A 57,671-nucleotide genomic window follows, 5' to 3' on the forward strand; every position below is an offset into this window, starting at 1 on the left:
CCGCTAACGGACATTTCTGTCCGCTAGAAAGTGGAAGTTGGCGAAAAATGAGCGCTAACGGCCATCAGTGTCCGCATCATTAGGATCAATTCGAGCTCGGCATACTTATTCACAATTTTAACTGATGCATAATTTCCTAAACAGCAAAAAAGCCTTCGAGTCTTACTGCCACAGCGACTGCTGCGGCGATAAGTCTCGAAGGCTTTAATAAATAGGATTAGTATGTCAATTCTGGATAGATCGGATATTGCTCTGTCAAGCCGCGCACCATGCCGCGAGCTTTTTCAAGCACAGCCTCATCCTTAGGATTGTTCAGCACTAGAACGACAATTTCTGCGATAACCTTCATTGCATCTTCCTTCATGCCGCGCGCAGTAGCAGCAGGAGTACCTAGACGGATACCGCTAGTTACAAACGGGCTAGTCGGGTCAAAAGGAATTGCATTTTTGTTGACAGTAATACCAACCTCGTCAAGAATATGCTCCGCTTCTCTACCAGTAATGTTCAAGCTTCTAGTATCGATTAGCATAAGATGGTTATCTGTTCCGCCGGAAACGATATTAATGCCTTGTTTAATCAGCTCTTCAGATAAAACCTTAGCATTTGTAACGACTTGCTGTGCATACTCCTTGAAGGATGGCTGCAGCGCTTCACCTAGTGCAACTGCTTTTGCAGCAATAACATGCATCAAAGGACCGCCTTGTGAGCCTGGGAATACGGCTTTGTCAATTGCCGCTGCCCATGCTTTACGGCACAGAATCATACCGCCGCGAGGACCGCGAAGCGTTTTGTGAGTCGTTGTTGTAACAAAATGAGCATGCGGTACTGGGTTCGGGTGCAGACCAGCTGCTACCAAACCAGCAATATGAGCCATATCTACCATAAACAATGCGCCAACTTCGTTAGCGATTTGTCCCAATTTCTCAAAATCAATTGTGCGCGGGTAAGCACTTGCGCCAGCCACGATCAAACGCGGGCGATGCTTGAATGCCAATTTGCGGACTTCTTCGTAATCAATAGTAGAAGTATCCTCTTGCACGCCGTAAGCAACGAAGTTGTAAAGCAGGCCGGAAGCATTAACCGGACTGCCGTGAGTCAAGTGACCACCATGTGCCAGGTTCATGCCTAGAACCGTGTCGCCAGGCTGCAATGCTGCCAAATACACAGCCATATTAGCTTGAGCTCCAGAGTGAGGCTGAACGTTAGCATGCTCAGCGCCAAATAGTTCTTTAGCACGATCTCTAGCCAAATCCTCAACGATGTCTACATGCTCACAACCGCCGTAGAAACGCTTGCCCGGATAGCCTTCCGCATATTTATTTGTAAGCACTGAACCTAACGCTTCTACTACCGCTTCACTTACAATGTTCTCCGAAGCAATCAACTCGATGTTATCACGTTGACGCTTAAGCTCAAGTCCCATTGCTTTTAAAACCTCTGGATCCTGTTTACGCAAATTTTCCATTTGAATATCCTCCTCATAATTGCAGCTTTTTAAAATCGCTTATATTTTTTTGCTATTACACTTCTCCTAGCATTCGCTTGGCAATGCATATACTGCCCTAGCACCGCCGATTAGCTTAGGTCTCGCGTAAGCAGCAGTTACTCTTGCTTCCCCTATATATTTGATCGATGGACGGAAAGGAACAGCTACCCGTTTCACGTGCATACCAATAAGAGTGTCGCCAATATCGATTGCCGCCTGTGCCCGCACTTCCTCCACCAAACACGCATCGTCCAGCTGACGGTAAGCATATGATGCCATCGAGCCGCCTGCTGTTGGTATTGGAACTGCATGTACCTGCTCGAGACCATATCGTATGGCCGCTGCTTTATTCAGCACCAGCGCGCGGTTCAAATGCTCGCAGCATTGAAATACAGGGTAAAAGCCAATTGCCGAACGCGCCGCTTCCACACCAGCATATATTTGCTCTGCTGCTTCCAGAGTCCCGCTAGTTCCGATATGCTTGCCTATTACTTCACTGGTACTTACTCCTATGACAAGCAATTGATCTGCGGACAAACTGCCAGCTGCGGCCAGCTCCAATATAATGCTTTCAACCTGCTTAGCCATCTCGCTATGTTCAAAAACCTGATTCCTGCTCATCCTGTCAGCTCCTTTGCTAATCAAAGATAGAAAAGTTGCTTATTCCTAATGAGCTTCTATTGCTCGATGCTCATTACTTTATTGATTCGTCCTACGTGGCGTTCGCCTTCGGAGAATGGTGTTTCCAGCCATACCCGAACAATTTCCTGTGCGAGTCCAGGCCCGATAACACGCTCGCCCATAGCAAGCACATTCGTATTATTATGATCTCGAGTCGCTTTAGCTGAAAATAAATCATGCACAAGCGCGCAGCGGATGCCTTTTACCTTATTAGCAGCTATCGACATGCCGATGCCAGTGCCGCATACTAGAATGCCGCGGTCTGCTTTCCCTTCTGCAACTGCTGTGCATACCGGAAGTGCGTAATCAGGATAGTCAACCGATTGATCGCAGTTGCTGCCAACATCCTCTACAGTGTGACCCAGCGATTCGATAAAAGAAATCAATTCATTTTTCAAACGGTAGCCGCCATGATCGGCTCCAATCATAATTTTCATCATAAGCACCTTCCTTGTATTCATTTGATGTAATAGTTGCATGAAACTTGGTTGTCCTGATGATGCTAGTATACCTTTTTTTCGACAGAAAAACGAAAAAAGAGCAAAACATGCTAAAGCATGCTTGCTCTTTGCCCAGGCGACCGGCCGTATACCCCAATGCTCCACCGTGGTTACCCACTTCCGTCGCCAGTTACATCGAGGTCTTAATTTGATTTCATCATAGCTGATATTTTGACAAAAATCAATCCTTTAAAAGGCTATTCTGCAGATTAGGCAATCGGACTAGTCTCTTCTCCCATCTGCCCTGCATCTTCGCCGTTCTTCCCGGCATCCTGATCAGGTACTTCCTCTTCCACTGGCGCTTGATCGTCGCCCTCACCGTCCGGCGCTTGCCCTTCTGCATTGTCATCAATCGTTTGTTCTTGTTCTCCTAACAGCGCTGCCCCAGCTCCTGTTTGGAATTTCCAAAGCGAGGATGCGGTACGGCCTCCAAATAAATCTTCTGCAACTGCATACCAATAATAGGTCGCATTGGCCGCAAGTCCATTCCAAGCTGCTTGAGCTGTCGCGCCGCTTGCCGCTTGCACAGTGCTGCCAATTTGCTCATCGGTCAATACGCGCACCTCGAATTTGTCTGTAGCTACCCGCTTTACAAGCGGTGCCAAGTTCATAGTCAGCGTCCACTCATCCTTCGCAGGCTCGTAGTAGTTATAATCATTAAGCACGGGAGAATAGGTGTTCACATATACCCGATTCGTTTGCGTATCGAAATGGAGAAGCTTCAAATAACCCGAGCCTCCTTCACCGACACCTTGGTAATCTGCAAGCATTTGATGCACGGTACGATCTGCAATGCCATCCTTATTGTCATCGATTGCATCGCTACGGACTGCACTGCCAGTAAAATGTCCGCTAATAACCAGCTCGACATTGGAGTTCGGCACGACTACCTCATTATACAGCTTGTTTCCTGTGGCTGAGCGCGCTGCTTGCGCATTCAAGTATTCATGCGTAACGATGACGCCTTTGCGTTCAGGATATTGCTGAAGCACCTCATTGGTCCAGTCGATTGTGCCTTGATCAAGTCCCCAGCCTACATAAACAAAAATATAATCGTTGCCGCTTGCGGAAATCAGATCATAATGACCCCGGTTATCCAAATAAGATCCGCCGTAATATGGCTTGTCCTTAAAGCGATTTTCGCCAAAGAACTGATTGAACAGCGTATAGTCAGGCGGCTCGCCTGTTACGCCGCCATCATGAACATCATGATTGCCCGCCGCAACGCCGTATGGAATATTCGCATCCTCCAGCACCTGCATATATTGGTCAGCTCTGTTCCATTGATCCAAATTCGGTGTTGTGTTAACGATGTCCCCAACATGCGCGACATATTGAATGTTCATGGCCGTCTTATTATCACGAATCCATTCGACCTGGTCCTGGAAATGAGACGGATATATTTCTGTATAAAGCTGCGTGTCCGGCATAACGACAAAAGTATAATCATACTGGCTGCGCGCAGGGATTAAATCCTGCACCATGACTTGAATTTTTCCGCTATTGACATAGTTGCCCGCATCTATCGAAGCAGCCAGCGCAAAATCACTCGTATTTTGAGCGATATGCGAAGTTAATGCTTCCCACTTATTAGCTGTATTACTCCAGGCATACATCGTTACCTTGCGGCCAGCCAGCGAATGGCCTTCCCAATTCAGCTCAATGGTATCACCGGTGCCAATCTGGCTGCCGACTTCCACCTCAAAGCGATGATAAGGGAACGCTGTCGTTGAATCTGTTGTCATATAAGTATTATCCGATGCTGACATTTTGAACTTATCTGCTGTCCCAAGCTGGGTTTCCCCTGGAGCTGCAATCGTAAGCGGCGGCTCGCGATCTGCTGAATTTGTGTAAATCGTCATAGCGTCACTGCTCGCATCAATGAGCTGTCCGCGATAGAATTTCACTTCCATCGCATCACCCGACGGATCCGTTACCTTCACCTGCAAGTTAGCGTTCGTGCTTACATCGGTCGAGCCATCCAGTGGAGCTATAAGCTCCGGCTGATGCGGATTCTCAACCGGGGTTGTGAATGAGACGTTTTTTGTTGCCGTAAGACCCAGCTTGTCCTTTGCAACAATGTTCAGCACATGCGCTCCAGGGGTTAATAGGCCTGAGGATGTCGTATATGGAACTGTAATTGCTGCCCCGTCAAGTGTTACCTCCATAGACGCTACCTGGGAAACGTCGCTGGCCTCGGCTTGAATCGTAAACAAACCTTTGAAATTTTGGTTATTTCCTATATTTGTTGAAATAACCGGTCCGCTGTTATCCGTTGTTACATTAGCTGTAAACTGGGACGTTCCTTTCATTACTTTGACTTGATGAGGGCCGTCAGTCACTCCGGCCGTATTCCACCGGTAGGAAATCGCATTCCATTTTGCCTCAGGTATTGGAAAGTTAAAATATACAATCGGCAAGAAACGGCCGTTGTCACCCATATCAAGAACTACAGTCGGGCTAGCATACAGCGGATCTCTAATTACTGTGCCGTCAGAAAGAATAAGACGTACATTACGAATATCATAATCATCGACTGCTTCGGCAGGATCATGCTCAAAATAGGTTTTCGTTCCCGAGCCTGCCCGAATAGCAATAGGTATTTTTTCGCCATATTGTAAATACTCAGGGCTTATAGGTACTACTATCGTTGAAAATCCAGATGTATTCCACGGAATCATCTTTATTTTTTCCTCGCCAATCGTTACAAAGGTCTGCCCTTTATCAATGCCATTTGCTTCAAATACAAAATAAGCAGGCTTGCTAATCGCTTTTTTAACAGGGCGCTTTTCCCACTTGCTCTCTGGAATAGAGAAATTGAAATAAACGACAGGCAGGAAACGCCCATCATCGCCCATATCAAAATTCAATGTCGGATTCGCATACTGCGGATCTCTGACTACCGTGCCATCAGAAAATTCCAAACGTACATTGCGAATATCGAAGTCATCAAGTCCGCCCTCTGGCGTATTCTCAAAATAAGGACGGTTCACAGAGCCAGCCCGGAAAGCGATAGGGTTAGCTTGACCGTATTTAAAAAATCTTGGGCTCATCGGAACGGTTACAGTAGCATACGAGGTTGTGCCTTTCGGTATAAGCTGCACGACTTCATTGCCTACTGCTATCACATTTTGGCCGGCATCAATGCTTTTGGCCTCGAAAACGAGCTTCGGCATTTCTGTAAGCGTTTTCTCAATTGGCAGATCCTGTACCCATTGATTGCTCGGAATCGTAAAGTTTAAGTAAATAACGGGAAGAAACTCACCATCATCACCCATATTCCAAACTGTAGTCGTGTTCGTATAGCCAGCAGCTCGCAGTTCCAGCCCATTTGCCAAAACGAGGCGGATGTTGCGTACGCTGAAATCATCCAGACCGGTTTCAGGATTATCTTCAAAATAAGGCCTATTCACGGAGCCTGCCCGGATCGCTATCGTATTTGCGCTTCCCAAAACAAACTCATCGGCATTCATCGCAACGGAAACCGTCTCATAGTTTGTTTTATGCTTAAAGGTGCCTAACGTCTTACTTCCCATCGTAACAACGTTTTGACCAGCATCGACGCCTTGAACATCAAACTTCAAGGTTGCTTTTCCCGTCAGTGCCTTGTTGCCGCCTGTGCCATCAATGGTTAGCGTTAAATTATCCGGCGAACCGCCATCTGCAAAAATAACCTTGCTTCCTGACAGCGTATCGTAATTTTTAACATTTAAATTCAAGGCCGCTGCGCTTCCTGTTAAAGAGATCGTTTTCACGCTTGTTGTTACCGTATTCGTGCCGTCCGACACTTCGAAATAATAGGTAAGCGTCGGACTGCCGTACCACTCCTCATAGCTGAGCGCGTGCTTATATACATCATCGCTGCCTTTGATCATATAAGCGGTTTTGTATGCTGTGTCTGAAGCTGCCTTATATTTAAGTGCTGCAGTTGCCACCATCTTGTCATCGGTAGCCTGCAAGGTCAGTTCTATCGGCTTCATTAGGTCTGGAACAGAGGCCGGAGTTAAATCCACCGCCACTGGAGCTATACTGTCCGCGGCAACCGTATTAGGCTGGGCAGGCACCTGATTGGCGCTCACCACTCCCGGAGTTGCTGTAACAGCTTGTGGAGTAAGCAGCTTCATCGCTTTGCTTCCCGGATCTGGCGTTCCATACTGCAAACCTTTATTCGGGCTTGTTACAATAGCTCCCTGGTTATAGCGCGCAGTCGCAATTTCCAAACCGGTATTGGTGGCCAGCACCATTACACGATCCCGCACATCATGCATGCCGCCTGGCATACGCACAAGGGTACTATTTTCGACCAGTGAAGTACCATAATTAGTATTGAAGTTTGCAACTGTTAAATTGCGGTTGGCTTCCGTCATCGTCCATAGCACAAGCACACCTTTTGACGGTATTACCGTCGAAGATGAAAATGGCCTCCAATAGCGGTCATTAGCTGTTGTATCGGGATAACGATAAATAATCATATAGTCTTTAATATTGACCGGCTTGTTTGAGTTATTATAAATTTCAACAAACTCATAGCCGTCTTCGACGCCGACATCCGCCGAATCCGGGACTATCTCTGTAATTAATAAATGGGGAGGCTCGGTACCGATGGCGGCCGCTGGTTGGCCGGATACAACAATCGAACCAGCTAGCAGGCTTGTTGCAAGAAGCATTGAAATTTTACGTTTCCAACTTGTCATAAACATAGATTATAATTACTCCCTTCATATTGTGATTAATATGAATTGCAAGCTGCCGCTGTTATCCACCTTCCTTCTTATTCGGATAGGAAACATCGATTAAATGCGATTGCTTTTTCATACATAATAAATCAATTTGATGTATTATTTGAAGAATAAAAAGTTCCATTTAATCGACATTGTTTGTAGTTCGAGAAAAGCAAGCAAACTCCTTCTTATTCTTCATCTTTAACAAAAAAATAATATAAAAAAAGAGATGCCCTCCATCCATTTATCGGATTTTAACAGTCGTCTCTCTCACATAAAATCTGTTTCAAATAAAAAACAAGGCATATTTTCAATACAGTTGAATAATAACCGTATATTCATAGACTGTTATTGCATGCATTAAAGCTGATTATTTCTTCAGCTTGTCCAGCAGTTTCTCCAGTGCTTCCTCAATCTCAAACGAGCACTCATCATAAATAGTCTGCGAGCCGCCAAACGGATCGGCAATATCAAAGCTCGGTATGCGCTTCTCCAGCTCCAGCAGCCTTTTGCGATCCTGGTCAGTCAATTGTCCGCCGAGCGCCTGCTGAATTTGCATCTCGCCATATAATTTCTCCAGCTCTGCTATATCTTCCAGCAGCTGCTCATCCTGATACGCAAACTCCTTCAGCGTATAGGTCTTGTCCACCGCCTGCGGAAACCATTGCAGCAGGCTCCTCTTATGACTGGAGGTCATCGTCAGAATAAGATCTGCCCAATCGACCACCTCTAGCGTTAATGCTCTTGATGTGCCTGTATGTTCAATTTCGCGCTTGCGCAGCGATTCCAGAGCAGGAACCGAAATCGGCATTCCATCCATTGTAGAAACACCTGCAGAGCGAACCGCCAGCGTAATTCTTCTATATGCTGCCATTCGTCTAAGCATAGCTTCAGCCATAGGCGAACGGCATGTATTGCCTGTGCATACTAATAAAATCCTTTTCATCATTTTGCTGCCTCCCTATCTATAAGCTATAGCATAAACAGGATGCCAAAACCTAGCAATATTGCTCCTCCGCAAGCTTCGCCATACTCGCCGAGCTTCCCGCTTACCTTGCGCCCAAGCAGCAATCCAAGCACTGACATAACTCCTCCCAGCATGCCTATCAATAATATTGTAAGCCAAAAATCAGCTGAAAACATGCCTAATGTGACGCCAACCGAAAATGCATCCACACTTACGCTAAAGGCTATTACAATCATACCCCAGAAGCTGTAATGATTAAATATTGATTTGCTCTCGCTTTTGAAGGAGCTGTAAATCATATGCACCCCTAGCAGAATAAATAAACAGCCTGCCAGCGTCACTGCAACATCACCAAGCAATTGATTGACCCAACGTCCCATCATCATGCCGAATACCGGCATTAAAAAATGGAAAAGCCCGATTAAAAAGCCTAGCCTGGCGATATGCCACAACCGAATGCCTCTCATCCCGATGCCCAGACCTAATGAGAAAGCATCAAATCCTAGAGCCAGCGCAATAATAATAAGCGTAATCACTTGCCCGGCGCCAATTGCTTCTATCAAAATAATCTCCCCCATATCCGCAAGACTTACTCCAACTTATGCGGACAATGGGACAAACATACTTAATGATTTTGATAACAGCTTTTTACGTCAACAGGCAGTTTGAAGATTACAACACTTTTCCAGTGTAAAGACAGGCCCTTTAAACATGAAAAACATTGTTGCCGGCGGCCTTAAGCAAACGATTCATAAGCGCCTCCCCGATGCCTTGCCTGCTACAGCATTCTGACCAGATCCGTTCAATTCCCTCTTGATCGAAATAACGCAGGGCTGCATACAGCCGGTGCGCACCTTCCTGCAGCTGCTCACGGCTGCCAAGGCTGGCTATACAATCTGCGTGGACTAAACCTGTATTCTCTTCGAATACTAGTAAAGCAGTTTTCTCTCCCCGCTTTCTTGCAGCGTCAACTTCACTTTGCATATAAGCCATTACACTGGACTGCTCTCCTTGTACCAGCTGAAGCTGGCCGTCAGGTGCATAATGCGTATATTTCATGCCCGGAGAGCGCGGCGCAGCTGCTTCATCAATCACCGTTAATGCACTTTTGATACGGGCATCCCCTGCTGCTGCCCGCAGCTCCTCCTCCGTCACTCCGCCAGGCCGCAAAATCGTTACGGTATCATCCTCTGCCACCTCAATGACAGTTGATTCCAGCCCAACGCCAGTCACTCCGCCATCCACAACACCATCAATTCGTCCAGTCAAATCGCTAATGACATGCTCGGCAGCTGTAGGACTCGGCTTTCCAGAGCGATTAGCGCTTGGAGCCGCAACCGGACAATCAGCCTTGCGCAGCAGCGACAGCGCTACCGGGTGATCCGGAATACGCACTCCAACGGTAGGCAGCTGTGCGGTTACTAGCGGCGATAGACGATTTGACCTTACAGGCAGCACAATAGTAAGCGGACCAGGCCAGAACGCATCCATCAGCTTCTGAACAAGCTGTGAATATGGCAATACCAGCTCCTCCAGCTGTGTCTGACTGGCGATATGAACGATCAGCGGATTATCTGACGGTCTTCCTTTCGCCTCAAAAATACGTGCTACTGCAGCACTGTTGCGCGCATCCGCGCCAAGTCCGTACACCGTTTCTGTAGGAAAGGCTACTACTGCTCCCTGCTGCAGCAGCAAAGCGGCTTCTGCCAAATTATCCTCCTGGCAATTAGAGGGATCTGCAGTCCAAACCTTCGTTCGTGTCATCTCTATCCTTCTATCCTTGAAATTAGTATAAATATATATACCTTAATTATATCATATCCAACATTCATCCGTAGTTAGTACAGCTCAATGAACAGCAACCCCCTCAGCCTTGGAGGGCGAGGGGGTTGAACGAATAAGGGGGAGAGTTATGCAGATTCAGGTTCTAAAACAATGATTTGATCCAATTAATGAATGATTGCAATATTTCCCATAAGAAAAACTTCACTTCCGGTTCAGCGCTATCCGCGTTACTATCCGTTTTGACCACTGCTTGACCTGCTCCTGCCTGCAACTTTCCGTCTGCCTCTGCGCTGGCTGTCTTTACAGATGCTTCGCCTGATGCTGAATCCACGAAGCATAGCGGCGGAAACAATACACACCACCAGTTTTGTCCTTCAGCTTCGCCTAATGAAATGCGAAGGGCTTCGTACTGCCCTGCAGGATAGATCACATTGCCATACATTTTAGCAGGAAACTCTACTTGTCCCAGCTCGACCTTGAAGCCATAGTCATAACCTCTGCTTTCAAGCGTCCGCTTAACGATTTGCTCCAATTCAGCAATGTTTTTCGCAATCGTTTCTCTTGCTTGATCTATAGAATCCAGGCCTTTCGCCCAGCTATTCATCGCGTTTACAATTTCATCTCTGACTACCCGCTTCACAAGCTGATCCTCAGGCTTATCCGAATTTGCCAAAATACGAAGACGAATGGCTTCCTCAGGTATGGCGCCGCCAGCGATTGCAGCATCGATTTGTTGGGATTCCCAGCTCATAATTAATAGGATAATAGCAAAAACGATAAAACCATAGGAAGAACGGTAAGCAAATCTATAAGGGCGGTTTCTTTTATAATTTTGATAATATGATGCAGTTGTATATGAATGGGACATTGTCACAAGCTCCTCTCGCGCACCCGTCAGTGCATTCGCTTGCGTTCCGGAACGTCTCTATCCGTCATTATGTCCCAATCATCTAATCTATAAACCTAGCAAACTCTTTTTTATCAAATTAATTTTCACTAGCAACCCTCTTATTTGCCGAATAAGAGGGTTGCTTCATGTAACAAGCTTTAACGTCTTACAGCTATAATATGGCGTTCAATTCCGCCGTAATCCGTAATAATGCGGATATCATCCCAGCAGCCGAGCTGCTTCATCATATCCGCTACGACACGGGGCTGGTGAATGCCCAGCTCAAAGGCTACGATTCGCGGCCGCTCCTCCAGCCGCGCCAAGGTTTGCAGCATGCTGCGGTACGGGTCCAATCCATCCGTACCGCCAACCAGCGCGAGATGCGGCTCAAAGTCGCGCACCTCGCGCTGCAAGCCCTCCATATCCGCCGCCGGTATATACGGCGGATTGGATACGAGCACGTCGACCGGCACGCCGGCGTGCTCGAGCCTTTGCGCCGGCTCGCCCAGCAGCGGCGCAAGCAGGTCGCCCTGCAGGAAGGCAATGCGGCCGGCTCCGTGCCTGGCCGCATTGCCGCGGGCGACCTCGAGCGCGTCCTCTGACAAGTCGGACGCGCATACCTGCCAGCCGTGCCGCTCAGCTGCGAGCGTCACGGCGATAGCGCCGCTGCCTGTGCCGATGTCGGCTATCATCGGCACGGATAATGCATGAGCGGGCTTGTCTTCGGAGGCCGCATCAACGCCCGCTCCGCCTATTTCACTTGCTTCCGCACCATGCGACACTGTCGCTTCCCCCGCAGCTTTATCCTCTACACTCGCTCCATCCGGCACATCCGCTCCAGCTGCTTCATTAGCGCGCTCCCGGTTATTGCTGCCCGCTCTTATGCCATCAGCCTTCTCGCCGCTTCCAACGCTCGCACCTGTGCCGCCAGCTACCGCGCCGCTTCCAACGCTCGCACCTGTGCCGCCAGCTACCGCGCCGCTTCCAACACCTGCGCCGGCCTGCGGCCACAGCTCGTCTGCGGCGGCCAAAACCGCCTCTACAAGCAGCTCCGTTTCCGGCCGCGGGATAAGTACGGACGGGGAAACATGAAATTCCCGTCCGAAAAACCACTGGCTGCCGATCATGTATTGGATCGGCTCGCCAGCTGCCTTGCGCTGCAGCAGCTCGGCCCATTCCGCCCGTTTATCCTGCGGAAACGGATCATGCCAGGCAAAGAGCAGCGCCGAACGATCGAGCTGCAGCACATGCAGCAGCAGCAGCTCGGCATTGCTGCGAGCCTCCTCCACGCCGCTCGCTTCCAGCAGCCTGGCAGCAGTTTGAACAGCTATAAACAAAGTTTCCCCTTGCCCCCACTCTATGGCTTCACTCATTTTGTGTTCACACTCCAGTATTTTGCCTTTTAATCCAGTGTTTTGCCTTTAAGGTACTCGATCTTGATACGCTATCGTACGAAAACCGGCTCGTTCCAAAACCTAACGGTACATAATCGACAGCCTCCACAGATCGATCACTATTGTTAGCTAATCAGCTTGTCCCAGAATCTAATGGTTATAGCTAATCAGCTTGTGCCAAACTCTAACGGTTGTAGCAAGCGCTATTGTGAGGAAATCAGCACCTTTCAAAACCTAACGGTCGCAGGGAGACTGTCGATTCATTGTGGATAGTGGCAACAAGCAGTAGAGAAGAGAAGGGGTGACACTGCGATCAAGATTGGGATTCCGACCGCTGTTGTAGTCCAATTTTTTTGACAAAATAACCCCTGTAATGGATAAAATCGGCCTACAAAGTCGGACGCTGCCGCTTCTCCATTCCCAATCTTACTCTTCGTTCCCCTTTCTTATTGCTTATCAATCGTTGCCCACAATGAATCGACACCCTCCTCACAACCGTTACGGCTCTGAGACTATAGGTACACTGCACTTATCGCAACTCTGCCTGATGCACCTTATCACTGCACTTATCACCACACTAATCTGCGGTACTGTACCGCTGTACCTCTACGCTATACTGCTCCATACTGTAAACAAAACGCTGAATGCCTAGAAACCTGCCAAGGCAAGCTCACAGCAATTCAGCGTTTAATTCACCTTTATTAAATTCCCATGGATTCCTTTTCCATAAGCTCAGCCTGCTCAGCAATGGTCAGCGAGGAAACAATTTCATTAATGTCGCCATTCATTACGGAATCAAGCTTATGCAGCGTCAAGTTGATGCGATGATCAGTCACGCGGCTTTGCGGGAAGTTATACGTGCGTATGCGTTCACTGCGATCGCCTGTTCCGACCTTGCTCTTGCGCTCGCCTGCATACTTCGCTTCTTCTTCCTGGCGGCGTACGTCATAAATACGTGCGCGCAATACTTGAAGCGCTCTTGTCTTATTGTCGTTTTGCGATTTGCCGTCTTGGCATGTCGCCATAATGCCTGTTGGCACGTGAAGTACGCGAACAGCAGATTTGGTCGTATTAACGGACTGTCCGCCTGCCCCGCTGGAACAGAACGTATCCACCCGAATGTCCTTATCCAAGATTTCAACCTCAACCTCTTCAACCTCCGGCATAACTGCTACGGTTGATGTTGAGGTATGAATACGGCCGCCTGATTCTGTTACGGGAATACGCTGCACGCGATGTGCTCCGCTCTCATATTTAAGCTTGCTGTAGGCACCTTTTCCGTTAACCATGAAGATGACCTCTTTGAAGCCGCCCAGGTCATTTTCGCTAAAGTCCATAAGCTCAACCCGCCAGCCTTGCGCATCAGCGAATTTGGTATACATACGGTAAAGCTCATAAGCGAATAGAGCTGCCTCATCGCCGCCTGCGGCGCCGCGAATTTCCATAATTACGTTTTTATCGTCATTAGGATCTTTCGGCAGCAGCAGGATACGGATTTGCTCTTCTAGCGATTCTTTGCGCTCTGACAGCTCATCGATTTCCATCTTAACCATCTCGCGCATTTCATCGTCCAGCTTTTCGCCAAGCATCTGCTTAGCATCTTCCAATTGCTCTGAAACTTGTTTATATTCTGTAAATGCTTCATACGCCTCTTGCAAATCCGACTGCTCCTTGGACAGGTCTCTAAGACGCTTTGGGTCGGAAGCTACATCCGGGTCGCACAATAGCTCACTTAGCTTCTCATATCGGTCTGCGAGTGCTTGCAAACGGTCTAACACAATTATTCACCTCGGTCTATTCCTCTAGGATATTTCTTTATTATAACATACGAGTAGGAGGCTCCGACAAGTGTTTTAACTTGTCACTTACATATAATTATGACCGTATAGTCAAGATAATCTACCTGCTCGTTTAAACGTTTTTGGCGTCATGGCTAAGGAAGCACGGTTACACGGAAATAAAAGAACAGGCGTAAGGAAAAACTTACACTTCTTAAATTCAAGGATAAACGGCTTCACTCCTTTGAAAAGGCGCGTTTACCGATGAATGATAAGAACAGTTTATAGAAAATTACACTTTTTACATTTTAAAAAGCCAGTCATTTTGTATGACTGGCCATTTAATCGTATGCTGTTTATCATATGCAGCAGTATTTTATTCGGTTATTAAACGTTGAAGCGGAAATGCATAACATCGCCGTCGCGAACGACGTAATCTTTGCCTTCCAGACGAAGCTGTCCCTTCTCGCGCACAACCGCCATTGAGCCTGCAGCCGCTAAATCCTCGAATGATACAACCTCAGCGCGAATAAAGCCGCGCTCAAAATCGGTATGAATAACGCCGGCCGCCTGCGGCGCCTTTGTTCCATTTACGATTGTCCAGGCACGAACCTCTTGCACGCCTGCAGTAAAGTAAGTATACAGGCCAAGCAGCTTATAGGCTGCGCGAATAAGACGGTTAAGCCCAGACTCCGCCATGCCAAGCTCTTCCAGGAACATTGCTTTATCGTCGCCGTCCAGCTCCGCAATTTCGGATTCAACCTTCGCGCTGATCGGAACGACCTCTGCTCCCTCTTGAGCGGCAAACTCACGAACGATTTGAACATACTCATTGCCATCTGTATCGGCTACCTCATCCTCGCTCACGTTAGCTGCATAAAGCACAGGCTTCATCGTCAGCAAATGCAGGTCGCGAACAAGCAGTTTTTCATCATCAGACAGCTCTACACTGCGTGCAGGCAAGTCCTGATACAAAGCTTCCTTCACACGCTCCAGCACCTCTACCTCTTGCGCGATTTTTTTATCGCCGCTCTTCAGGTTTTTGCGGGAACGCTCTATTTTTTTCTCAACAGACTCAATATCAGCAAGAATAAGCTCCAGATTAATCGTTTGAATATCGCTAATCGGATCAACCTTGCCCGCTACGTGTGTAATATTTTCATCCTGGAAGCAGCGAACGACATGAACAATCGCATCTACCTCGCGAATATGCGCCAAAAACTTATTGCCAAGCCCCTCGCCCTTGCTCGCACCCGCTACTAAACCTGCTATATCAACAAATTCAAAGGCCGTCGGCACAATGCTTTTCGGTACAACAAGCTCTACCAATTTATTCAAACGCTCGTCCGGCACTTCTACGACACCAACATTCGGATCAATCGTGCAAAATGGATAGTTGGCAGATTCAGCTCCTGCCTGTGTAATTGCGTTAAACAATGTGGATTTTCCGACGTTCGGTAGTCCGACGATACCTGCTTTTAATGCCATTTCTCAAGACACCCCTATTCCGATAGTAACTCACGTCATTATACATGAGCAGACAACACTTTTAAAGTCCTGCGATTGGATTAGGCCTGATTGCCTCTATGCGTCTAAAATTGCTTTTTTTCATCTAACCAATATAGAGCGCCACTTATTGCTTTTACAAAAAATAAATTTTAAATAATATACATCAAATACATAAATTGTGTAAAAAACAAATTTTCATTCTATAATTCTTATACTTATTTGCCGATAAGATATTTGATGATATTGTCGAAAACAATAATTGGGCTATTTTCCAATTATTGAGGCACGATTGATTGAGGAGGGTTTCCAGCATTTACTTGTGCCAAAGTTATAGAAAAACATCTAATGAAATGACATGAGGGGTTGAATCAATGAATTTACGTACAAAAATGAAAAGCATCAAATTACGCAGCATTCGAAGCAAGCTTACCTTATGGTTTTTGGTTGTAGCTCTGATTCCATTAATTTCTTCATCCTTTTTAACCTATAGCCAAAGCTCGCAAGAACTTGTCAAAAATCAAAAGGAATCGTTCAAAAGTATTGTAGAAAGCCAAACGAAAGCAATGGACCAGTGGCTTTATCATCACTTCAGTGAAATTACACTGTCTGCAATGACCGATACTTTGCGGTCCATGAATCCAGAATGGATGACACCATACTTAACCTTAATTAAAGACCAATCCGACGTTTACGAATCGGTTGGCGTAACAGGCAAGGACGGAATTATAGTAGCCGGCTCCGACAAAAGCACGCTTGGCATGACGCTTGAGGATCGTGATTATTTCCAGGCAGCTATGAAGGGCGAATCTTATTACTCTGACATCATCATCTCCAAATCAACAAACAACCGGATTATAGTCATCGCTTCCCCTATTACTGATACCGATAAAAATCCAATCGGCGTCCTTTACGCTTCACTAAACTTTGAAGCCTTTATCGGCAACTTTATCCATGAAGTGGATCCAAGCACATACATCATTTTAGTGGACAAGCTTAATCAGATTCAACATATTGCCGATGCGGACATGATTGGCAAATCAGTTGACGGAGTAAACTTCAGCCAAAAATATGCTGATATTTTGAAAAATACAGAAAATAAGGTCGGTGTTGAAGAAAACACTGAGGACGGAATTGAATATCTGATCGCTTTTTCTCCTGTTAAAGAAACAGGGTATAACCTTTTCTATAGCATGAAAATGAACGATGTGTTAGCCAGCGCTAACAAGATTCAATTCAATATGTTTATTATCATGAGTATTGCTGCAGCCATCGTTATTATTTTAGCGGTTTATGTTAGCGGCACAATTGCAAAGCCGATCAAAAAGGTGACTGAGCGAGTCAAGCTAGTATCCGCGGGTGATTTGACAGGTGAGCCACTGCTGTTTAAAAGCAAAGATGAGATCGGGCAGCTTGGCAACCATATTCAGACGATGAGCAATAACCTGCGTGACTTGATTGGCAAGGTTGCCATTACGTCGGAGCAGGTCGCCGCCTCTTCTGAGGAGCTGACTGCCAGCGCCGAAGAGACGAGCAAAGCGACCGATCAAATAACTGTTTCTGCCCAGACAATCGCTTCCGGTGCAGAACAACAAGTGCTGAACACGTCTAGCTCCAAGGAAATTGTAAGCCAAATGTCCAGTAGTATTCTTCATATCAAAGAGCTTAGTAAGCATGTAACCGAGCTTTCAGATGAAACTGTTCAAACGTCGGAAAATGGCAATCAAGTTGTGCGGCAATCTATTGAGCAAATGAAATACATTGAAGAGACAACCGACAAAATTTCGGTTACCGTTAACGAGCTAAGCAATAAATCAACTGAAATTGACGCCATTATATCCGTTATAACCGATATTTCCAGTCAAACCAATTTACTTGCCCTCAATGCCGCTATAGAAGCTGCAAGGGCGGGCGAGCAAGGACGGGGCTTTGCTGTAGTAGCGAACGAGGTTAGAAAGCTTGCGGAGCAATCCGGCAGAGCAGCTGAACAAATCAGAGAGCTGATTCATGATATTCAAACCGATATCCAGCTGGCCGTAGCAAGCATGCAGGAAGGCAGCGTTGCTGTGCATACAGGCACTAAGCTGAGCAATGAAGCCGGTCAATCCTTTACGTTGATTTCACATTCCATTAGCCAGGTATATGGACAAATTCAAGAAATTGCTTCTGCAATTAAGCAGCTGCACGAAGGCTCCAATGAGATGGTTGCTTCCATCGATCTCGTTCAGGAAATAACGAGCGATTTCTCCGGCAGTACGCAGGAGGTGGCCGCCGCTGCCGAGGAGCAAAATGCATCGATGGAAGAAATCGCAGCTGCCTCGAATATGCTGGCCAAAATGGCGGAGGAATTGCAATCATCAGTGAAGCTTTTCAAAATTTAAAAGGACATACAGTTTTACGGTGAAAAAGGCGCTGACTCCAAAACGGAGCAGCGCCTCTTTCAATTACATGCGGATAGGAGCTTCCTGCAATTCAGCACGCTGCTGCAAATAGCGGAAGAAGGCTGCCGCTGCTTCAGCACGCGTTACTTTTTTGTCAGGCCTAAAGCTCTCATTGGACAGGGACATAATATTAAGGCCGACCACGATCGCAACCTGGCCTTTCTTATCGATTTTGTCCGCATCCTTAAATTCTGCCTTGAAAATATTCTCACGCTGGGCCAGTGTATTATAGCCTAGCGCCCGTACGATCAGCTCCGCCATATCTTCCCGGGAAACCGTACCTTCCGGATTGAAGGAGCCGTCTCCCACATCAATCAGATTTTGCTCCAGTGCGCTCTCTACATAAGCGAAGTAAGCTGAATCAGCTGCTACATCATTAAAGGAACCGCCTGAGAGCAGCTTGCTGGATTGCGCAGTCATATAAACGCCTTCTCCCCGATTGCGCGCCAGGACAAGCATTTTAATCAGCTCGCCGCGGGTTACTTCCTTGTTAGGCTGAACAAGTCCATCCTTCACATCAAGCGCCTTGTATGAAATCATAAGCTCCAGCTGCGGCTCCGCCCAATGGCCGGCAATATCAGTCGCTTTCGGCAGATCAAGCTGTGTGACCTCACCTTTATCCCGTGTAATCCATTCTCCAGTAACCGCATTAAGCCATACACTCTCATTCAGCGTACGAGGAACCAGCTGATAGACAAGCTCTACTTCATTCTTTACTTCTACGTCATCCTGTATAACTCCGGAAGCAAGCATCACTTTGTATTTCTCAATTGGCATTGGCAAGCCATTCAGCCAGTATTGCTGTACAAGCCTGTAGGTCAACTGAATATTATAATAATCTAACCAGCGCTCCAATGATTGCTTGCCAGAAATTAAATCTGGGGTCTTAGCAGCATACTCGATTGGCGTAATAGATCCATCAAAGCTGGTTACTTTGCCTGTTTTGCTTTCAATAGCTACACCTACATTATCGTACTCCACAATAGCGCCATGCACCTTGCGAACGAAGTTTATATAGTAAGTGAAATTATCTTCAGGCTTCTGCTTCTCAAATTGCTTTGGATCAGGCTTAACAACATAAAGCTGATGCGTCAGCCACGGAAGCTGCTCCTTAACCGTCTGCTCTGCTTTGGCCACAGCTTCATCGAGAGTAAGCTGGGTTCCTGTATTTGCCGAAGAAGAGCTATTGTAGTAATAGCCGTAATAATTGACTACAGTGCCGGTCGAAGCATCGACTGAAGCCGAAAATGAGCCTATTTCCTTATCTTTTTCTTTCACTGCCCAGTTAAGATGCCATTGCTTGACCGTCTGCTTGACACGATCGTTCTGATGCTCATAATAGCTGGAATGCTGCAGCTCTGCCCCATCAGGCAGCTTGAACGCCTTTTCTACCGCCGCAACAGCATCCTTCTCTGATATTTCCTTTTTCAATGGAGCGCTCGCCAGCGGCTTATCCGTTATTGGACTCGTAGATGGCGTTCCTTGATAAAAGGTGTATCTGTCAGCAGATGTATTTTTCTTCCCGGTTACGGCATCAATAGCAAAAGCTTGAAGGTCTTCTATAAGAATAGGTTTGCCGTCATTATTGTCGTAAGGAAGCACATACTTCAAAATCGGACTAGCGGCCTGTTCGATCTTCTGGCGCGCTTCCTGCTCGTTCAAATAGTTGCCTATCTTCGGAAACTTGACCGTCGAATCCCAGTTCAAGCTAAACCGCTGAACATGCCCTTCACTATCCACTTCTATTGAAATATTGTTATCCGCAAAGGCTATGCCATTTACGATTCGATCATAACGAAGCATATGTCTTACCTGACCGGTTAACGGCGGCAAAACTTCCTTGCCATACTGCTCATTAAATCTCACCTCGCTGCTGTAATCAGCAGCTATTTGTTTAATAAAATCATCGGCCAGCTTCTTGGCGGCATCACGGTCAACCTTTAGCGGGTATGTAGGCTTAACTGAAGGATTGTTCACATACGAATTGAATTCGATCAATTGTCCGGAATTGGCGTCAATAGAAGCATTGATGCTGCCCATATGCTTCCCGTTAACCCGCTTCACGAATTCAATATTCCAATACTGCCGCTTCCCTTCGGCTAAAGAAACTGACGATAAGCCTGTGCTTTGAACTGTATAATCCTTCGGAATATTTACATATTGTCTGACAAGCTGCTCTGCCTTGCTTTTGGTTAGCTTTACGGATTTGTCATCAATCACTGTTGAATTGTCCCCTCCTGCAGCAGTATCGCTTAACGCTGGTGAGCTTGAGCTGCTTGGAGCCGTTTCATTGTCTGCAAATGCTGATGTTGGCAACACGCTGAGTGACATCGCCAAAGCTACCGACAGCGATAATCGTTTACCCCACTTCTGATTCATTGGCACAACCTCCTATGCATTTCCATTATATTCACCCTTGCACTTTCCTATATTTTCAAACGAAAGCTATTCAAGCGATGTTGCACCTGGAGCAAAAAAATTCCACTTTCTCATAAAATATCTAGCAGTACATGCTAAAAAAAAGAGCGAGACACAAGTAAAACCTGTGTTTCGCTCTTTTCATTTCACAAGGATAAACGGCTTCGCTATTCTTTGGAAAAGCGCGTTTACCGTGCGTTCAAATTACATTTGGCCGGAAATTTTAGCTTTAAGTGAATCCTTGCTTTGCAATCCAACCATTTTATCAACAGGCTGGCCGTCTTTGAACAAAATTAGCGTCGGGATACTCATAACTCCGAATTGGGATGCCAATTCCGGCTCCTCGTCAACGTTAATTTTTGCAATTACCGCCTGGCCTTCCAGCTCAGAAGAAAGCTCCTCAACGATTGGAAGCTGCATTTTGCAAGGTCCGCACCATGGCGCCCAGAAATCAACAAGGGAAACACCGTTTTCGATGCTTTGTTTAAAATTATCTTTTGTAAGTGCTACTGCCATTACTATCATCCTCTCTAGTCAATAAATATGATGAAGGGATTACCCGTCTCACTGCTGTTAAGCCATTCCTGTGAATCGCTACTCACAATCCTTAATCTGCTGCAGCACATCTTGCAATGTGATCGCATGAAAATAGGTCTCCAAATGCTTCTCTGCTTTGCAAAAAATGCCGTACATCACTTGATTCATATTGGAGCCCACTACACAATCCATCTCTGGATCTCCAGAGCACCAGCTAGGAATAAGCGAGCCTTGCGCCATAATACGGTAAATATCAGCCAATGTAACAGCTTCCGGGTCTGCCGTCAAGCGATAACCTCCGCCGGAGCCTTCACGCGTATCGACAAGTCCGCTTCGCCGCAAACCGCTCATAATTTTGCGAACACGCACCGAATGCGTTCCTACATTATCTGCAATCATCTCACTGCTGGCCATTCTCTCGGGCAAATATGCCAAATATACGAGACTATGCACGGCAATCGTAAATTCACTATTCACTGTGAGTTGGCCTCCCTGCTTTATACTGTAATCTTAAACGTTACAGTTAGCTTTGTCAAGTGAACAGAATAATCAATTTGTTCAAACATCATTAGAATTCCTAAGCTTAAATTGAAATATGCACGCACTGCAAATAACCAATTTTAAGGCTTGTATGCACGAGCAATATTTTTGTTGCATAAGCTGTCATAATTCTTTATTGCGGTTGTATACATACAAGAGGAAATGACTTTTTGAGTCTGACAAATGCATGAAATTTTTCAGGGCTGTAAGAGCCTGACATTAAAGCTGTCCTCTTACGGCAGCTCTCTATTGTTTTGAGGGAGGTGATGACTATGGGATTGTTTGGAGGCAAATGGATAGCCATTCGCACAGCCAGCGGCTCGCGAGCAGACGATATGGACCGACTATATGCCATACTCAAAAGCAATGGACTGAAAGCCAAAATCTCCACAGAAGGGAACTTAAAAAAAGTATCCGTAAAAGCCAAAGATGAAGAAAAAGCCAGACAGCTAGTTGAGCAATTTGAGAAAGAACTGTAACAGGAAGAAACGACTCCGCCATCCTTTGGACTGGCGCCGTTAAAAGCAGTACATTGAGCTGATGGGGCATAAGCAGCCCTGTTGGCTTATTTTTTGTCTTTATGCTTCTTTCTAAATCATTTCCGTATACTGGCATATTCACACTGTTTACTGCTGCGATTACCTGTAAATCATAAAATAACTTTAAGAATGTATTAAACCTTTTAAAAAACTATTAAACATTGCATATAATGCATTTTTACGGCCCTGTTTATGTTGCAATCAGCCATGGCGTAATGATACCATTTAGACGTTGTTAAATATTTACTACGATTGGAAAGGTTGAGCTATGAACACTCCATCCCAAGCAGTGCCTGGCAAGAGAGCGCTTATTCCTGAGCTGCAAATCGTCCGCGCATTGGCGATAATTGGCGTTATATCTGTCCATGCCAGCGCGTCAGCTACAATCACGATGAAGGAATCAGCTTATTTCTACTTTTATAACTTTGCGAACATTTTTATGAAGTTTGGCACACCGACATTTATTTTGCTTAGCAGCTTTGTGTTATTTTACAGCTACTACAATAGGCCTCTTACTGCGGGGCTGATCGGAAGCTTCTATAAGAAGAGATTACTTTATATTATTATTCCGTATGTTGTGTTTTCCGTATTTTATTTCGTATTAAGACGCAATGGAGCTAATCTGGACATATTCACGCCCGAATCATTATCCCTTTTTTGGAAGCAGCTTCGAACGGGAACCGCTTATTGGCATCTGTACTTTGTATTTATTAGCATTCAATTTTATTTAATGTTTCCTGTACTTCTATGGCTTACAAAAATGTGGAAAGGGCTTGTCCATTTCCTTATTCCACTCGGCTTCGCCGTTCAATGGATATTCGTTCTGCTCATCGAAAATAAAATGATATTCGTAAGCAATAAAGGCAGCTGGTCCCTATCTTACTTTTCTTTTTACTTGGCGGGCGCAGCACTCGGTATTTACTATCCAAAAATTAAAAGCTGGTTTTTGCTCACTCGCAAAAATATAAGCTTTAAGCGAATCGGATTTATTTTATTTGTTACAGCCTGCTGGCTCGTACTGGCTTTTGCTCATGTACATATTTATCACAACAGCCGAGCGTATGGCACACGTTATCCCATACTGCTGTATGAGTTTTTATGGAATTTCCATTCCATATTTACTGCGCTCTTCCTTATTATAGCCGCACATTTTATATACCGTTATTTCTCAGCCGGCATAACAAAACTGCTTTACCGCTTTGGGCAGCTGTCGTTTGGCGTTTATTTGATCCATATGTATTTCTTGTATATATACGATAAATATATGCCGTCCTTCAGCACATCCATTCTTGCTCATTTGAGCTACTTGGGAAGCTGGCTGTTTATGATTGTTGCTTCGTGGCTTGTCGTTGGCCTCGCAGCGCGTTACCTGCCTTTTTCCTGGATATTGTTCGGCAACTTGCCGAAGAAAACCAATATGCCGCTGCAGGATCGGGGAAGAGAAGCGGCTGCCGGAGATGGCGATAATAAAAAGTCTTCATCTAAAAAGAAACTAGTTATTACAATTATTGTTTTATTCGTTGCAGCTTCAGCTGTGGGCGCTGTCCTTTGGTACAAAAATGCTAAAGAAACAACTAATCCGAATAAGCGCCAGGAATTGATGGCAGTTGAATCTGTAGGCTCGCCAGCCGAACGTTATGATGTCATTGTAGCCGGAACAGACCCTGAAGGGGTTGCCGCTGCTGTATCGGCAGCAAGAAACGGGCTTAAAGTGCTTCTAGTCGACGGGAAAAACCGTGAAATTATGGGCGGTTTAATGACCGTTGGCGGATTGAATACATTGGATCTTAACTATTCACCGAAGAAATCAGCAATACCAGGGCAGCATATCTTCCTTAACAAAGGCATTTTCCAGGAATGGTACGATCAAGTAGAAGGCACTTCTTTTGATGTTAATACAGCAGCCAACGCATTCTACAGTATGGTGAAGAAGGAAGCTAACATTGACACGCTTATGAAAGTGCAATCGATGGAGCCTATTACTGAAATGCAGGCCGACGGAAGCATCCTGGTACAAGGCATGAATATCGTTGCAGAGGATGGCACGCAGCTAAGCGTTGCAGCCGGCTCTGTCATCGATGCTACACAGGATGGCGATATCGCAGCGGCGGCAGGCGCTCCATTCACAATCGGCCGGGAAGATATCGGAGATCCTGATGCTCAAATGGCTGTCACGATGGTTTTTGCACTCAAAGGAGTTACTCAAAAAATTTGGGATTCCTTCGCAAACCATAAAGATACAGGCATAGACGCGATGAGCGCCTGGGGCTTCCCGGATGCCAAGGATTATGTATCCAGCAATCCGGAACGCGTCAAAATGCGCGGCTTGAATATAGGCAGACAGAATGATGATACGATTCTGATCAACGCTATGCATATTTTCAAAATCGATCCGTTAGATCCGGCATCTATCGAAGAAGCGATCGAGATTGGCAGAGAAGAAGCGCCTAGAATTGTGGCATGGCTGAAGGAAAACTTCGTAGAGCTGAAAGACCTTGAGCTTGCCTATACATTTGACGAGCTATATATACGCGAATCGCGCCATATTCAAGGCGAATACCGCTTGACGATGGGCGATGTGCTCGCTAACCGCGAACACCCGGACGCTATAGCTTACGGTTCCTACAGTGTAGACATTCAAAGTGCAAGTCATCTGGACAGCGGTTATGTGCTTATGTCTCCAGCACAATACGGCGTGCCATTCCGCAGCTTAGTGCCGCAAAAAGTAGATGGTCTGCTAGTCGTCGGACGAGCCGCCAGCTTTGACTCTCTGCCGCATGGAAGTGCGCGTGTAATCCCGCTGGGCATGGCGACGGCTCAAGCAGCCGGTGTTGCAGCCAAGCTGTCAGTTGATAATAAGCTGTCGTTCCGTGAGCTTTCTGCTTCGAACGAGCTTGTCGCCCAGCTTCGTGAGACACTGACAAAGCAAGGCGTTGACCTTACGTATAATAAATTCGAAACGCCTTATTATATGAACCATAAAGCTTATAAAGGTCTTGTAGCGGCAGTCAGCATGCTGATTACAAGCGGTGATTATAACAACAAGCAATTTGATCTTGATGGCAAATCAAATATGCAGCGCATCGTATACAGCATGAGCCGCGTGAAAAAAGCACATGCCGATTATTTCAGTGGCGACCCTTCCGTTGCAATTGCGAACGTCGACGAGCCCGCCAAGCAGCTGTTAACGTTAGAGCAAGCAGTAAAAACGATTGCCAATACAATCGACAACGCTAAAGCCCCTGAGCTGACATTGGATGAAATGAAGAAGCTGGGCTGGATAAAGGAAGCTACGATCTCTGGCATTGCCAACCAGCAGGAGCTGACTAACGGCGACTTCTTTATGGTGCTGCGTGATGTTGTGGAATATTATGCAGGCGTTGTTTATGAATAATCTTTCAAGCGGCAAATTGCTATAACTTATTTTAAGAAAGGTTGCCCTTAGACCGCCAGGTCAAAGGGCAACCTTTGTATTTTAGGGCAGGTATTCATTACAGCTCATCATATTGCTCAGCTCGCATCGTGTTACTCCAGCGCTATTATTCCTATACGTAAATCGTTATTTTCATCCGCATGGGTAAAAATGATTTTACGGCTATCTGGACTAAAAGCCGGATGCGGATGTCCAGGATGGCGGTTCCAACGGTTTACCCTGCAAAGCTTGCATGAGCTCCCTGTTTTAAGGTCAATAAGCACGATCTCACTGCCCTTCCCTTCATCCAGCAAAGTATCCGCAACAATATACCTGCCGTCCGGACTTGGGCAAGCGTGCCAATAGCGAAAGTCCCCATTTATATACTCCGATTTACTTCCGTCACGCTTCACCCGGTATATACCGCTTGATCCGAGCGGGCTGTGTGCATATCTGACAAAATACAGCCATTTTCCGTCATAAGACCACATCTCATGCCCGATATATTCGCCGTGAGCACTACCGTCCGGAAGCCATTGCTGCTTATACAAATTGACCGCCTCGCCTGTCTCCGTATGGACGGACCAAATCCGGTCATAAATTTGTTCCGTATCGCCTTCATGGGCAAAAAACAATTGCTCCTTATAAACGGGGTTAATCATCGCATGATTCGCTACGGAATAAGGTTTAGCAAAACCAGGCTCTATTACCGTTCTCACCTTTCCATCAGCAACGTCTACTGTCCCGATGGTGAAAACTCCGTTATTTTCCCAATAAACGCCAAGACAGCTCTTGTCATTCGTGATCGATAAAGGCTCCAAAAACGCACACCCCTGCGGATGACTTGCAACTAATCTTCTCTCTCCTGACTTCAAAGCCAGCTCAAAAATGTCAGCGCCGATACTGTAATAATACATATCATCCGCTGTGGCCAGTCCATTGAAACAAAGCATTTCCTTATGAAGCAAAGTACCCCAGCAGCTATCGCCAGTTGTATCAACATCCAGCATTGTACCCTTCATCGTTGCAGCATCCACATCTATTGCCGCTATTATATGTCTGCTGTCAGCACGCCAAGACATAACGGTAAAGTAAGAATGAGCAGTATTGCTGCCAATACACCCTATGCTCTTATAAACTAATCCCGTCTCAGCATCCTTCAATTCTATTGCCTCTAATTGCAGCTTCTTCCCGTTCATCAATCTGCCATCCTTCCACTTAATCATGAAGACACTTATTATTTATAAAAACAAAGCTATCTCTCCGCAGTTTGTACTGCAAAAGAGATAGCTGGCTAGTTGAGGGTGTCGATTAATTGTGATAGGGCAACAAGCAATCGAAAGGGATGCTACTACGATCAAGCATTTAGTTGCCCACAATTAATCGACACCCTCTAGTTCACTCTTATTTTTGGATTGTAACTTTGGAAAGCACTTCGCTATCAAAGTTTTTAGCCGCCTCGTCAAGCAATGCTTTTACATCGGCTTTCTCATTCGTAAACACTTCTTGCATAACATTTGTAATGGCACCATAAAATTCTTGACCGTTATAAGCAGGTTCAGGAACGCCAACCATAGCTTCAATTACTTTCGGATCAAGCTTATACACGTTGTCCGGATATTCATCCAGCAATGCTTCAAACTTTTTACCGAAATCAGAATCTGCTTTATAGTAGTAAGCCGCGCTTCCATATGCTTTAATTTGGTTTTTCGCTTTGCGGTCTTCCAATACTGTTCTCAAAACATCGATCTCGCTGTCCTTAAACATATCAAAAGTAATAAAATCAAATGCTGCTTGCTGTACTTCTGGAGTTTCCTGCGGATTTACAATCATATAGTTGCCGCCGAGCACCCCAACATGAGCGCCGCCTTTTTCCATTGAAGGCATAGGCATTATAAGCAGGTCGTCTTTATTCATACCGCCATTATTAACTGCATCCTCAATTTGTCCGCTTTCGCCAAGTACAATCGCTGCACGGCCTTGCTTAAACAGATTATATACATCGCCATAGTTTAAAGCCCAGTTTTGCGGCAAGGCGTTGCCTTCCCATCTTAGCTTTTTCATAAATTCCATTGCTTTTACGCCTGCTTCAGAGTTAAAAGCAGAGACAACTTTATCTCCCTGTACTTCTTGTGATACGCCGCCTGCTTGATACAGGAAGTTCGTCCAGTTCCAGCCGCCTTCATTGCCTTTTGCCATAATGGCAAAGCCCGCAATACCTTTAGCAGGGTCAGCTGTTGCTTTAGCTGCCTCGTAGAACTCATCCCAAGTCCAATCCAAGGATGGAAGAGGAACATTTTTATCTTCAAACAGCTTTTTATTAATAATAATAGAAGAAATATAAGCATTTTTAGGTACTGCATATAGCTTTCCGTCTACAGTAAACTGAGAAGTAAGCTTCTCGTTAAATGCATCTGCAAATTCATAGCCTGCCAAGAATGGTGTCAAATCTGCTGCCCACTCATGCCCAACCAACGTACCGCCTTCCGTTGCAGGAACGTAGAAGCCAGATGGAGCTTGGTGCGCTGCCATTTTAATACCGATCTCGTCTGATTTGTACCACCAGTCGTTTTTCACCATTTTCACATGCGGGTATTTCTCGCCGAAACGCTTCATCTTGTCTTCATAAACAGGAATTTCTACCGTATTGTCCGATTTTGGAAATTGAACAGTAAGAGTAATCTCTTCATTTTCTTTTTCCGTATTCGGCGAAGGACTTGCAGTTGCGTGCGTTTCTTTTCCTTGGTTGCCGTTTCCATTGCCATTAGACCCTTTACTGCCGCCACAAGCTGCTGTCAGCATCATAACGGAGATCAGTGCCAGCATGCCAATCCTTTTAAAACTCTTGTTCATTGTTTCTTCCCCTTCCCTTTATCGAAAACTTAGTTGCAAATCAAGCATACCTGCAACCGCTTTTGCCTGCGATGATCTATTCATAGATTGTGATGATCAATTCTCCGGGGTTAGCCTTTAATGCCGGACAAGTTCAAACCATGCATAATGTTCTTTTGAAAAATCAAGAAGAAAATAAGCGGCGGAATCATAATGATTGTCAAAACACTAAATTTAATATTCCATGGAATAATACTGGATTCAATTATATTACGATAAACCATAGAAGCGATCGGATACTTCTCCTGAGTAGTAAGTACAAGAGACGGCCAATACCAATCATTCCAAGTCGATGTAAATGCAAAAATCAACAGCGTGGAGAAAACCGGGATTGATAAAGGAATAGCCATCTGAAAGAAGCAGCGTACCTCCGATGCTCCATCAATCCGTGCCGCATCAAACAGCTCTTTATGAATGCCGTCGAAGAAGCTCTTTAAAAGCATAATATTAAAAGCGTTCGCTGCTGCCGGCAACCAAAATGCCCAGTACGAATCAATTAGCCCAAGGCTTTTCAAATTCAGAAAATTAGGAATAAGATAGGTTGCACTCGGAATCATTAATGTACTCATAAAAAATAAGATAAACCCTTTGCGCATTGGCAGCTTCATTTGCGACAAGCTGAAGGAAGCCAGCCCAATAATGATCAATGAAAAAACAGCATTCCCTGCAAATAGCAGAAATGTATTTGCAAAACCCCGTGCCAAATTGACATATTGCAAGCCATCCTTATAATTGCTCCAAGCCAGCTGCTCCGGAAAAAAACTAGGCGGGAACGTGAAGATTTCCGCTCTTGTTTTAAAAGAAGAGAAAATCGTAGTACCAAATGGATACAGCATAGTTACAGCAAGAACAGCAAGTCCAAGCAGCATAATAGAATAGCCGAACCAAACGCTTTTTTTCTTAAAATCAAAGGAGGACAGAATGCTCCGTTCTTCTATTTTCATGACTGCTTGCTCCTTCCCTGAATAGAGAACATGATGATCGACAAGGATGCCAGAACAATAAACATCAGCACGCCCATCGCTGAAGCTCTGCCGTAATTCAAGTTCGTAAAGGCCTCGTTAATAATTTGATACATATACGTAAGCGTCGTATTGTTTGGTCCGCCTCCTGTTAATGCCATATGAGTCAGGAACCCCTGCGAGGTACCGATTAGCTGTAAAATAAATAACAAAATATACAAATGCTTAATGCCCGGAATCGTAATATAACGGATCCGCTGCAAAATACCCGCTCCGTCCATCTCCGCTGCTTCGTACAAATCCTTTGGAATACTTACAATACCGGCCAAATAAATAAGCGCTGCTGTTCCGAAGGACTGCCAGGTTTCTGCAATAACAATCGAAATCATTGCCATGCTTTTATCGGTCAGCCACATAATTTGCTGGCTTCCGAACCATGACATAATCTGATTAGCAGGTCCTAGCGGATCATAGAGCCATTGCCACATCCCGTATAATACAACTGCTGGAACAATATTCGGCAAGTAGACAATTAGGCGCATAGCTCCTTTAAACCAGCGCAGCTCTGACACGGCTATGGAAACAATACTCGGTACCCAAAAGCCGATTAAAATACATAAAAACATATAGTACAACGTGTTCAACACAGACTTAGCAAGCACACTGCTGGCAAAGATATCACGGTAATTGTCAAAGCCAATAAAGCTGTTCCCTTTGACAAAGTCGACATTCATAAAGCTATAGAAAATCCCTTTCACAATCGGCGTCCATAAAAACACACAAAAAACAGCTATAGCCGGTAGTAAAAAAGCCAAGCCCCAGCCGTAATCCTTTATTTTTTTTGCGAAGGTTTTGGATGTCGGCCGAGGTGCTTGCAGCTCAATTTTCGTTTGCAACACTATCGTCCCCTTTCTTCAAAACAATCGTCTGCTGCTGTTCTCTCATCATCATCACTCCCTCTATTAAGTATAGAAGGACAGAATCAGATTCCCCATGACATCTCCAACGCATTTTGTGATCAATCCTCTGCATAGGTAAAAATAATTTTGTCATTGCGAACAAGTTTGGACTTCCGACCGCTGTTGTATGTCCGCAAAAAAACAGTCCAACAAGCAGAGCTGTCTGCTTATTGGACTGTTCAGTTTACCGTTCGTATTTACTGTGCTGCCACTGCCATACGCTCTAACAGCCTTACTGCTATAATCGCTGCTTCAGCACGCGTAACCGTACCTGATGCTGCAAAGCGGTTATTGCCCCGGCCCTGCAGCAAGCCTTCTTCTACCGCTGCCGCAATAGAACCCTTCGCCCACACCGGAATGCTTGCATCATCAGCAAAGCTAGTATCTGCGTGATCTTCTACAATCAATTTTGCTGCCTTCGCTAATACGACTGACATTTCTGCACGGGAAATGCCATTACCCGGACGGAAGCTTCCATCCGTATAGCCTGTCAGCCAGCCAGCTTGAACCGCTCTGGCAATGCTGTCCTTCGCCCAAGCTCCAATCTTCGCCTGATCGGTGAAGCTGGCTGCTTCTCCATCCCCTGCCGGCTTTAATGCTCTGTCCAGCATGACAATCAGCTCCTGCCGACTTACAGCTTTATCAGGATGGAAGGTTTGATCGTCATAGCCCCGTACAATTTGAAGCTGTACAGCCTTCTCGATTGCAGCCCTTGCCCAATGCTCCTTTATATCCTTTAGATGAAGCTGTTGCGGTTCTGGGTCTGTGCCGTTTCCATCACCGTCACCATCTCCATCTCCATTCCCTTCGCCATTTCCACTGCCCTCTTGTCCGCCTCCCGGTTCATTGCTGCCAGGATAGACAGGCGGAGGACCTGATTTCTTCTGGATGGTTACAGTAACCGCAGCCGTATTCGAATATTCAAAGCCGTCATGAACGCGGAACGTAAAGGTATCTTCTCCGAATGCCCCTGCATTTGGCGTATACGTAAATTCACCCGTTTCACTATTGCTGATTACCGCTATTCCCTTTGTTCCCTGATCTACAATCTCATACCGCAATACAGCATTCTCATCAAATTCTGCCTGCAAAGCCTGCCTCAATGCGGTATCAGCTGCAACCGTAAATGTGCCCGGTTTCGCTTTAGGGGTTACCCATGGTTCTGGTGTAAACATCCATTGCATGGACCTGTATAAGCTAGGTTTTTTCTCTAGTCCAATACCAGATGCCCACTCGATCCAGCCCTTTCTGCCGTTTCCGTCATTGTCATTGACTAGAAGAGAGAAATGAAAGCCTTCCGGTTGATTATATTTAATAGGCGCTAATTCTGACCACGGCAGCGCAAGCTCATAGATCGTCTGTTTATTCGCTTCGTCACTCTTAATGCTTACTTGGCCATTAGAGACCAGTCCTCTCTCCTTGCCTAAAGGAGCAATCCATCGATAAATTTGCGCACCTTTTACTGTATCGGAGATCCCGTATTCATACCACTCATTAGATGAGCCTGGCATCCCTTTAGCCAGTGCAAATTGAATACTGTCATTTTTCCAAATATCGGCGCCTTCTGCTTGATAAGCATGTACATCATCCGTTATTTTTGCAGAGAGATAAAAGTAATCACGGTCATAGGAAAGCCAGAATTGACCGTCCAAATCAGCTTTGCCGGTGTAGCCTGTCATTTGTACTGTACCTTGCGATAGATGAATATTAGGCACAGCAGCTGTGATAGCTTTATCTAATTCGCCGTCTATTTTTAAAGTCCGTTCATAAACGGGGTTAAAATCAAATTTGCCGGTATAACTAAACGGCGCTGCATGCTCAAATTGGACTTGAACAGAAACCGGATAGCTTTTTTCCAAATCCTGAGCATCCAGTGCAATCTGTACAATAGAAGTACTGTCCGGCGCAATGACCGTCTGCTCTGTATAAACCCCTTGCTGATTGCCTATGCGCCAATCCGCCTTGGCAAGCACCAACTCCTGTTGCTTGGAAAAGTTTTTAATCTGCAAGGCAATAGATTGCTGGTTTGCATCCGATGCATCCAATATCGGATACACCTTCACCTCATACGGCTGAATCGACTGTACAACATGCTGCAGCTTGCCCGCCCGCTTGCCGTCTGCCTCCAGAAAACCAGTCATCGTTTTAGAGCCGGAGCTAGGAATAATAATAGGCTGCAACGGCTGTACAGCTTGTTCTCCTCCGTTAGCTTCAATTGGGTAGATATTCCCTTCAAAATCAAAGCTTACTTTGATCGGAGATGCACCCTCATTATTCATTTTCAATGACAAAGCAACCTCTTCACCAGCCACAACAGATTCACCTAAAATGGAGAACAAAGAAGATTTAGCTATGCTTTTGACAGCGCCTTTCACATAATGAGGTTCTCCCGACAACGTTAAATACACTTTGCCCAATATAGGCGAATACGTTTCCGTGTTGCCCATCATATCTGTAATTTGAATAGGGGTATCTGTTTCAATGCCCGCTTGCAATGGTTCATTAGACCAAACGACCCGCAGCTCCTCGCCATTCTTATCAAACTTATAACTAAAAATATCCGTCCCTTCGTACTCTTGCCTATCAAAGGCTGCATTAATTAATTCACGGGTCATTGCAGCATAAGAGGCATAAGACGGCTTTGGAGTAAATGCCCCAAACTCATCTGCCCGGTTGCGAAGCATGCCCAAATGATGCTCATAGTAATCCTCTTGCATGCCGTCATTCATAAGGTCATACCAGAATACTTTCTCTACTCCTTCTGCAAGCGCCTGTACATAAGTACGGACTACAAAATTAGCTTGATTATTTTCTGGTATGCCAATGCTCGCCTTTGTAGGCCAGCCAATTTCTGTATACCAAATCGGCTTCTCCTGGCCGTTATTATATTTGCGCATTAGTTCTTGCGTACTTCGCACTGCTTGAACCATACCGTCTGGCGGCCGTTGGCTTTGATAAGGGTGGATCGAGACGACGTCCATATATTCCAAACCGCCAAGCTTGAAAACTTCTTCGATCCAATCAAGCGGTGTACCTGCGGTTGCCATACCGACAACCGTTACCTCTGGGTACTTTGCTTTAATTGTCTCATAAGTCTTTTTTAGCATTTTTACATAACTGTCCGGGCGGGAGCCTGCTATGCCGTTTCCTCTAGACCCGAAGCTTCCGTTAAACTCGTTATAAACCTCAATGGAATTGATTTGCCCCTCATACAGATCCAACAGAGCAACACCGTAATTGGCAAAGCCTTCACGACCTTCATCCGTATAAGGCGTACTGTTCTGATCATAAAATGGATTGGTATAGTTCAAAATAATAAACGGATTTAATTCATCCTCCAGCGTTCTCTTCATAAACGCATCCCGGTTAGCAGGTTTACGGTATTTCCCTTTCTCATACTCCAGCGATTCCCAAGTTATTTCGTCCCGGAAGCTCTTTGCTCCAGCCCGCTTAATCAGCTTGCTAAGCTCTGTACTCCAGCCTTCCTTTACCCAAGCCAAATGAGTCGATATTCCGAAAGGCGAATCATCCGTCAACGTTGGATCTTCGGCAGACAAACGCGCAAGTGAAACCTCTTTCTCTGCAATCACTTGTCCGTCTTTCTCCGCACGAATAACGACTGTGTAATAACCTTTGCTTTGCAACGGGATCGTCAGCTCCAACAATTGATTGGAAACTACCTCCCGTCCCTCCAACACTTTTTTCTCCAAATGATCGTATACGCTCCACTGCACAGAAGTAGCTTGCGTTGCCAGCTGCAGTGCAACCGGCTCATTTTCCAGAAAAATATTGCCCAGCTGTGTTTGCTGAATCTCCAGCACCGGATACTCCGCAGTCATTTCTACTTGATCAATCCATATATCACCACTTTGTTTTCCATTCACAAAGCTCGACTGCTCTACCAAAAATTCTATTCGTTGAACAGGATCATGCCATATCTTATCTTGAGCGCCGCCGAATGAGAAATAATCCTTGCCGCCGTTAAACTTTAATAGCTCAATTTTTGACCATTCTCCATTTGGAATTAGCGGTATCTTCTGTTGATGCACCTGGCCAGTGCCGTCTTTAATTCGCAGAGATATCCAATTCATATCTGAGGTTTTCACCCAAAACTCCAGCTTTTTCAAAGTAACGGAGGGCAATTCTCTGCCTAAAGAAATGTATTTTCCTCCATTTTTGAAATCGGCTGCTATCTTACCGGAATAAGTGCCGGACTTCACTTCAGAAGCATCCCGGATAAACTGTCCGTTAGCCCCCGGAAACTCCATACCAAAACCAAGCTCCCATAAATCAATCGAATGATCAAAACTGCCAACTTCCGCTTTCCATAACTCTTGCTGCGGCGTTGCCATCGCTGTAATATCATCAATCCATACTGTACCGCTCGTTTTCCCGCCTGTTAACCGTGATTTCTCCAACAGAAACTCAATCCGGTCGGCAGGGCCGTTCCACACCCCCGGTGTACCTGTACCAAAGGACACATAACCCAGCCCGCGGTTAAATTCAGATACCTCCACCTTCTGCCAGTCTTCCGTTGCTTGGAGGTTAATCGTCTGCTGATGAACCTGTCCTGCTGCGTCTTTCAGCCGAATGGTTATTTTATTAATATCCGATGTTTTAATTTGAAAAGACAAGCTCTTCATATCGATTGGGATAAAACCTCTAGAAAGAACGACAAAGCTTCCTCCCGCACCGAAATTTCCAGAAAGTTTACCAGAATAATCCTCTTCAAAAAATTCGGAATCATCACGGACGAAGCTGCCTTGAGCTCCCACCCCATCGCCAAGTCCAAACTGCCAAACCTCTTCGTCTGTCTCAAAATCGCTAATTTTCACCTCTTCTAATGGTTCTGCTGCATTTGCTTTAAATTCTGAAGCGTTCACAAACGGATTTATTAACACGGTACAGAATAGCATCACAGTTAGTACAATCGATAGCTGCTTCTTCACTGCCAAACCTCTCACTCCTTCAGCATATTTATGAATTCACTCCATATTGTAAGCGCTACCGTTTCGTAAACCGATGATTTCTTCTAAGCAAACTATGATCTATTCTCCGAATCTTAGAAATCAAGGATAAACGGCTCCGTCCACCTTTGGAAAGACGCGTTTACCGATGAATTATAAGAACAAATTTATAGCAAAAAACTTATAAATTCTTATAATTTCAAAAAAAACTGCCGCTAAGCTATAGCGGCAGTCCAAGAGTACTACTGAACGGTTAGTCACCCAAATCTTCAAGCTTATAAAGCTTAGGCAGGCGAATTAATGCACGCAAGCCGCCCTCTTCCCGCAGCTCGTAAAAAAGTCCATAGGACGGTCCGAAACGCAGCTGAATTCGCTTATGCACATTCCGTATACCGAATCCTTGGTCTGAATCTGCTCCGCCTGCCAAAATATGCTGCAGCTTCTGCAAATCAATAGGCCGAAAGCCGTTGTCTTCTACTGTAATCGTCAGCCCGCCCGCTTCCTCAGCAATTCGGACCATGATCTCGCCCTCGCCATCCATTTTACCAACACCATGCAAAATACTATTTTCAACAAGCGGTTGGATAATAACCTTAGGAAGCAAACAGTTTTCTATCACTGGATCAACCTCAATTTGGAACTGGAAAGAATGCTCATATCTTTTTTCCTGCAAGTGCAAGTAGGCCTCCGCATGCTCCCGCTCCTCCCTAACATGAATCAGCTCCTTGCCTCTGCTAAGCCCAATCCTCAGAACCGTGGATAAATCCCTAACCATATCTGCTACTTCGGGCACCCCGCCGCGAATCCCATACCAATATACGGAATCTAGAGTGTTATACAGCAAATGCGGTGTAATTTGTGAATGAAGCAATATCAACTCTGATTCCTTCTGTTTAATTTCCATCACATATTTTTCCTGAACCAATTGATTGAGGCGCTCCGTCATCGTGTAGAAGGAGCTGTAAAAAAAGCCTATTTCATCTTTGCGCTCTCCCTCTTTGAACCGCTCCATCTTTTTGCCTGGCACGTACATTCGAGTAAAGGCAGCCAGCCTAGCCATTGGACGAATAACCGATTTGCCCAAATATAATAAAAACAATAAAATAACTGCAAAGTAACAAAGCGCAGACAGCTTAATAATATCCTGCATCGCTGTATGGGAACCTAATACGGCTTCCAGCGGTATATCATAAACCAAACGGTTCTTATAATGCGGACTGTCGTGATAGACATACATATGGCTGCTTGTCACCCAAACACCCTCGGCCAACTCTTGCCCTTGCTCCGGCAAAGCAAAGCTTTGAAAGTTTGCCTGTCCCCCGGCTAGTACTACTCCATTGCTGTCCACTAAAAACTTACGGGACTCACCAGGCAAATCTATCGCATTTAATGCATCCTGAACGACGGCTTCGATTCCTGTTGCTGCAATCACGTTATTGGTCTTTTCACTTGTCGACAAATCCGATACGGCTCTCAAATAGGCAAAGGTTTGCTGCGGGACAACTGTAAAACCTAACTGATTCATCGGCTGTACAATACCTACACCGCCAGCTTGCAAAGCATTTTCTAACCATTTTTTGCCCTCTGCATTCTCTATGAAAAACAAGCCAGAGTCAGAGATATCCGTTGGCGGGGCAAAGTAATAATCAGATTCAGTGTAATTTAATAAAAACAGCGAGTACTTTTCCTTAAGTGAATAACCTGCAAGCAGCTTCTCTGTTGCCACATACTGCTTAACACGCTGTTCCTCTGTAATCGAACGCTGCTTATTCCATTGCTGAATAAGATTTGAACTCATTATTTTAACCATATTCTGATCAATCGCATCCATAGCCTTATCTATAGTTGCAAGATTCTGGCGGTTCAACTCCGACAATGCCTTGCCTGCCTGCTGCTTAATCGCCAGTGAAGCTTGGCTTGAAGCGGCCCAAAAAATAATGAATGCTGGAATAAAAATAAAAACAATAACGAATAAAATCCCCTTTTTCATTAAATTCATCGATTTTATTCTAGCCCGCATACAGCAACACCCTTCTATCCGCGTACAGCATTCGGACTTTCTCCGTAATATCGCTTGAACACCCGGCTAAAATGCTCTGGTGACTCATAACCGACTTCATCAGCAATTTCATATCTTTTTTTCGATGTGTTTAGCAACAAATGCTTTGCTTCCTCCATCCGTATACTCGTAACATATTCCCAAACTGTCTCATTCGCAATCCGTTTAAACAAATAGCTTAAATAATTCGGACTCAAGTACACATGATCTGCTATATCTTGGATTTTGAGTTCCTTATTGCGGAATTCTGCCCGGATAAAATCAATCGTTTGCTGCACAATCGTACGGTCGTGATCGATCATAGAGGAATGAATTAGCTCCGCACATTCTAGCAAGAAAGCTGCCAATCTAGGCTTAATACTGTTATTTTCTAATGGAAATTGAAAATAATGAATCGGATCAAGCGTCTGATAACGCTCGCCTATCGTCTCTTTCATCTCTAACAATATTGCATACGCACGATATGCAATGCTTAGCGGAATACCAGCTGTCGAATCCTCTTGATCGAATACCGGAGAAATATCCGTTATAAAATGATCTACTGTATGCTGAATGTCCACTAGTTGTCTGCCTGTTTTAATTTTTTCAAGCAATTGATCCGTCTTTTGCGGCCAATTCACCTGAATCGTAGCTTCCCTAGACTGATAATCCTCTGCAAAAAAGATCGTTTGCGTTTCATACAGACCATGCCATTTCGTTGCTTCCGAAGCAAGCCGATAAATATCAGGCAATGCCTGCAGTCCGAGCCGAATCGGACTAATGCCGACAATCGCCCCCATATACAAATATTGCTCTATATTTTGTACTACGATTTTTCCAACCATATTCAGTTTAGATATATTTTCAGCCTTATCCTGCTCATAATCATCCAAATCAAGCTGCAAAACAGTTACTACCTTATTCCCTTGGCTATAAAAGGAGATCGCATCCCAGTCCTTTAGCGTTTCCTCTATTACATTCACAGCCGCATACTTAAATAAATTCCGGTCACGCAGCAGCTTAATCGCCTCACCGCCTATTCCTGCCTTTTCCCATTGCAGCTCCGTCACAAATACTGAAAAGTATGGACCGCTCAACATCATACCTATTTGTTCGAAGATATATCTGTAATCATCCGCGTGCTCGAGTGAGCCTGAAATCATTTCATTTAAAATATAAGTTCGGAGTGAAGACACTCCAGTCATTGAAAATTTAAGTTTAAGAGTATCCTCAGCCTGCAGCTTATACTTTTCCGAACGTCTAATTAATTCACGCCCTGCGATTTCAATCAATTGGTTCAGTAGAACTGGTTTGATCAAATAATCACGTGCTCCCAAACGGATGCATTTCTGTGCATAATCAAACTCGTCATGTGCAGAAATAACAACTACAGGTACATCAGGTTTTTCTGACAAAATCGATTCCATCAGCTCAATGCCGTTCATTCCGTCCATTTGGATATCTGTCAGCACTAAATCCACGTTTTCCATGCGCAAATAATCCAGCGCCTCATAACCGTTCGATGCTGTTAACACTTGCTCAATAGGCAATTCGGACTGCTCAAGAAACTGCTTAATCCCTTGGCAAACAATCGCTTCATCATCTACAACCAGTACTGTATGCATGTTCATTCCTCCTACATGTAAATGAATGCGTCTCTAATCACTTAATAATATAGCGTATCCTCTTCCATACGTACAAGCTGACGCCATTTGCCGTATACGAACATGTGTTTTATAATTACAGGAGTGGTTCACCATTATTACGACAGAATAAGGACAGGAGTTGATCACCCTTGCCAGCTGCAAAAAAGATTAAACTAGAATCGCCCCGTCTTGCCACAGTTGAGCAAATGCTGGATTTACCTGAATACATAACCGATAGAGCCTTCTTTGAATACGGAGTCGTTGAAAATTGCACAATTGACGGACAGCAAGCCTACAAAGTAAGATTCGATCAAATTATTTTTAGAAATGTCGTTTTTTCAAACATCTCTTTTACAGGAATAGAATTAACAGATGTGCTGTTCGATCATTGTGATTTATCCAATGCTGACTTCAGTGATGCTATCATACACCGGACGGTTTTCCATTCTTGCAAAATGATCGGTATACAGCTGCCGGGCTCCACACTGCGCAATATACGTATGGAGCAATGCTTGATGGATTATGCTAATTTTCGCTTTGCAAATGCGAAACAGATGATCTTGCAAGAATGCCAGCTGAACCGTTCTGACTTCAGCAATGCTGTTCTGAAGCAAATGGATTTTCTACAGTTAGACATGGATCAATCGAGCTGGTCCAATACACCGCTAAATGGAATCGATCTTAGCAGCTGTCAATTTTACGGACTTATCGTTAATCCCGAAGATTTAAAAGGCTGTACGATTGCCCGCGAGCAGGCTTATTTGTTTGCGGCTTTGTTTGGGCTGAGGTTGAAGGATTAGACGCACTGCGATCAAGTGTAGGCTTACGAACGGTCACCCACAATGAATCGATAGCACTTTTAAGAACAAAATCACCTATTGGTGACCTAACTTGCCGTCATCGTGTGTAAAGAACAAACGATGCGTCACTATTTGCGGTGCGGTCATCCATGACCGTTAGAACCAAAAAGCAGTCTTTTTGTTGCATAGGCGGACACTTATGACCATTAGAAGAAAATTCCGTAGAATTCCCTAGCTTTTTTCCCGCTAACGGATATTTTTGTCCGCTAGAAAGTGGAATTTGGCGAAAAATGAGCGCTAACGGACATCAGTGTCCGCATCATTAGGATTGGTATCATTTAAAAAAAGCCGTTTCGAGATCATAGTCTATGACCTCGAAACGGCTCTTGCAGCAATAACTAGCACAATGACTGAAATTCACGCAGCGCAGCCAGCAGCTCATCAACAGCCGCATCCGTCATGCTCACTATTTGCTGCTCATTTTTAATTTTGCCTTGCTCTATAGAAGCATCTATCCAATCCTCAATAAAACCAGGTGCGTACCCGCCAAGACTAAACTCCGCCCCGCAGAATACCATGATCGAAGAATAATCTTTTAAATATTGTTCGCGGCCAGTTTGCGGATATACCTTCGTATACAACCAAAATTGCACATCATACATTAGCAAGGACAGCTTGTCCGCATGGAAGCTGAAATACCCCTTTTCCTCTACAATTTTCATGCAAACAGATCGAATGATTTTTTCTATAGAGTCAATTTCCGTTACTGCCGCACAAAGCTCTTGTAAAAGCTGAGAAAACTCGCCTTCACGGACTTTACGGAAATCTTCCACCTTATCCTCCTCGGACGTGTCATATACGTCTTCATGTACAAGCCCGCGTATAAACATCTCAAAATCAGGCGCCAGAAAAGTAATCTCATATTCATCCTCTTGATCAACGTGAACAACAGCAGGCTCGCCTGTTTTTCCGCAATGACGATAATCCAGCATAATGACATCATGTCCCGCCGAAGGACAGTCGCAAATAACGACTCCAATATCAGGGTAGCCCCAATCCTCAATCATAAACCGGCTGCCAAATTCACCGCCAATTGAATATGGCTTATCACGGCCAATCCCCATTATGCCGGATATTGCTACATGGTCCTCAGACCATGACGTTCTCTCTTCTGTTGGGCAGCAAGTATTCACAGGAATACCCCCATTTTGCTGTCTCATCAATGAAATATAAGATTCGGGCAATTTGTAACCGAGCTCCTCCTCCAAAGAAGCGATTAGCTCATTTGTAGGCGGTTCAGATACATAGGTTTCAAGCGCGTAGGCGCTATCTTCCCAAAAATCAGTCAGATCAAAGCCAGCAAACGGTTCAGCCGCCTCTCTGGCCTTCCCTTGCGTCAAGGTTTCCTGCTTCGCTTTTTCCATTCGCTCCTGATCACGCAGCTGCTTAGTTGCCCTGCGGCGACTAGTAGACAAAAACCATTCTGTTGTCTCATCCTCCGGCTGCAGCTGGTCTGCCTGTTCAAAAGCTTTAGCCGCTTGCTCATATTGAGCCAGATGAAAATAAGCATAGCCTGCTCGAAAATGCCATCGCTCGTCCTGCTCCCCTTCTGCAGCGATCAGCTGCAATTGCAGAAGCGCTTCTTCATAGCTCTGGCTGTTATTTAGCGCTCTGGCTAATTGGCCAATCAGTTCATAATCCCGCTCATGCTCAGGCAAAGCTTCAATAGCTTCAATAATTTGTCCATAGCTTTCATCTTCGTGCCAATGCTCTATTTGCTCCAGTAACTTTTTCATTTGCTCCGCCTCATTCCTATAAGCTTATACTGCTGACTATCTTCGTGATAATGGCAACTTTCCTAATTGTATACGACGCGGGTTCATGTTTTGAATCGACCTTTTGTCGGATTTAACAAGGATAAACGGCTCCGCCGTCCTTTGGACAGGCGCGTTTACCGATGAATGATAAGAACAAATTTATTGTGAAAACTTATAAACTCTTATAATTCAAGAAAAAACCGTCTTTGCAGGTTGTTTTTTCAGAAAATTCTGATATAATCATGGAAACTAAAATTCTGTGATTAGGACAGTAACTGCTAGCTCATGTCAAAGCGAGCCGGGTTGGTGAAAGCCGGTACAATGATTAGCCAGTGAAGCGCACCTAGGAGAAGAAGCTCTGAACAAAAGCCGTAACATGCGCGCATTATGGCAAGTAGGAGATTCCGGCAACAGACCGTTATCTGATCGAGTGGTTGAACGCACTGTTCAACAACAAGAGTGGTACCGCGAAAGCATACAGCCTTCGTCTCTTTATTTAGAGACGGGGCTTTTTGTTTTGTGAATTTAACATTTTAAAGGAGGCTTATCAATGATCAGTATAATTATTGCGAATCACTTAAAGCGGGCCGTTCAAGCGTTATTCGACGAGCAAGGTCTGCCTGTTAATGAAATCTCTAAGCTCAATCTTTATATCGAGCAGCCTGCCTATATAGAGCATGGCGACTACTCATCAAACATCGCTATGCAGCTGGCACGAACCTTGCGGCAATCGCCCCTCAGCATCGCTGAACAATTAAAGCTAAAGCTGCAGCAAATAAGCGAGCCTTTATTTCAAAGTTTAACTGTTGCAAAGCCTGGCTTTATTAACGTTAGGATCAACTGGGAGGAGTGGAGCGGCCGCTCTTTCAGCTTGCCGACTCATGCCGGCGGAAAAGTAATTATCGAGCATACCTCTATTAATCCGAATAAATCAGCTCATATCGGACATTTGCGTAATGCATGCATTGGAGATACTTTAGTGCGGATGCTGAGAAGAGGCGGCCTTGAGGTAGAGGTTCACAATTATATCGATGATTTAGGCAATCAGCTTGCAGATACTGTTGTAGGCTTGCTTCAAACCGAGCATCAGAAAAAGCATGGACGATTCGGCGACTATTGCTGGGATGTATACGCAGAAATCAATAAAAATTACGAACAAAACCCTGCCTTGCTTGATCAGCGGGCTAAAGTTCTCCATGAGCTGGAAAAAGGCGGAGGACCTGTTGCATGGATTGGCTTGCTTGCAGCAGAACGGATTGTACGTGACCATATTGAAGAAATGCAGCAATTTAACATTACCTATGATCTATTAGTCTGGGAAAGCAATATTGTGCGCGAAGGTTTTTGGGAGGCAGCATTTAAAAAGTTAAAGTACACTGAGAGTTTTGTACAAATAACCGACGGGAAGCTTGCGGGATGCTGGGTTCTGAAGACGGACGAAGCTGCGGAAAGTGAAGACGGCTCCCTTCCTGCAGAACATGTTGCAGATAAAGTATTAATCCGTTCCAACGGTATACTTACGTATACAGCCAAAGATATCGCCTACCACCTATGGAAATTTGGCTTGCTCGAAAAGGATTTCCAGTATAAGTCGTTCTCTGAGGGCTTGTGGACAACAAATCAGTCCGGGGATGAGGCCTTTCTTGGTAAAGCAGAAATCGTCATAAATGTTATTGATTATCGGCAGCAATATCCACAGAAAATGGTAAAACAGGCACTAGCGATACTTGGCTATAAGACAGAAGCCGAACGGCTGCATCATGTCAGCTATGGCGTCGTCTCGTTAAGCCCGGATGCGGCAAGCGAGCTCGGTATCGATACCTCTGATGGGAAAAGCTCCTATGCGATGTCCGGCAGACAAGGTATTGGCATCAAAATTGCAGACCTGCTCAGCTATATGGAAAAAGTCATCGATCAAAAACGTTCCGCTCATGGCGGACTTGCCAGCAGTGCGATTGCGGCAGCTGCGATTCGCTATCAATTGCTTAAGTATAACTTGCTCACAGAGGTTGTATTCGACATGAAGCAGGCGGCAGAGGTAACAGGGAATTCAGGCGTTTATCTTATGTATGCACATGCTCGCGCTTCGCAAATTCTTCTTAAATCCGGAGAACCATTCTTTTCTAAGCCATCGGGCAATTGGAATTTGGATACAGCCGAGCATGCGTTGCTTCGACAAATTGCACATTGGCAAGATACACTTTATACGGCTTGCCGAGATTATTCACCTAATCAAATATGCAATTACGCTTATGAGCTTGCTTCTGCCTTCAACAACTTCTACACAATTTGTCCGATCCTAAAAGCAAAGGGCGAGCAAAGGGCTTTACGTCTGTGGCTTACTGCCTTATTTAGAGAAACAATGGCGGATGTGCTTCGTACATTAGGCATGCCAACGCCGGATCAGATGTAATATCAGGCTGTTGAAAAACGGTCTGGAAATGTAACGAATGTCAGAAGCGCTAGTATGCAAAAAACGTGGTTATAAAAAATCTAACGGAGATATGGAGGGTGTCGATTAATTGTGGGCAACTATGGTTAAGCAATAAGAAAGGGGAACGAAGAGCAAGATTGGGAATGGAGAAGCGGCAGCGTCCGCCTTTGTAGGCCAATTTTATCCTTTACAGGGGTTATTTCATCAAAATAATTGGACTACAACAGCGGTCGGAATCCCAAACTTGATCGTAGTAACATCCCTTTCAATTGCTTATTCTATTCACAATTAATCGACACTCTTTCTGTGTCCGCTCATTTATTTCTTACTGGCCTAATTAGCCATGCAATGCTGCCTGACGCTTGTAATGATCTTCAATAACAAGACAAGCCATTGCTTCTACAACTGGAACAATACGTGGGCAAATACATGGATCATGTCTGCCTTCTGTTCTAATTTCCGTCTCTTCTCCGTGGATGTTCATCGTTTGCTGCGGTACAGAGATCGATGAAGTCGGCTTAACAGCAATACGGAATACGATGTCGGCACCTGTACTGATTCCGCCTACGATACCTCCCGCATTATTTGTTTTAAAGCCGTTTTTGTCCATCTCGTCATTATGCTCGCTGCCTTGCATGGAAGCTGCGGCAAAGCCTGCTCCGAACTCGATTCCCTTTACAGCGCCTATGGACAACATCGCTTTGGCCAGCTCAGCATCCAGCTTGTCAAATGTCGGCTCGCCGATACCAGGTGAAACATTGCGGATACGGCATTCAACTATACCGCCGCAGCTGTCGCCTGCCGCCGATAATGCTTCGATTTTTTGAATCATTTTTTCAGCTGCCACCGGATCACAGGCGCGGACGGCATTTTTTTCGATGATGGATTCATCAAAAGTCTCGCAAGCGATACCGCCGATCTCCTTGGAATAAGCCACGATCGATACGCCTCTTCCTTCCAGCGCTTTGCGGGCAACTGCGCCCGCTGCTACGCGAGCAGCTGTCTCACGACCGGATGCGCGCCCGCTGCCGCGATGATCGCGGTGACCGTATTTTTGCAAGTAAGTAAAATCTGCATGCCCTGGACGAAAGGAATCTTTAATATCGCTGTATGCCGCAGGTCTCATATCCGTATTATGCAGCATAATTGCTAACGGCGCACCCGTTGTTTTGCCTTCAAATACACCTGATAAAATATGAATCTTGTCATATTCCTTGCGCGGGGTCGTTACAGACGACTGACCGGGCTTTCTGCGATCCATCTGAACCTGAATATAGCTTTCATCTATTTCCATGCCCGGTGTTACACCGTCAACGATAACTCCTACTGAAGCGCCATGCGATTCACCGAAGGTAGTAATTTTGAAACGTTCTCCGAATGTGCTGCCTGCCATTGAAATCACTCCATTTATAATTAATTTATAATTAATTTATCTATTAGGTATAGTTTAATTGTATAATTGCAATAAATGAAATAGATAATTTAAACATTTGTCATAGAGAGGACTTATGCCAAGGATGATACACAGCGAGTGGTACCGTATTTTTTTGTATGCAGCCCAATCTGGCAACCTGACGAAAGCGGGCCAACTGCTCCATATGACTCAGCCTTCGGTGAGCTATGCCATTAAACAGCTGGAAGAAGCGCTAGGCATCACACTGTTTGATAGGCTGTCCAAGGGTGTGCGGCTGACCCCGGAGGGAGAACAGCTTTATGAGCACGTACAGCTTGCCTTCGCTCAGCTGGAGTTGGCAGAGCAGCAAGTGCAGGAGCTGAAGCAATTTAAGGCAGGACAAATTCGAATAGGCGCCAATGGCGCTATAACTAAAAATATATTGCTGCCCAAGCTGGATCAATTCCATGCCGAATACCCACAAATACGGATAAAGCTTGTTCAAGACAAGACAAGCCTTATCGTCAAGCATATGAAGCAGGGTGTGATAGACATCGGCTTTATTCATCTGCCTCTGCAGGACAGCGAGCTTGTTATTAAAAAGATTTCACCGTTAAAAAATTGCTTTGTAGTAGGCAAAAGATACGAGCAGCTAGCTGCACAAATAGTATCCGCTGAACAGCTGCTCAATATCCCGCTGCTGATGCTGTCTGCCGGCAGCTCCACCCGCTCCTTTGTCGAGCAGTGGTTCAGCATGCAGGGCTATACCGCCCACGCCGATATTGAGCTGAACAGTCTGGAGATGCTCGCTGCCTTTGCCGAGCGCGGCTATGGCGCTGCCTTTGTGCCAAAATCGTTTGTCGAAGAAGAGCTGGAAAAGGGCTCGCTGCTGGAACTTCGAACAAGCGTGCCGCTGCCGGATAGAGAGCTTGGCATTGCGGTCAGAAAAGACAGCTCTCTATCACTGCCGACAGCCAAATTTTTAGAGCTATTTATTAGCTGAATGCAAAAAACCGCCTTCCTCATAGATGCGCTTGTGCATCAAGAGGAAGACGGTAGTGGTTGCAATAAACGATTTTACGATACAATAGCGCGCACTGCCTCGATAAACTTTGTCATTTCTTCATCCGTACCTATGCTGACACGAAGGAAATTATCGATGCGCGGCTGGTTAAAATAGCGTACGAGCACCCCTTGCTCTCTCAGCTCGGTGAACAGCTTCTGAGCAGGCACTTCAGGATGCGACACAAAGACGAAATTTGCTTTTGAATCCGTTACATGGAAGCCAAGCGCCTGCAGCTGCTTCATCGTCCATGCTCGGGTAGCGATTACTTTGGCAGCCATCTCCTCAAAATACGCCTTGTCCTCAAATGCAGCAATGGCGCCTGCTAGCGCAACGCGGTCAAGCGTATAGGAATTAAAGGAGTTTTTCAAGCGATCGAGCCCTTGAATAAGCTCCTCGCTGCCGTAAGCAACGCCAACTCGCAGCCCCGCCAGTGAACGGGACTTGGACAGCGTCTGGATAACAAGCAAATTGTTATATTCATTAATAAGCGAAACAGCCGTCTCGCCGCCAAAATCAATATAGGCCTCATCGATGATTACAACATGCTCAGGGTTATTGTTAAGAATAGTGCGAATATCAGATAGCTCCAGTAGCTTTGCTGTAGGGGCATTAGGATTAGGTATAATAATACCGCCATGATCGCCTTGGAATTGCCCAATCGGCACATTTAATTGTCCGTCAAGCGGAATAAGCTTCGCCTCAAGACTGCACAGCTTTGCGTAAACCTTGTAGAAGCTATAAGTAATGTCAGGGAACAGCACCGGCTTTGCAGGGTTGAAAAACGCAGCAAATGCCAAGGCTAATATCTCGTCAGAACCGTTGCCGACGAAGGTTTGCTTCGGTGATACGTTATAATAACGCGCAGCTGCCTCGACCAACGCCTCGCAGGTCGGATCGGGATACAATCTCAAATCAGCATTTACAGCCTCGCGCATAGCTTGTACAGCCTTAGGAGACGGCGGATATGGATTTTCATTCGTGTTCAGCTTAATATATGACTTATCCTTCGGTTGTTCGCCAGGCACATACGGCTCTAGCGAATGTGCTAATGGACTCCAAAATTTACTCATCTTCCTTCTTCCCTTCCTCTGCAGCAATCCAATAATCAATTCAACTGTTTCTATTAACTATTGCAGTATTTTTGTATAAGTGAATAAAGCCAGCCGTAAGCCCGCAAAGCCAAGCAAGGCGCCGATTGTATTTAATATAATATCATCTACATCAAAGCTGCCTACACGAAGCAGCATCTGCAACAGCTCTACGCCAAACAACAGCAGCACACAAGCGATAAGCAGCGGCCAGAAACGATAGAAGCTGCGGTTAAGCAGCGGCAAGAAAACCCCTATCGGAATAAATAATATAATGTTGCCCAACAAATTTTCTATCCAAATATTCGCATTCATTCGATGTCTGTTCAATATAAAATGTTTGATTGTATCAAAAGGCACGAGATTATAAGAATAGCCGCTGCCAAAATATTGGGATCGGATAAATAGCAGCTTAATCATAACTAAAGCATAGATTAGCGCAACACATAAAATAGCAATATTAAGCAGCCGCGAAGGCAGTAATGATCGCTTGAACACTGCAGCTTCCCCCATTCGTCCATCAGCTAACGCTTCGCGGGAGGGTGTCGATTAATTGTGGATAGGGCAACAAGCAATCGAAAGGGATGCTACTAGGATCAAGTTTGGGATTCCGACCGCTGTTGTAGTCCAATTTTTTGATGAAATAACCCCTGTAAATGATAAAATTGGCCTACAAAGGCGGACGCTGCCGCTTCTCCATTCCCAATCTTGCTCTTCGTTCCCCTTTCTTATTGCTTAACAATAGTTGCCCACAATTAATCGACATTCTCCGCAAATACTCTAGCTTTGCAAATAAAGAGTGACGATTAACTCTCCAGCAAGCATGTGTACAAACAGACAGCCCGCCATTCATATTATATTCAGGCAGGCTGTCTGACTATGGTACAGTATAAATCTGCTTAAGCCTTCTTCGGATCGAAGGAGCTTTTCAGTGAGACAATACGGTTGAATACAAGCTGATCATCAGTGGAATCCTTCGTATCCACATTGAAATAGCCGTGCCGGAAAAATTGAAACTTATCCCCGCCCTCGGCATCCTTCATGTTTTCTTCAACAAATCCATTTAACACTTGCATCGAATTCGGATTAATCCGCTCCAGGAATGGCTTCTCTTCGCCTTCCTCCTCGCCGACAAACAGCGGCTCGATTAAACGGAATTGGGCCGGAACCGCTTGCGAAGCTTCTACCCAGTGGATCGTGCCTTTTACCTTGCGCTCTGTAAATCCGGAGCCACTCTTCGTACGCGGATCATAGGTGCAGCGAAGCTCAACGACATTGCCCGCTTCATCTTTAATTACTTCCTGACAGGTAATGAAGTAGGCATGCTTCAGACGAACCTCATTGCCAGGGAATAAGCGGAAATATTTGTTCGGAGGATTTTCCATAAAATCATCCTGCTCGATATATATTTCGCGGGAGAACGGAATTTGACGGCTGCCCATTTCTTCATTTTCGGCGTTGTTTTCCGCTTCCAGCCACTCAACCTGTCCTTCCGGATAGTTTGTAATAACAACCTTAAGAGGATCCAGTACCGCCATCGTACGAGGCGCCCTCAGCTTCAGGTCCTCGCGAATAAAAAACTCCAGATTGCGCTCGTCCACTACGCTGTTGTTTTTGGAAACACCGATTTCGCGGCAGAAGGTGCGGAATGCCTCCGGCGTGTAGCCTCTGCGGCGCATGCCGCCAATTGTCGGCATACGGGGATCGTCCCAGCCCGTCACAACGCCTTCATCTACCAGACGCTTTAAATTGCGCTTGCTCATAACGGTATTTGTCACATTCAAGCGGGCAAACTCATACTGGCGCGGCGTAGAATCCATTTCACATTGCTCAACAACCCATTCGTACAAAGGACGGTGATCCTCAAATTCCAGCGTACAGATCGAATGCGTAATATTCTCAATCGCATCGCTTAGCGGATGCGCAAAGTCATACATCGGATAAACGCACCAAGCATCGCCTGTACGATGATGGTGAGCATGGGAGATGCGATATAGAACAGGATCTCGCATCGTTATATTTGGCGATGCCATGTCAATTTTGGCACGCAGCACACGGGAGCCGTCCGGAAACTCTCCTGCGCGCATCCGTGCGAACAAATCCAAATTCTCCTCCGCGCTGCGCTCGCGATAAGGGCTGTTTTGGCCAGGCTCTGTCAGCGTGCCCCGTGTTTCCCTCATCTGCTCGGCCGTCAGATCGCAGACATAAGCCTTGCCTTTATTAATCAATAGGATGGCACGATTGTACATTTCCTCGAAATAATCGGAAGCAAAATGCAGCTCCTCCCAATCAAAGCCGAGCCAATGCACATCCTCTTTAATTGCCTCTACGAATTCTGTATCTTCTTTGAGAGGGTTAGTATCATCAAAACGCAAATGCGTTCTACCATTAAATTCGTCTGCCAGCTCAAAATTCAAACAAATGGACTTGGCGTGGCCTATATGCAAATAGCCGTTCGGCTCAGGCGGGAAACGAGTCACGATTTCCTGCACTCGGCCGCTCTTTAAATCTTCTATTACAATGTTTTTAATAAAGTTTGAAGATGCTGTCTTATTGTCCGCTACATTCTCCATTGCGACCAACCTTTCCCACGTATACTTATATCCTCTTATGATACACAATTGCGCATAAAATTACACGCTGAATCGTGCTGAATCGGTATTTTGTTTATGAAAAAAACACATTTTTCATTAATATCTTCTCATTTTCACCATCTAGCAGCAATTTGCAAGTATTATATTGTTTGTGGAGCAAGATATCCTTATTGTTCCAATCTTCAACCAACTACATTTTATGACTCGAAAGATGAGAATTATTAAAAGTAGTAAGGTTGTGAAGGATTTAATCGGTTATTACCGAAATATAGCATGTACATTTTTTAAAAATTTGCCTAATTCCCTAACGGGAAACGGGGGAACCATTTTGGGTGAATTGACTTCAGATTGCATGGGCTGCCTAAAGCGCTACCAATCTTGGGGAGTCATAGGGGACCTTCAACCGAACCCCACAGCTAACCTCGTAGGCACCGGAAGGAGTTTCATCATTGAAGAAGATTACAGCAACAATTCTAGGTCTTGTGCTTTTGCTAACGTTTTCAGCTAGCGAAGCATTCGCAGCATCAAAGATGGACGGCATTATCGATGATCTAATCGGAACAAAGTACAGATACGGCGGTACAACTACAAGCGGCTTCGACTGCTCCGGGTTTACCAAGTTTGTATTTGCTAAGATGGATATCGAACTGTCGCGTTCTTCCACAAGCCAAGCTACTGAAGGCGTTAAAGTAGCAAAAGCTGATCTTATTGCAGGCGATCTTGTATTTTTTGATACAAGCGGATCTAACAATGGCGGTATTACACATGTAGGCATCTATGTTGGAGACGGCAAATTTGCTCATGCGTCAACCTCCAGAGGCGTTATTATTGATAATCTTAATTCAAACTACTACAAACCGCGTTATGTTACAGCGCGTCGTATCATGAGTGATGAATCACATTCTACTTACGCTGCGAAATAGAATCAAGGAGAAACCGTGTATCCTCTTAATCAAAGGACGCACGGTTTTTTATTTATTGCTCTTGATTAACTAACCGACACTGGTTTGGACGCGGGCCCTCTTGCCTGCTTTACGCCTAATATGATCCATATGATAAGCAAAGAAAGCAGTATAATGACGAGTGCAGCCAAATACCATAATGTAGCCGAAATCGTATACTGGTCCATAAACCAGCCAGTTATACGAGGAAATACAGCCCCTCCTATACCGCCGCATGCCACCAAAATGCTCGTTGTCCTCTCTGTCGTTCCAGGCAGCAAACTATTGGCATACACAAGGCCAATCCCAAACAATCCCGCAAAAAACAAGCCGCTAAGCGCGATAAAGACCAGCATTAACAAATATGTATCGAATAATGTCATTAAACAAAACACAATAGCGGAAGCTGCCGTTGCAATCAGCAAATACTTCGTATAGCCCATGCGATCAGCGAGTATGCCTGCAAAAATGCGGCCTATAGCAACTGTTCCCCAAAACACGCTTAGCGTTGAAGCTGCCGCTACCTCAGACGCCTGAGTATGCTCAATTAGAATGGCCGGCAAATAGTTAGAAAAGCTCATCTCCATGCCGACATAGAACATAAAGAACAAAGCCGCCAGTGCAAGAAAGGGAAGCATGCGCTTCGAATAACCCCAGACGATCGCCTTGCCGTGTTCTGCTGTGTTCTGCTTTCTTTCCCGTGCCTTCTCCAGGCTTCTTTGCGCGGACAATTCATCGTCCAGCTTGCCAAAGGACAGGGTCAGCCATAAAACAAAAATAATACCTGACATAGCCGCTAATATTGGAAAGGACAGCTGCCAAATGTTCTGCTGGATCAAATATGCTGCCGTTAGCGGAATAACAAGCGCCCCGATGCCAAAGAAGGTTTCCAGCCTGCTCATGGCAGCAGCAGTTCCTTCCTTGTGCAATTCAATAATCATCGCGCCGACAATCGCTTCTGTCATGCCAAAGCCCAATCCTGCCAAAGGCGCCACAGCCAGCATCCAGCCCCATGGAAGCAGCAAACTGTAAGCCGCTTCACTGAGGGTGAGCATACCGATAGCGAACATTACGGTTGTGCGCTTTCCAAATCTTGCAGATATAGCCGGCGTGAATAATACACCTACTAAAAAGCCAAGAAATTGATTCATAATCCATTGACCGCCATCTTTGTAGGACAGCCCATAATGCTCGATCAGCTGTTCAAGAATGGAGCCGCCGATAATATGGGCGACTCCAATAAGCAAGTAGGAAAAACAGCCGAGCCAAAGTAATTTTTTCATAATCTGTATTGCTCCTTAATTCTTCGCACTTGCTACTATTATATATGATCTCTTATATTAGCCTGACCAGCTGAATAAGAGTATCGTCCTGTGTCACCTCTATGACATGATGCTTTGGATTGTACACGACCATGCCTCTGCCCACGGCGATTGACCGCTGCTCTCCCAAACCAAAGAAAATATCGTCTGCAAGAGCCTCCATCACCTCTGTTTGCTCTTCCAGCGATAGCGAAGACCAATCATCAGGCTCCATCTCGAAAAATGTATAGCATTGTTCAATTTCAGATACGGCAAATGTCAGCTCTTTCAAAATATCCGCGTACTCTCTAGCATGTCTTACACCCATTTTGCAACAATCTCCTTATATTTGCTCATTATTTTGATCTTCCTGTCGTTTACTCTAATCTCAGAATACCCTTTTGACGATAATAATAGAAGTAGATAAATGTCGAAAATGTATTAGATGGGGTGCATGATGAAAAATTCAACGATTATTGGTCTCATTCTTGGATTAGTTGCTGTGTTAGGCGGTATGGTGTTAAAGGGTGCCAAACTTTCCTTTCTTCTTAATCCAGCAGCGTTCTCAATCATTATTCTAGGTACAATAGCAGCGGTCATGATCGCCTTCCCAATGTCCGAGCTTTCCAAGGTAGGCAAGCTGTTTAAAATAGTATTTACTGAGCAGCCGCTGCCGCCTCGCGAGCAGCTTATCGGCCAATTTATGGAATGGGCTTCAATTACACGCCGCGAAGGATTATTGGCACTCGAGGCCAAGGTAGATGAAATCGAAGATTCCTTTCTTCGCAACGGTATGCGCATGATTATAGACGGCAACGATCAGGATCTTGTCCGCGATGTATTATTAGAAGATATATCAGCTACAGAAGAAAGACACAAAACCGGGGCATTAATTTTTACACAAGCGGGCACATACGCTCCTACCCTTGGGGTTTTGGGCGCCGTTGTCGGACTTGTAGCAGCTCTTGCTGATATGAGCGATATGAACAAGCTGGCCTACGCCATTGCCGGCGCATTTATCGCTACCCTGCTTGGTATCTTTACAGGTTATGTATTATGGCATCCGATTGCTAACAAGCTAAAGCGTAAATCCAAACAAGAAATTCAAGTTAAGCTCATGATGCTAGAAGGCTTGCTGGCTATCCAGTCAGGAGTATCTACAATTGCCATCAACCAGAAATTATCCGTTTTCCTCACTCCGACAGAGCGTCAAAAACTAAGAGAAAAGGAGGAACGCGGCGGTGAAGAAAAAGCGTAGGCACGAAGATCATGAAGAGCATATTGACGAATCCTGGCTCATTCCCTATGCTGACCTGCTTACCTTATTGCTAGCCCTTTTCATTGTGTTATATTCCATGAACAGCGTCGATGTGAAGAAATTCGAGGAAATGTCCCGCGCCTTCAGCATCGCTCTTAATCAAGGCAGCGGCGTGCTCGATATGCCATCGATCGTTGAGAAAGGGCCTAACACTGAAAAGGTTCCTAAAAATAAGGATAAAAACAATCCGCAGCAAAATGAAAACAACTCCTTAGAGGATATCATGAAGCAGGAGCAGGCAGAATTTCAAAACCTTAAAAAACAGATTGATGAATATATCGACAAAAATGGGCTGACAAGCGATCTGGAAACGAAGCTCAATATGTCTCAATTGCTTATAACGATTAGCGACAACGCACTGTTCGCTCCTGCCCAGGCAACGGTCAAGCCTGAAGCAAAGGATTTGGCCATTGCGATCAGCAAAATGCTTGAGCAATATCCTAATTACGAAATTATCGTCTCTGGTCATACTGACGATACGCCAATCAATAATGCTTATTTCAAATCAAATTGGGATTTAAGCGCCATGCGTGCCATCCGCTTCATGGATGTCATGCTGGAAAATAAAAATATCGGACCGGACCGCTTCAGCGCTATCGGCTTTGGAGAATACCGCCCAATCGCGCCTAACGATTCAGTAGATAACAAAGCTAAAAACAGACGTGTAGAAGTAGCTATAATTCATACGTATGTCGATACTGCCAATGCACAGACGCTGTCAACCAAGGACAGTTCTCAATAGCTTTTAATGCTTTAATTAATAAATTCTTATATTTGAACAAAAGGGGCGTCCCCGTCATGTTTATGACATTTGGGACAGCCCCTTTTCCAGCGCAGCATGCCTCTAGCTTAGACCAGCTGTTATTGCGGGTTATAACTTAGTGTTTTAAATAGCTCCGTGCGTTCTTGCTCTGTTAAATCTCTCCACTTGCCGACTGCCAGTCCGCCCAGCTCAATATTCATAATACGAACACGCTGCAAACGTCTTACATGATAGCCAAAGGCTTGGCACATTCTGCGAATTTGCCTGTTGCGGCCTTCGGTCAAAATGATACGGAATACACGATTCGTTACTTGTGTAACCTGGCAAGGAAGAGTAAGGCTGCCCAATATATGAACGCCTTCCGACATGCCTTTGACGAAGGAAGGTGTAATGGGCTTGTCCACAGTCACAATATACTCCTTCTCATGCTTGCCCTCCGAGCGCAATATCGGATTGACAACATCTCCATCATTAGTAAGCAGGATTAAGCCTTCGGAATCTTTATCCAATCTGCCTATTGGAAAAATACGTTCCGTATGGCCTATAAAATCTACAATATTGCCTTCTATATGCGCCTCTGAAGTGCTCGTAATACCGACAGGCTTGTTAAGCATAATGTACACATGGTTTCTTTGAGCGCCTATGCGCTTTCCATCAATCCGAACGTCATCCCCCGGCTCAGCTTGGCTGCCTAACTGCGCTACAGCGCCGTTTATCGTTACACGGCCGCTATCTACAAGCTTATCGGCTTCACGCCGCGAGCAAAAGCCGGTCTCGCTTATAAATTTATTAATTCTCATTGATGTCTCTCCTCGCTCCATAAAGCATTTGCCATTTGTTCCATACGGTTTGTTCCCGCTACTACGGTCAGGCCATTACGCTGCTCTAAAGCAGAATATAGCATCGCCGCCGCTATTGTCCTACCTTCAATCGGCTTATAGCGGCTCAACTTCCCTTTAAATAGAAAGGAAAGATTGCGTGTCATGGAAGCTGCCAGCTCCTCGCCGCGCCTATGCTCTTCACGCATGCCTATTATGAGTGATGGCTGAAATATAGTGACGCTAGGGAGCTGCAGCCTTGCAAGCTCATGCTCCAGCTTCCCCTTTACCCTGCTGTAAAAAAACAGAGACCGCTCACTTGCTCCAAGCGCGGTTATTACTAATAGCTGCCTGCTGCCGCATTGGACGGCTTTCCGGCCAAGCGCCAGCGGATATTCATAATCAACCTTGGCAAATTGTTCACGTGACTTGGCTTTTTTAATCGTCGTTCCCAAAGTGCAATAAATATCTGCGGTCTCAAACCATTCTTCAGGCAGGCTGCCGATCTGGTCAAAGGAAAGAATATGCTGCTCCAAACGCGGATGGGTCAGATCCAATGCTCTGCGCACGAGCACGATTACCTTCTCATAACCATTATACTGCAGCAGTTCCTGAACCAGCGCCTTGCCTACTAAACCGGTAGCACCTGCTACTATAGCCTTGTTTCCCACAGCGATACTTCCTCCCTATGACAGCACGATGAATGGCCGAGCTATGTATGCTTATAGTATACTCTCCACTCTCGCTTCTTTCAAAGCAGGCAAGGTTAGACGAACGGTCGTGCCGAAATTAACCTGGCTGTCTATGTCTAGCGTACCTTGATGGGTGTTAATAATGCGCTGGCTTACCATAATGCCAAGCCCTGTACCGCTTTCCTTGGCTGTAAAGAAGGGATCGCCTATTTTTTCAATAATATCCTCAGGGATGCCAATGCCTTCATCCCGAATAGAAATACTTATATGTTGACTTCTTTTCACTATCGTAATATGTATGGCTCCGCCGTTAGGCATAGCTTCAATGGCATTTTTAAATAAATTAATAAATACTTGCTTCAGCTGATTCTCTTCGCAGGAGATGCTGCAGCTTTCTGTTGTAAAAGAAGTGCGAAATTCAACATTGTGCAGATGCGCCTCACTGTCTAAAAATATTAATACATCATGCAGAACATCCCGAACATCCTTTATGACAAACTTGGTGGCTTGCGGCTTGGCGAGAATAAGAAACTCTCCTACAATTAAGTTGATGCGGTCGAGCTCGGAAAGCATCAGGCTGACATGAGACATATTCAGCTTTTTACTCTGCTGCTGCAATTGCAAAAAGCCTCTTAAGGTCGTTAAAGGATTGCGTATTTCATGAGCGACGCCGGCTGTAAGCTGACCAACTGTCGTAAGCTTCTCCGATCTGCGCAATAGCTCTTCCATCTTGTTCCGGCTGCGCATATCGCGGCAAATGCTTGCAAACGCCCGTATCGTGCCATCTGAATCCCTTATTGGCGAAACCGTCACGCTGACAGGAATCGTTTCTCCCGATTTAGTAATGCGTAATGTCTCCATAGGCGGGAGCTTTTTGCCGGCCTTTAGCATTTCAAGCATCTGTTGATTTTCTGCCTGGTAAGCCTCTGGAATCGTAGGATACTTCAAATGGATCAAATCAGCTTCCTGATAGCCAAACAGCTGCTCAAAAGCTCTGTTCGTTTGAATCGTCTTGCCGTTCATGTTAATAATATGAATAGCATCGTTCGAATGGTTAATAAAAGATTCCAAATGCTCCTTCATCCGTTTATTCTCTTCGAAGGCTTTGCGTAATTTATTCATATAAATGCTTATATTCTGCGACATGGCATTGATTTTCAGCGCGAGCAGGCCGAATTCATCCTTGCTTCTTATTAAAATAGGTTTATGGAAGCGAACCGATGATACCTCATTCACCTTCCATAATATATCCTTAAGGGGCCGCATCATGACGCCCATTAAATTATAGTTGACGATTGTAGCCACTAACATAAATGCCGCCATTAACCACCAGCGATAATCCCGCTTCACCGTAAAAAAATGATAAAAGTCGATCATATTATAATCAATAATAATGGTGTACTGGGAATGATTGTTGAAATAGCTCCGATATTTATTATTTTGCTGCTTTTCAATTTTGTGAACTTCCTGATCGGAAAAAGCAGCTTCCTGCACAAATGAATCCTCAAGCATGATAAACTTCTCTTCCGATTCCTGCGGCTGCACAACCTTGCCCGAGTTCGTTTCAATGACCATAATCTGCTCAATA

At 45.3% G+C, this 57,671-nt stretch carries 40 protein-coding genes, 2 riboswitches and 1 other annotated feature (1 of these 43 running past the window's edge); of the genes, 9 read left to right on the forward strand and 31 right to left on the reverse strand.

Features of this window, described 5'->3' with window-relative positions:
- Positions 1-217 precede the first annotated feature (217 nt).
- From glyA to ychF, 11 genes are all read right to left on the reverse strand, one after another.
- Entirely contained in the window at positions 218-1,465 is a 1,248-nt protein-coding gene (gene glyA / locus ACRRU2_RS21585; protein WP_331697798.1) for a serine hydroxymethyltransferase, read from the reverse strand.
- 66 nt (positions 1,466-1,531) lie between these two features.
- Positions 1,532-2,107 (reverse strand): TIGR01440 family protein, encoded by a 576-nt coding sequence (locus tag ACRRU2_RS21590; protein ID WP_331697799.1) that lies wholly within the window; start codon positions 2,105-2,107, stop codon positions 1,532-1,534.
- 56 nt (positions 2,108-2,163) lie between these two features.
- Entirely contained in the window at positions 2,164-2,604 is a 441-nt protein-coding gene (gene rpiB, locus ACRRU2_RS21595) for a ribose 5-phosphate isomerase B (protein WP_331697858.1), read from the reverse strand.
- Between the two features lie 126 nt (positions 2,605-2,730).
- A riboswitch (ZMP/ZTP riboswitch) is annotated at positions 2,731-2,811 on the reverse strand.
- 65 nt (positions 2,812-2,876) lie between these two features.
- Positions 2,877-7,367 (reverse strand): lamin tail domain-containing protein, encoded by a 4,491-nt coding sequence (locus ACRRU2_RS21600; RefSeq protein ID WP_432504915.1) that lies wholly within the window; start codon positions 7,365-7,367, stop codon positions 2,877-2,879.
- Between the two features lie 391 nt (positions 7,368-7,758).
- A complete protein-coding gene (locus tag ACRRU2_RS21605) occupies positions 7,759-8,337 on the reverse strand; it encodes a low molecular weight protein arginine phosphatase (protein ID WP_331697801.1) in 579 nt (192 codons plus the stop codon).
- Positions 8,338-8,360: 23 nt separating this feature from the next.
- Positions 8,361-8,921, reverse strand: a complete 561-nt coding sequence (locus tag ACRRU2_RS21610; RefSeq protein WP_432504988.1) for a manganese efflux pump MntP — start codon at positions 8,919-8,921, stop codon at positions 8,361-8,363.
- Between the two features lie 139 nt (positions 8,922-9,060).
- Positions 9,061-10,119, reverse strand: a complete 1,059-nt coding sequence (locus ACRRU2_RS21615) for an L-threonylcarbamoyladenylate synthase (RefSeq protein ID WP_432504917.1) — start codon at positions 10,117-10,119, stop codon at positions 9,061-9,063.
- A gap of 163 nt (positions 10,120-10,282) precedes the next feature.
- A complete protein-coding gene (gene spoIIR / locus ACRRU2_RS21620; protein ID WP_432504919.1) occupies positions 10,283-11,008 on the reverse strand; it encodes a stage II sporulation protein R in 726 nt (241 codons plus the stop codon).
- A gap of 179 nt (positions 11,009-11,187) precedes the next feature.
- Complete coding sequence (locus ACRRU2_RS21625) at positions 11,188-12,402, reverse strand: N5-glutamine methyltransferase family protein (RefSeq protein ID WP_432504921.1); 1,215 nt, start codon at positions 12,400-12,402, stop codon at positions 11,188-11,190.
- Positions 12,403-13,124: 722 nt separating this feature from the next.
- Positions 13,125-14,201, reverse strand: a complete 1,077-nt coding sequence (gene prfA / locus ACRRU2_RS21630; protein WP_331697806.1) for a peptide chain release factor 1 — start codon at positions 14,199-14,201, stop codon at positions 13,125-13,127.
- Positions 14,202-14,588: 387 nt separating this feature from the next.
- Complete coding sequence (ychF, locus tag ACRRU2_RS21635; RefSeq protein ID WP_331697807.1) at positions 14,589-15,689, reverse strand: redox-regulated ATPase YchF; 1,101 nt, start codon at positions 15,687-15,689, stop codon at positions 14,589-14,591.
- A gap of 392 nt (positions 15,690-16,081) precedes the next feature.
- Here ychF and ACRRU2_RS21640 point away from each other — a divergent pair, with 392 nt between their 5' ends.
- On the forward strand, positions 16,082-18,088 hold the full coding sequence (locus tag ACRRU2_RS21640; RefSeq protein WP_432504924.1) for a methyl-accepting chemotaxis protein: 2,007 nt from the start codon (positions 16,082-16,084) through the stop codon (positions 18,086-18,088).
- Between the two features lie 63 nt (positions 18,089-18,151).
- Here ACRRU2_RS21640 and ACRRU2_RS21645 read toward each other — a convergent pair whose 3' ends face one another.
- The 3 genes from ACRRU2_RS21645 to ACRRU2_RS21655 form a co-directional block, all read right to left on the reverse strand.
- On the reverse strand, positions 18,152-20,527 hold the full coding sequence (locus tag ACRRU2_RS21645) for an S-layer homology domain-containing protein (protein ID WP_432504926.1): 2,376 nt from the start codon (positions 20,525-20,527) through the stop codon (positions 18,152-18,154).
- Positions 20,528-20,770: 243 nt separating this feature from the next.
- Positions 20,771-21,082, reverse strand: coding sequence for a thioredoxin (gene trxA / locus ACRRU2_RS21650; protein WP_331697810.1), 312 nt, complete (start codon positions 21,080-21,082; stop codon positions 20,771-20,773).
- Between the two features lie 78 nt (positions 21,083-21,160).
- Positions 21,161-21,580, reverse strand: a complete 420-nt coding sequence (locus ACRRU2_RS21655) for an RrF2 family transcriptional regulator (RefSeq protein ID WP_432504929.1) — start codon at positions 21,578-21,580, stop codon at positions 21,161-21,163.
- A gap of 335 nt (positions 21,581-21,915) precedes the next feature.
- Between ACRRU2_RS21655 and ACRRU2_RS21660 the strand changes: the two genes are divergently transcribed.
- Both ACRRU2_RS21660 and ACRRU2_RS21665 read left to right on the forward strand, forming a co-directional pair.
- Positions 21,916-22,122 (forward strand): hypothetical protein, encoded by a 207-nt coding sequence (locus tag ACRRU2_RS21660; protein WP_331697812.1) that lies wholly within the window; start codon positions 21,916-21,918, stop codon positions 22,120-22,122.
- A gap of 328 nt (positions 22,123-22,450) precedes the next feature.
- Positions 22,451-25,576, forward strand: coding sequence for an FAD-dependent oxidoreductase (locus tag ACRRU2_RS21665; RefSeq protein WP_432504932.1), 3,126 nt, complete (start codon positions 22,451-22,453; stop codon positions 25,574-25,576).
- A gap of 131 nt (positions 25,577-25,707) precedes the next feature.
- On the opposite strand, the gene ACRRU2_RS21670 is transcribed toward ACRRU2_RS21665, so the two are convergent.
- The 7 genes from ACRRU2_RS21670 to ACRRU2_RS21700 form a co-directional block, all read right to left on the reverse strand.
- Complete coding sequence (locus ACRRU2_RS21670; protein ID WP_432504935.1) at positions 25,708-26,793, reverse strand: hypothetical protein; 1,086 nt, start codon at positions 26,791-26,793, stop codon at positions 25,708-25,710.
- 205 nt (positions 26,794-26,998) lie between these two features.
- The gene (locus tag ACRRU2_RS21675) at positions 26,999-28,447 is read right to left on the reverse strand and encodes an extracellular solute-binding protein (protein ID WP_432504937.1); all 1,449 of its coding nucleotides are present in this window, start codon (positions 28,445-28,447) and stop codon (positions 26,999-27,001) included.
- Between the two features lie 110 nt (positions 28,448-28,557).
- Entirely contained in the window at positions 28,558-29,430 is an 873-nt protein-coding gene (locus ACRRU2_RS21680) for a carbohydrate ABC transporter permease (protein ID WP_331697816.1), read from the reverse strand.
- The gene (locus ACRRU2_RS21685) at positions 29,427-30,347 is read right to left on the reverse strand and encodes a carbohydrate ABC transporter permease (protein ID WP_432504940.1); all 921 of its coding nucleotides are present in this window, start codon (positions 30,345-30,347) and stop codon (positions 29,427-29,429) included. The genes ACRRU2_RS21680 and ACRRU2_RS21685 overlap by 4 nt, the downstream gene beginning before the upstream one ends.
- A 257-nt stretch (positions 30,348-30,604) precedes the next feature.
- Complete coding sequence (locus ACRRU2_RS21690) at positions 30,605-35,356, reverse strand: S-layer homology domain-containing protein (RefSeq protein ID WP_432504991.1); 4,752 nt, start codon at positions 35,354-35,356, stop codon at positions 30,605-30,607.
- A 271-nt stretch (positions 35,357-35,627) separates the two neighbouring features.
- A complete protein-coding gene (locus tag ACRRU2_RS21695) occupies positions 35,628-37,394 on the reverse strand; it encodes a cache domain-containing sensor histidine kinase (protein ID WP_432504942.1) in 1,767 nt (588 codons plus the stop codon).
- 14 nt (positions 37,395-37,408) lie between these two features.
- The gene (locus tag ACRRU2_RS21700) at positions 37,409-39,037 is read right to left on the reverse strand and encodes a response regulator transcription factor (protein ID WP_432504944.1); all 1,629 of its coding nucleotides are present in this window, start codon (positions 39,035-39,037) and stop codon (positions 37,409-37,411) included.
- A 170-nt stretch (positions 39,038-39,207) separates the two neighbouring features.
- On the opposite strand from ACRRU2_RS21700, the gene ACRRU2_RS21705 reads away from it, so the two are divergent.
- Positions 39,208-39,858, forward strand: a complete 651-nt coding sequence (locus ACRRU2_RS21705; RefSeq protein ID WP_432504946.1) for a pentapeptide repeat-containing protein — start codon at positions 39,208-39,210, stop codon at positions 39,856-39,858.
- Positions 39,859-40,256: 398 nt separating this feature from the next.
- On the opposite strand, the gene ACRRU2_RS21710 is transcribed toward ACRRU2_RS21705, so the two are convergent.
- On the reverse strand, positions 40,257-41,654 hold the full coding sequence (locus ACRRU2_RS21710) for an SMI1/KNR4 family protein (RefSeq protein WP_432504948.1): 1,398 nt from the start codon (positions 41,652-41,654) through the stop codon (positions 40,257-40,259).
- A gap of 271 nt (positions 41,655-41,925) precedes the next feature.
- Positions 41,926-42,170 (forward strand) — a binding site (T-box leader).
- A 55-nt stretch (positions 42,171-42,225) separates the two neighbouring features.
- On the opposite strand from ACRRU2_RS21710, the gene ACRRU2_RS21715 reads away from it, so the two are divergent.
- A complete protein-coding gene (locus tag ACRRU2_RS21715; protein WP_432504950.1) occupies positions 42,226-44,088 on the forward strand; it encodes an arginine--tRNA ligase in 1,863 nt (620 codons plus the stop codon).
- A gap of 358 nt (positions 44,089-44,446) precedes the next feature.
- Here the strand turns inward: ACRRU2_RS21715 and aroC are convergent, their stop codons facing one another.
- The gene (gene aroC, locus ACRRU2_RS21720; RefSeq protein WP_331697824.1) at positions 44,447-45,502 is read right to left on the reverse strand and encodes a chorismate synthase; all 1,056 of its coding nucleotides are present in this window, start codon (positions 45,500-45,502) and stop codon (positions 44,447-44,449) included.
- Positions 45,503-45,617: 115 nt separating this feature from the next.
- Between aroC and ACRRU2_RS21725 the strand changes: the two genes are divergently transcribed.
- Positions 45,618-46,505, forward strand: coding sequence for a LysR family transcriptional regulator (locus ACRRU2_RS21725; RefSeq protein ID WP_331697825.1), 888 nt, complete (start codon positions 45,618-45,620; stop codon positions 46,503-46,505).
- A gap of 74 nt (positions 46,506-46,579) precedes the next feature.
- Here the strand turns inward: ACRRU2_RS21725 and hisC are convergent, their stop codons facing one another.
- The 3 genes from hisC to ACRRU2_RS21740 form a co-directional block, all read right to left on the reverse strand.
- Entirely contained in the window at positions 46,580-47,638 is a 1,059-nt protein-coding gene (gene hisC, locus ACRRU2_RS21730) for a histidinol-phosphate transaminase (protein WP_331697826.1), read from the reverse strand.
- 57 nt (positions 47,639-47,695) lie between these two features.
- Positions 47,696-48,154: a VanZ family protein gene (locus ACRRU2_RS21735; protein ID WP_331697827.1), complete on the reverse strand. Its 459-nt coding sequence runs from the start codon at positions 48,152-48,154 to the stop codon at positions 47,696-47,698.
- A gap of 401 nt (positions 48,155-48,555) precedes the next feature.
- Entirely contained in the window at positions 48,556-50,229 is a 1,674-nt protein-coding gene (locus ACRRU2_RS21740) for a glutamine--tRNA ligase/YqeY domain fusion protein (protein ID WP_432504953.1), read from the reverse strand.
- Between the two features lie 304 nt (positions 50,230-50,533).
- A riboswitch (cyclic di-AMP (ydaO/yuaA leader) is annotated at positions 50,534-50,696 on the forward strand.
- 3 nt (positions 50,697-50,699) lie between these two features.
- Here ACRRU2_RS21740 and ACRRU2_RS21745 point away from each other — a divergent pair.
- A complete protein-coding gene (locus ACRRU2_RS21745; RefSeq protein ID WP_331697829.1) occupies positions 50,700-51,173 on the forward strand; it encodes a C40 family peptidase in 474 nt (157 codons plus the stop codon).
- A gap of 65 nt (positions 51,174-51,238) precedes the next feature.
- On the opposite strand, the gene ACRRU2_RS21750 is transcribed toward ACRRU2_RS21745, so the two are convergent.
- Positions 51,239-52,474: an MFS transporter gene (locus ACRRU2_RS21750; protein ID WP_432504955.1), complete on the reverse strand. Its 1,236-nt coding sequence runs from the start codon at positions 52,472-52,474 to the stop codon at positions 51,239-51,241.
- Positions 52,475-52,526: 52 nt separating this feature from the next.
- The gene (locus ACRRU2_RS21755; RefSeq protein ID WP_331697831.1) at positions 52,527-52,820 is read right to left on the reverse strand and encodes a hypothetical protein; all 294 of its coding nucleotides are present in this window, start codon (positions 52,818-52,820) and stop codon (positions 52,527-52,529) included.
- A 129-nt stretch (positions 52,821-52,949) separates the two neighbouring features.
- Between ACRRU2_RS21755 and motA the strand changes: the two genes are divergently transcribed.
- Positions 52,950-53,750: a flagellar motor stator protein MotA gene (motA, locus tag ACRRU2_RS21760; protein WP_331697859.1), complete on the forward strand. Its 801-nt coding sequence runs from the start codon at positions 52,950-52,952 to the stop codon at positions 53,748-53,750.
- Entirely contained in the window at positions 53,734-54,552 is an 819-nt protein-coding gene (motB, locus tag ACRRU2_RS21765; protein ID WP_432504958.1) for a flagellar motor protein MotB, read from the forward strand. The genes motA and motB overlap by 17 nt, the downstream gene beginning before the upstream one ends.
- A gap of 119 nt (positions 54,553-54,671) precedes the next feature.
- On the opposite strand, the gene rluF is transcribed toward motB, so the two are convergent.
- The 3 genes in view from rluF to ACRRU2_RS21780 are tightly spaced (at most 51 nt apart) and all read right to left on the reverse strand, a layout consistent with a single transcriptional unit that may run on beyond the window.
- Positions 54,672-55,373, reverse strand: coding sequence for a 23S rRNA pseudouridine(2604) synthase RluF (gene rluF, locus ACRRU2_RS21770; RefSeq protein ID WP_432504960.1), 702 nt, complete (start codon positions 55,371-55,373; stop codon positions 54,672-54,674).
- The gene (locus tag ACRRU2_RS21775) at positions 55,370-56,062 is read right to left on the reverse strand and encodes an SDR family oxidoreductase (protein WP_432504962.1); all 693 of its coding nucleotides are present in this window, start codon (positions 56,060-56,062) and stop codon (positions 55,370-55,372) included. The genes rluF and ACRRU2_RS21775 overlap by 4 nt, the downstream gene beginning before the upstream one ends.
- A gap of 51 nt (positions 56,063-56,113) precedes the next feature.
- Positions 56,114-57,671 carry the 3' portion of an ATP-binding protein gene (locus tag ACRRU2_RS21780; protein ID WP_432504964.1) on the reverse strand. The gene runs 257 nt beyond the window's last position, so only the last 1,558 of its 1,815 coding nucleotides appear in the window; the start codon falls outside the window, past its right edge — the gene reads right to left on this strand; its stop codon occupies positions 56,114-56,116.

The sequence above is a fragment of the Paenibacillus sp. GXUN7292 genome, assembly GCF_050864975.1.
Taxonomy (GTDB): domain Bacteria; phylum Bacillota; class Bacilli; order Paenibacillales; family Paenibacillaceae; genus Pristimantibacillus.

Coding starts and splice junctions, on each gene's coding strand:
- trxA (WP_331697810.1), bottom strand. CDS start 21,082: ATGGCAGTAGCACTTACAAAAGATAATTTTAAACAAAGCATCGAAAAC.
- rluF (WP_432504960.1), bottom strand. CDS start 55,373: ATGAGAATTAATAAATTTATAAGCGAGACCGGCTTTTGCTCGCGGCGT.
- hisC (WP_331697826.1), bottom strand. CDS start 47,638: ATGAGTAAATTTTGGAGTCCATTAGCACATTCGCTAGAGCCGTATGTG.
- ACRRU2_RS21665 (WP_432504932.1), top strand. CDS start 22,451: ATGAACACTCCATCCCAAGCAGTGCCTGGCAAGAGAGCGCTTATTCCT.
- ACRRU2_RS21710 (WP_432504948.1), bottom strand. CDS start 41,654: ATGAAAAAGTTACTGGAGCAAATAGAGCATTGGCACGAAGATGAAAGC.
- ACRRU2_RS21715 (WP_432504950.1), top strand. CDS start 42,226: ATGATCAGTATAATTATTGCGAATCACTTAAAGCGGGCCGTTCAAGCG.
- ACRRU2_RS21625 (WP_432504921.1), bottom strand. CDS start 12,402: ATGAGTGAAGCCATAGAGTGGGGGCAAGGGGAAACTTTGTTTATAGCT.
- ACRRU2_RS21590 (WP_331697799.1), bottom strand. CDS start 2,107: ATGAGCAGGAATCAGGTTTTTGAACATAGCGAGATGGCTAAGCAGGTT.
- aroC (WP_331697824.1), bottom strand. CDS start 45,502: ATGGCAGGCAGCACATTCGGAGAACGTTTCAAAATTACTACCTTCGGT.
- ACRRU2_RS21670 (WP_432504935.1), bottom strand. CDS start 26,793: ATGAACGGGAAGAAGCTGCAATTAGAGGCAATAGAATTGAAGGATGCT.
- ACRRU2_RS21700 (WP_432504944.1), bottom strand. CDS start 39,037: ATGCATACAGTACTGGTTGTAGATGATGAAGCGATTGTTTGCCAAGGG.
- ACRRU2_RS21695 (WP_432504942.1), bottom strand. CDS start 37,394: ATGCGGGCTAGAATAAAATCGATGAATTTAATGAAAAAGGGGATTTTA.
- ACRRU2_RS21640 (WP_432504924.1), top strand. CDS start 16,082: ATGAATTTACGTACAAAAATGAAAAGCATCAAATTACGCAGCATTCGA.
- glyA (WP_331697798.1), bottom strand. CDS start 1,465: ATGGAAAATTTGCGTAAACAGGATCCAGAGGTTTTAAAAGCAATGGGA.
- rpiB (WP_331697858.1), bottom strand. CDS start 2,604: ATGAAAATTATGATTGGAGCCGATCATGGCGGCTACCGTTTGAAAAAT.
- ACRRU2_RS21660 (WP_331697812.1), top strand. CDS start 21,916: ATGGGATTGTTTGGAGGCAAATGGATAGCCATTCGCACAGCCAGCGGC.
- ACRRU2_RS21740 (WP_432504953.1), bottom strand. CDS start 50,229: ATGGAGAATGTAGCGGACAATAAGACAGCATCTTCAAACTTTATTAAA.
- motA (WP_331697859.1), top strand. CDS start 52,950: ATGAAAAATTCAACGATTATTGGTCTCATTCTTGGATTAGTTGCTGTG.
- spoIIR (WP_432504919.1), bottom strand. CDS start 11,008: ATGTCCCATTCATATACAACTGCATCATATTATCAAAATTATAAAAGA.
- ACRRU2_RS21755 (WP_331697831.1), bottom strand. CDS start 52,820: ATGGGTGTAAGACATGCTAGAGAGTACGCGGATATTTTGAAAGAGCTG.
- ACRRU2_RS21680 (WP_331697816.1), bottom strand. CDS start 29,430: ATGAAAATAGAAGAACGGAGCATTCTGTCCTCCTTTGATTTTAAGAAA.
- ACRRU2_RS21615 (WP_432504917.1), bottom strand. CDS start 10,119: ATGACACGAACGAAGGTTTGGACTGCAGATCCCTCTAATTGCCAGGAG.
- ACRRU2_RS21675 (WP_432504937.1), bottom strand. CDS start 28,447: ATGAACAAGAGTTTTAAAAGGATTGGCATGCTGGCACTGATCTCCGTT.
- ACRRU2_RS21605 (WP_331697801.1), bottom strand. CDS start 8,337: ATGATGAAAAGGATTTTATTAGTATGCACAGGCAATACATGCCGTTCG.
- ACRRU2_RS21600 (WP_432504915.1), bottom strand. CDS start 7,367: ATGTTTATGACAAGTTGGAAACGTAAAATTTCAATGCTTCTTGCAACA.
- ACRRU2_RS21750 (WP_432504955.1), bottom strand. CDS start 52,474: ATGAAAAAATTACTTTGGCTCGGCTGTTTTTCCTACTTGCTTATTGGA.
- ACRRU2_RS21725 (WP_331697825.1), top strand. CDS start 45,618: ATGCCAAGGATGATACACAGCGAGTGGTACCGTATTTTTTTGTATGCA.
- ACRRU2_RS21645 (WP_432504926.1), bottom strand. CDS start 20,527: ATGAATCAGAAGTGGGGTAAACGATTATCGCTGTCGGTAGCTTTGGCG.
- ychF (WP_331697807.1), bottom strand. CDS start 15,689: ATGGCATTAAAAGCAGGTATCGTCGGACTACCGAACGTCGGAAAATCC.